Genomic DNA, 57,671 nt, shown 5'->3' on the forward strand with positions numbered 1-57,671 from the left:
TATAGCTATCGAAGTAGTAACCCCGTCCTCGCACAGGAAACAGCGTAAAGCCGCTAACGCCACGGCCGATGAGAGCCTCTTCCACTGAGTCTTGTCGAAGTTGATCAAAAATAGCGGTAATTTTAGATAGGTTCATATACCCCCCTAAAAGCCCTAAAACATATAGCTTATGGACTGTGTTTAGTCTAGTTACTTAAATTTCGAGAAAATCTAGAGTTGTAATTTAGTAGTGCTATTTCGGAGGGTAGTAAATATCGAAGAGTATTTGCTTCACATCACCTTTATAAGACAAGGGATGTGGCAAGTTGCTAGGAGAGTTTATCGAGGTGTCGAATTGAATAAATACTAGAGGTGAGTTCGCAGAGTTACACTCTTCATCCATAGAGCATTTATCAGCTACGCAGCAATAACAGTCGTCAATGATAGATTGCTCACTTTCATCGCAATGAAAGTTATCTTTGCTTTCGTTGCTAACATCCATATGGCTAACACTTTTTTCGTGCTGTACATTGGAAGCATTGTTATAAGGAGGAGCGGCTGGGAAGGATAGCTGTATCACTATTCCTAACATAAGCACAACTAAAAATTTTGCTTGAAACATATGTGCGCTCCTATTGCCATGCTATAAATTAGCATACTACCCCCTGCACATCATTGATCGAGATCAAAGATGCGCAGGTGATATTTACAGAGTAAGGTATCATCTAACCTTAACGTCTTTCTTTCGCCACAAATAGTAAACAGCAGGTAATACGAGCAAGGTTAAGATAACAGCGCTGATCATTCCTCCAACCATTGGCGCCGCTATTCTACTAACCACCTCAGCCCCAGTCCCTGTACTAAACATTATAGGCAATAAACCAGCAATTGTAGAAACGGCCGTCATCATGACGGGGCGAACACGAAGTCCTGCCCCTTCCATTACGGCAAGAGAGAGACCCTCTTTCGTTAATGCTTTACCATGCTCTAACTGACTTTTTTCATATTCATTATAGGACTGGTTTAGGTAAGTCAGCATTAGTATTCCTATTTCTACAGTGACACCTGCTAGAGCTATAAAACCAACCGCTACAGCAACTGAGAAATTATAATCTAAAAGATACATTAGCCAGATTGCCCCCACCAATGCGAGAGGCAAAGTTCCCAATATAATGGCTATTTCCGTAGCGTTTCGAAAGTTCATATATAAAAGAACGATAATAATCGCGAGCGTTAACGGAATCACGTAAGTCAGTTTTTCCTTTGCCCTTTCCATATATTCGTACTGCCCGGACCAGGTAACTGAATACCCTGCTGGCAACTCGAGTTCTTGTTCTACAACCTTCATTGCTTTTTCAACATAAGTGCCGACATCAACTCCCTCAATGTCGACAAAAGTCCAGCCATTAAGTCTTGCGTTTTCGCTTTTAATTGCCGGCGGTCCAAGTTCAACGTAGACATCAGCCACATCCGCCAAACTAATACGCTGCCCGTTTGGCGTAACTAAAGGTAGCTTCTTTAATTCTTCCGGCGAATCACGGTAATCTTGAGGGTAGCGCAAGTTTATTGGGTAACGTTCAAGCCCTTCAATGGTCTCTGAAACATTCATTCCGCCAATAGCCGTGGCAACAACCTGCTGAACATCCTCAATGTTCAAGCCATAACGTGCAGCCTGCTCTCTTTTTATGTCGACTTTTACATAGCGTCCACCAGCCACTCGCTCTGAATAAACAGAAGCCGTACCATCGACATCATCAAGTATCGTTTCAAGCTGCTGACCGATCTTCTGAATTTCATTAAGATCAGCTCCGGCAATTTTTATACCTACCGGCGTTTTGATACCTGTCGATAACATATCAATGCGAGTTTTAATGGGGTAAACCCACGCATTGGTCAGCCCCGGAAACTTTACAAGCGCATCCAGTTCTTTTTTCAACTTCTCAGTGGTCATACCGTCTCTCCACTGATCTTTCGGTTTCAGTTGAATAAAGGTTTCAATCATCGTTAGGGGTGCCGGATCAGTGGCGGTATCCGCTCGACCAATTTTGCCAAAAACCGTCTTCACTTCCGGTACCGTTTTTATGAGCTTGTCGGTTTGCTGCAACAGCTCCCTTGCTTTACCAATTGATAATCCGGGATAGGTAGTGGGCATATACATCAAATCGCCCTCATCCAAATCTGGAATAAATTCACTACCAATTTTGTCAATCGGCCAGACACCAACGGCCAGGATAACAAGCGCTCCGACAACTGCTGTCTTGGGGTATTTCAAAATGCCTTTTAAAAGCGGTTTATACCCGGCGATCAATAACCGATTAAGCGGGTTTTTCCCCTCAGGTGTTACCTTTCCTCTGATAAAATATCCCATCAACACGGGGATAACGGTAACCGCTAAGGCCGCACTGGCTGCCATTGCGTAAGTTTTCGTGAAAGCAAGCGGAGAAAACATCCGCCCTTCCTGGGCTTCTAAGGTAAATACCGGCATAAAGCTGACGGTAATAATGAGCAAGCTAAAGAAAAGAGCAGGGCCCACCTCTGAAGCAGAGGCGGCAACCACCCGCCAGCGGTTCTCTGCTGTCAGTGGCGTTTTTTCCATATGCTTATGCATATTTTCAATCATGACGATGGCACCATCGAGCATAGCGCCAATAGCGATTGCGATCCCTCCAAGTGACATAATATTCGCGTTAATTCCTTGCCAATACATGACAATAAACGCGGTTAAAATACCCAAAGGCAAGCTGATAACGGCAACCAGCGAGGAGCGGACATGGAAGAGAAATATCACACAGATAAACGCGACAATAGCGAGTTCTTCTATTAAACTTTTCCAGAGACTTTCCACGGCATCCGAGATAAGCCCCGAACGATCATAGACAGTGACTATATCGACACCTTCTGGTAGCCCAGACTTTAACTCATCCAACTTTTGTTTAACGCCATCAATCGTTTTTTGGGCATTTTCTCCGAAGCGCATTACCACAATGCCGCCCACGGCTTCTCCCTCACCGTTGAGTTCGGCGATACCGCGTCTCATTTGGGGGCCCACACCCACATCAGCAACGTCTTTAAGCAATAATGGCGTGCCATTTTCATCAACGCCAAGCGGGATACTCTCTAAGTCTGACACACTATCAATATAGCCTGAGGCCCGGACCATATACTCAGCTTCCGCCATTTCAACCACCGACGCCCCCACTTCCTGATTACCTCGCTGGATAGCATTTTGTATGTGAGCAAGAGGAATATCGAATGCGCGCAGCTTCTCCGGATCCACTTTCACCTGGTACTGCTTTACCATCCCGCCCAGGGCGGCAACTTCTGAAACCCCCTCGACCGTTTGCAGTTCATACTTTAAAAACCAATCCTGCATACTGCGTAACTCACTCAAATTGTGGTTACCCGTGCGATCAACCAAGGCATACAAATACACCCAACCAACCCCTGTTGCATCAGGGCCTAATTGCGGTCTTGCATTAGAAGGCAGTGTCGGAGCAACCTGAGACAAATATTCCAGTACTCGCGAACGCGCCCAGTAAGCGTCTGTATCTTCGTCAAAAATGACATACACATAGGAGTCGCCGAAAAACGAATATCCACGAACGGTTTTAGCGCCGGGGACAGACAGCATAGCGGTTGTTAATGGATAGGTTACTTGATCTTCTACCACCTGCGGCGCTTGACCCGGATAGCTGGTTTTAATGATCACCTGGACATCCGACAAGTCCGGCAGTGCGTCTACGGGCGTATTCTTGACCGCAAAAGCACCAACACCCACGAGGATTAATGTCGCCAGAAGAACGAAAAAACGGTTACTCACTGACCATCGAATGACTGACTTAATCATGGTTATGCTCCTGCTCTGTCACTTGTTTTTGCTCAGGAATATGAATCGATGTGAGCTGGTACTGTTGCTTCCCGACTTGCGTTATTTCCGCATGCAAGGATAACCCCGTGCTAAGCTGAGAAAGTTCAACATCCGAAGCAACATCGAAATCCATCGTCATTGCAGGCCAGTCCCATTCAGAAATCTCACCGTGCTCCAGCGTAACCATCGAGTGCTGAGGCATAACATTTTTAACGGTTGCTTCAACCCAGACAGCTTGAGCTGCTGCGTCACTTGACATACTGTCGTGGCTCTCGCTATCAGTGTTAGAGTCGTGGTTCATACGTTTAAAGTCGGAAGACTTACTGGACTCAGAGTCAATTAAGAACTGAGCCGATGTAACAATTTCATCACCTGCCATAAGACCCGATAAAATCTCAACTCGCGAGCTACCTAACCGCCCAACGTCAACATTAACTGATTTAAATTTCCCATCACCCAGTGCCAGGACAACTCGGTTCGAATCACCCATTCGGATAAGCGCTTCTTTAGGGATGATTAAGTTTTTGTCGCCTAAACCAGCCTTAATGTTAAGATTCGCAAACATGCCCGGTTTTAAAAAACCATCCGGGTTGTCGAAGTGAATTCGAACTTGTCCCGTCCGAGTTTTAGGGTTAAGTGACGGATAGACATAATCAACCTTTCCTTGCCACTCTTTACCTGGAGCATACTCAAGGTTCATTTGAACGTCATTGCCTACCTCAACCTGGTTCAATTGCCGCTCAAAGACTTCTGCAATAACCCAAATTTTATCCAGTTGAGCAATGGTCATTAAATTCATACTCGGCGTTACAAACGCACCTTCACGCACAGTCAGTCTATCCAATACCCCGGACTGCTTTGCTTTTACCGTGATTGTTTTCTGAATTTTACGAGTTTCTTTTAACTTCTTAATCTCAGATTCAGAGACTTGCAGAGCTCTTAAGCGTTCTTCAGCGGCATCAATTAGCACCTGATTACCTCTTTGCGAGGCCAATACAAGCTCCTCTTGCGCATTAACCATTTCAGGAGAGTAAATACTGTATAAAGGCTCGCCGGCTTTAACCGAGTTACCAACCGCTTTTACGAAAAGCTTCTCAATCCAGCCTTCAACACGGGGACTTACTGTCAGCACTCGGCTCTCATCAAACTGAACATAACCGACCGTTTCGATATCCAGGTTGAGTCTCGAAACGGTGACCGTTGCAGTTGTAACCCCAAGGTTATTAATAACGTCGGGATCAATTCTCACCGTACCAGGTGAACTCTCTTCTGCATCATCACCATAGTAAGGAATAAGGTCCATCCCCATTGGAGACTTTCCTGGTTTGTCTCGACGATAATTGGGATCCATCGGAGCCACCCAATATAACGGCTCTTTTTCTGCATTGCCCGATGAACGATCAGACACTTCAGTCGATTGCATTACATAGCCAATAGCGCCAGCGCCAACTGCAAAGCCTACAGCTAAACTTATAAGAGATTTGGTGACTGTTTTCATTTTACACTCCTGAAAGTAATAAGTAGTTTGCTTCGGCAATCAATTTTTGGCGGTTGATGGCGATTGCTAATGCATCAATTTTTGCGTTGACTTCCGCAATCTGTGACCGTACCGCCTCGGCAAAGTCGCCATCATCATTGTTGTAGGCAGTCAATGCGGCTTCAGACTGGGCGGACATTTGTGGAAGTAGCTCTTCGTGATATAGGGCAGCACGTTCATTCAAACGGTTCAGTTGTAAAAACGTACTGCGTAAATTGGCTATTAACTGCCTGGCAACCAATAACTTCTCAGTTTTTTTTGCTTCCGTTTTAAACTTTGCTGAGCGTACCTGCTTATCCTGTTTGTTATCAGTAAATAAAGGGACATCGAACGTAACCCCGGCTGACAGCAAGTTGGCACGGTCATTGCCGCTTGGATCGTCGTTTCTATGGCCATATTTCAGATTGGCTGACCATTGCGGTTTATAACCTTGCTGAGCGAGCTCGACAGACGTCTCCGACGCCAAAATGTCTTGATCGGTCGCTTGCAAAACCGGGTGTTCTTTTATCAATTCGTACAAGGCTTGTTTCGGTATTGTCGAAGGTGATAGCAATGTCTTCTTCAGCGTAAGACTCGGAAGGTCATCCGGTAACCTTGATTTCGCTATAACACCTATCCATTCCGACAGTTCGCTTTGAAGTCGCTCCTCTTTTTGTCGCAGTAATGTCAACCGATCATCCAGGCGTGTAAGTTCAAGTTGGGCTCTAATAACATCTTGCTGCCGTGCTTTTCCCTCGGTACTGGTATAACTCGCCTTAGCGGTTGACACTAACTGTTCAAAAAGCGCTCTATCCGATTCAATCAAGCGAATACTTTGCTGAGAGAAAAAAACATCTAACCACAACTTCGTGACCGTTGTTTTGACCTTTGCAATACGATCCGCTCTCAAAAACGGTTGTTTTTGAGCTAATTGGTTTTTCTGCTTACGAGACAACGATAATGTGTCTCCTCTGGGAAATGTTTGTGAAACACCGACGACTAACTGGGTCATTCCTTCCTGTCTTGAACTAAAACTGTCAACCGGGAAACTGGCAGCCGTGAGCGATATTTTAGGGTCAGGCAAACTGGAAGAGGCTATTGCTTCACTCGCGAATGCTTCTTGGGTTTGCTTACTTGCCGTTAACCAAGGATCTTCTTGTACAGCGATACTCACTGCTTCTTGCAAATTCAAAAGCGGCTCTTGTGCATTAACGACATTTGGCACCACTGCAGTCAGAACACTTAAATAAGCCATTCTTCTTAAAAGTTTCATATTGTTACTCTCAAAAACTGTGAATTTTTAAATTAAACACAGACTCAAGTTATGAGTCGGACCGTAACGAGGACGACGAACGACGTCGTAACGACAATGACCGAACCAAAGCTTATAGCTGTGCTTTTACCTGGACGATAAACGCGCCAGGAGCGAGAAATTTCGTATTTTTAAGAGTGGATTGGGGGGCGAAAAAGCGAGAGTGAGTGTTTTTCTTTAATATTCGTATCTAAGAATGAGGTTGCGTTAAAAAGCAGCTTATCAACAGGCGGAACCGTCGATTGCTCAGAATAAACGACAGTAATTGACAGGCTGTAACAATGACGCATCATTGAATCAGAGCAACAGTTATCGGTAAGAGAATGTGACACTTCGCAATCTGCAAGATCGCAAACTTGCTCAGTAGGATCGTGCATACATGCCTTTTCCGTACTGATAGTTTGTGAAAATGACATTGTTGTTACTGCTAATAGCAGTAGGGCAATGATTAAACGATACATGCGAAGCTTTACTGTAAAAACATGTTAAAATAATATCTCTTTGTCTGATAAAGATCAACCGATTAAAAGAAGTAGCCATAACTAGGTAATGAATCTAAGTGATAATACAGCTCCCATATCACCACCCAGATTCATCTTTAATTCAGGCATTTTTACGCGCTAAATCCCAAAGTCATCGAACCTTACTTGTTCTCGCGGAACGCCAAAGTCAGCAAGAGACTTTAACGTTGCTTCTAGCATCGGCGGAGGACCACACACGTAAATATCTAATGTTTCTTTGTTTTTGCCGGCCAACCACTTCATTGCGGTTTCGTGCACAAAACCAGTTGGTCCAGTCCAGTCATCCGACTTGGCGCTCTCAGAAAGAACAGGTATATAAGTTAACCGCTCTTCTCTTTCAAACTCGTTTCTATAACAGAGCTCTTTTTCATATCGTGCGCCGTAAAAGAATATGCAACGACGAGGAGAATCTGCTGCTAACTCACTTTGTATTAACGCTCTTAACGGTGCAACACCGGCGCCGCCTCCGATAAAGACTTGCGTGTGATTATTTTGTTTCGTCAGCTGAAAGTCACCAAATGGTCCAATAGCATCGACATGAGCGCCAGGCTCTAAATTACACAAGTAGTTTGAACCGATGCCTGGGGGCACCCCTTCACTTGGCGAGGGCAGTTGTCGTACGTTAAACACAAATCGAGTCGGGTGAGGCCGCGTAGCAACCGAGTAATGTCGTGACAATATTTCGTTTAAGTGTGGAATACGAAACTGCATAAATTGCCCGGCTTCATAATTAACGGGCTCTGAACTTACAAAAGTAAGCTCCATAATGGATGGAGTCAGTTGACGCTTTGAATCGAGTGTTAAAGCAATATCATCGACTCCGACATTATGCAGCTTAACGTCATAATTGGATGACGTTCTGTGTTGACAAGATAGGCGCGTTCCTGCTTCTAATTCGTTGGCGCTCAATAACGCTTTATCAGCTGCTTTCGGGCTGGGTATATTGCTGCCTTGCAGTGTCACTTTACATAACCCACAGGTACCGCCTCCGCCACAATTACTCGCAATTGGTTGCCCTTTCTGCTGAAAATATTCTAGCCACGTTTTCTTACGTTTTGGATTAAAGTCACCGTTAGTAATATTTCGGCCTAAGAGAATTAAACCGGATAATGAAAACCAAAGAGCGAATAATCCAGCACTCCATATCAATAGATGATTAAAACTTCGACCGCCCGTGTAATCCATAAAGTGCAGACGAAACGCCCAGTCAGCGATTGTCCATGGCGTATTACGATGTTCCACAACCCGGGATGACGCTTCATCGATATATATTCGGGTATTAAGATCATCCTCGATATCAATGCGGAACCCTGAGGCATTCCAGCCATTCACTTCATCGCTTCCCTTGACTCTTTCAACCCTTTCAACCTGGCCCGGTCCATTGTAGCTATTCAGCGCTAGCTGAGTCGCCAAAGCTTGGTCCGTAGACCACCGTTCACCGGTATCTGCGTTGAAGTAAAGCAAACGTCCATCTGGCAGAGACACCTGATACTGACCTACCCCGGCAACACTGACCAGTTCAATGGAGTGAGCTAAGGGGAATCGTTGATGCATTTCAGTAACATCGATTTGAGGCGCTATTTTTTTAAGTGGGGGTTCAGAGTTTTTTGAGACCATATATTGGTGGCCTGACATTCCGTGATGTCCGGTTAAGCTAAAAAATAACCCACTCACTAGCCACAAAGCGACTTGAATCACTAAAACCAAACTCACCCAACGATGAAGCCATTGCATAAACCTTATCATTGAGCACCCCCAGTCGATTTTCTCTTAAACGTAATCGTATAAAAAAGCAGGACAGTGCCCGTTATCATTAAAATAAACGTACCGATAATAAAGCCCTTTAACCACCAGGTCTCGATATCCACACGCTCGTCGTAGTCCATTATGTGTAACATCCAGGCGATATCAAACCCCCGCCAAAACGTATGTCGCTTTACCAAAAGCTCCCCGGTCGTTTCAGATAAATACAGACTGGTATTACCGAAATCGTCATAATTTACCTGCCAAATCGGTAACAAAGCACCACTCACTTCTGTTGGTGGGTTATCAGTCATGTAAACGACCGATTCAATAGCGTCGGGATCCTTCGTGTAATATTGATTCGCTAACTCTTTAATGTGTTGTTCGGTTATATCAATACGCTGCAGCGACTCCGCATTAACTAAAAACGCTCCCTCGTTACTCTCTATTTTATACACCGGCTGTAACTTCTGATTCAGCCATACGCTTTTTAACGACGTTTTTCGTGTTTCTGGATAGCGGCTCAACAGGTCATTTAAGCTTGATATTTCAACACCTTTCGGTATTGGCTGGCTTATATCCTGAACTAAGTGATCACCATGAATATAATCCAAATCGAAGAACACCATGTAAGCGCCACTGATTGTCCAAATAACCATTTGCAGGCCAAAAATCAAAGATAGCCAACGATGCCAAACTCGCCAGCTACTGGAGCGTTTCTTTTGAGTCATACCCTACCTCAAATTTAATAAAAAAAAGCTGCCGCTCCCAGGGAAAAGCGACAGCCAGTCTAGTCTTTAAAAGCTGTAACGTACCTTCAGATATAACTGACGGCCTAACAAGTCATATGTCATAGTGTCAGTATTGGCGTCCGTCCAACTTTGAATATAAGGCGGTTCTTTGTCAAAAAGGTTATTAACACCGCCAGTCACGCTCAGTTTTGAATTTACGAAATAAGTTCCCTGCACGTTATGATAGAAAACACTGGGTGCTCGGGCTCCAATATCTCCCGGAGCAGCATTAATGTCATCGGCAGGTCCAATGTACTGGACGGAGTAATGTACACGCCAGTCCTGTTTCATAAAGGTTCCCGAAGCGTTTGAACGCCAATGCGTATAACTCCCTCTACCGCCAGTAATATATCCGGCATACTCAATTTCATCCGCACCAACGAAAGGCGCAAATGTATACTCATTTAGGTAACTGACATTCCAACTGAAGTCACTTTTCCAACCCAGCAGCTCGGTGTTATAAAACAAAGCCGTATCAATACCCGACACATTTTCAGTTGCGGCATTGGTGTTTGTTTTTTTACCCAAAAAGCTACCGGAAACGAAAAGTAAGGCACCGAGGACAATTGCAATATCAGCCAGGTTGAAGGCCGGCCAATGCCAGTCTCGCCAATAGAAATCAAAGGAATCCACAACATAGCCACGAAAGACCCGGTCAATCAGGTTGCCCATGGCGCCACCGAGGATAAGACTGTAAGCGATGGCTTCTCCTTTATGACGATTTTCAAGGATCAGCTTGATCAGAAAAATCGAGACCGCCACCGCGATCCCGATAAAAAAGTAGCGCTGCCAGCCTCCACCATTCGCAAAAAGACTGAATGCGGCACCGGTGTTCCTTAGGTGCACCCAGTTAAAGAACGGGGTCACCGAAACAGACTCGCCATAGGCCATTGATTGCTGCACCAGCCACTTTACAGCTTGATCAGACGTTGCCAGCAGGCCCGATATGGACAACAGGGCGTACGGCGAGAGCTTTTTGCCAATAATGAGCATTATTTAACCCTTGAGCGCCAGAATGCGCCTGGCACCGTTAAGCACGACGAGCCCCGCGATGGTGCCGATAATTAGATCCGGATAATTGGAACCGGTCCACACGACCAGGGCGCCGGCGGTGATGACCCCCAGGTTGATCACCACGTCGTTGGCCGAGAATATCCAGCTTGCCTTCATGTGCGCCCCGCCCTCCCGATGTTTGGATATGAGCAGCAGACAACTGGTATTGGCAATCAATGCGACGAATGCGATAGCCATCATCACCAGCGATTCAGGCTCACTACCGAATACAAAGCGTCTCACCACCTCTATGAGTACGCCCACAGCCAAGATCAGTTGCAGTACACCAGCAACATGCGCGGCACGTAGCTGCATTCTCACGCTATGTCCAACCGCATAAAGTGCGAGCCCGTACACGGCCGCATCGGCGAAATTGTCCAGGGACTCTCCAATCAGGCCGGTGGACTGGGCGATCAGGCCGGCTGTCATTTCCACTACGAAAAGGAGCGCATTGATGCCGAGCAACCAGCGCAGAGTCCCGGATTCTTGCGTGGCAGAGGCTGCCGAGAACTCGGCCGCCTTGATGGTCTCCGGATCGGCAGCGACGCTTTCCTGAAGCGAGGCGCCTAGCTCCAAGGTCTTCAGCTTCGCGGTGACGGGCTCGACGTCACCGTCATGCACGACCTTCAACCGGCGGTTCGACAAGTCGAAGGACAGTGCCCGAATCCCCTCAACGCCGTTCAGGGCCAGGCGAATCATGCGCTCTTCTGATGGACAGTCCATCTTCGGCACGGCATAAACACTGACCCATTCCCCCGACGCATCGGAGGAGGCCTGCATATCGGTATCCGCCGCAGGCCTTGCATGGTCGCCACAGGGGCCTCCGCAGTTTTTACTCATGGTATGACTCCTCTTGAATGTGATCGGGTTTTCATTTAAAACTATATAGTCGCTATAAGGTCAATAGCGTAGAGAATCCGTTGCGGAGGAACCCGATGCGTATTGGTCAGTTGGCACAGTCAGTAGGGGTAGATACACAGACGATCCGCTTCTACGAACGGCAGGGCTTGTTGCCGCCGCCTGGTCGGCAGGAGAACGGTTACCGTGTCTATACCGAGAAACACGTTGAGCGGCTGGCCTTTATTCGTCGCTGCCGCATCCTGGATCTGTCACTGGCAGAAATTCACGAACTAAAGCGCTATCAGGACGCCCCTCATCAGTCCTGTACCGCTGTCAATGCCTTGCTCGATGATCACATCTCTCATGTGCGCTCGCAGATAACCGCTCTACAGGCGCTTGAGAAACAACTCGTTTCACTAAGAGCGCGTTGCAACGATGACCGGGAAGTTAAGGCGTGTGGGGTTCTTGCTGGAATTAGCGAGGGAAGCATGCATCAGCAGTAGGTTGGAGTGCCAACCAGATAATCCGATGAGATGCCGGTTTGCCTCACTCTCATGCAAAGGTAAGATCAACCATTTAATCCGTATACCCTTTATTATTGGTACATGCTCGAAGACTTGTTTAGTCGCAAAATCGTTGGTGATGAAGTTCACGAGCAGGAGTCCGGCGAGCTCGCGGCTGAACTCTTACAACGCACATTGTTGCGTGAAAACTGCTTACACACAGGCTTAGTGTTGCACTCTGATAATGGTGCGCCGATGAAGTCACAGACGAAGCGGGCTAAAGCATATGAGCTAGGTGTGACCACCTCATACAGCCGCCCGCGAGTAAGTAATGACAACCCGTTTGCAGAGTCGCTATTTAGAACCTGCAAATACCGGCCAGAATGGCCATCAAGTGGCTTTAAGAGCCTCGATGAAGCACGACAGTGAGTGTTAAAGTTCACACGCTGGTACAACTACGAGCACAAACACAGTCAATTAAACTTTGTGACGCCTCATCAACGTCACACCAGCCAAGACAAAGCCATCTTGGCTCAACGGAAACGGGGCATGGAGGCTGCAAAAGCAGCAAATCCAAGTCGATGGGGTAAGCGCGATGTACGCAATTGTGAGCCAGTCGGGCCAACAACATTAAACCCTGAGAAAAAGCCAGTTAAGCAGGAAGAAAAACAGGCTGCTTAAACGAGAAAAAAGTGTCAACTACCTTGAAAAACGCCGCTTAAGTAACTTTTGCATTTTGTCACCTCGATTAGATTATAATTATTTTACTTTCCGATTAGACTTCGTACTGCCACCTAAGTTGTTTATACAACTCTCAGAATAGAAACCTCAGAATTTTAGTCAAGCTAAAAACGATTAAAGTAGTATAAAAAACCCTTTAATAGCAAAGTCTATAGCGGTTGTATATTCAACTTAGAGTTATCCTCATGTATCAATAATCTTTTAAAATAAGCTCTTCAAGATGACTAGAAAAGCTATAAAAAAAGTTGTCCACTTTTTTCAAAATAAAAATAATTTTTCATTTTTAATGAATTTTTACCCTCTTCTGATTATTGATGCTTTTAATCTTTTACCGACTATAATGCGTACACGAATACATAACTTTTACGTAAGGAACTTGGCTATGAGTCAATCAACTAAAAAAGCCACGCTTTACAGAATGTCGACACCTGACCACCAATGCCCTTTCGGTTTAAAAACCCGGCACTTACTTAAAGCCAACGGTTACGATGTGGACGACAACCTACTGGAAAGCCGCGAGGAAACCGACATATTCAAGGAAAAACACAACGTCGATACCACTCCACAAGTGTTTATTGGTGATGAACGCATCGGTGGGTACGAAGAGGTTCGAGCCTTTCTTGGAAAACCTCTTCCTGACCCTGACGCAACCAGTTACCGACCCGTTATTGCATTATTTATTATGACAGCGCTCCTCTCCGTAGCCACGTCGTGGTTGTCTTTTGGTCGCGCATTTACCGGACAAACCATCGAGTGGTTCATCAGTTTCTCGATGGTGGTTCTGGCCTTGCTCAAACTCCAGGACGTAGAGAAATTCTCTACCATGTTTCTCAACTACGATCTTCTCGCCAAAAAATGGGTGCCTTATGGCCGTGTTTACCCCTACGCCGAAGGCTTGGCGGGTCTGTTAATGGCAGCGGAATTTGCTCATGTCATTTCCATCCCTATTGCGTTATTCATAGGCATCGTGGGTTCTGTCTCCGTTTTTAAAGCCGTTTATGTCGACAAACGTGAGCTAAAATGTGCCTGTGTCGGTGGCTCAAGTAATGTGCCGTTAGGCTTCATTTCGCTCACTGAAAACCTCATGATGGTCGCTATGGCTATCTGGATGTTTTTTACAATGAACTAGAAAAGGAGCGCTATGCGCTCTTTTTCTTAACGCTTTTTACGTAAAAACAAAATCTCACCAGCGGCAATCAATGCCATACCGATAAGAGACGCCCAAATAACCAGCGGATCGCTTGTCCATTTCACCCATATAAAAGCGGCTAAAACGATGACATCTAGCGTGATTGCGCTGACAAGTATGTAAATATTGGCATTCACTTTTTGTCTAAGATGTCTCAATACCCCCCAGTGGATCGCAATGTCCATAACGATATAAAAAATAGCACCAAGCGAAGCGATTCGGTTCAAATCGAAAAAAGCAGCTAAGACCATAGCCATCACGATAGTGTAAACCAGTGTGTGCTTCTGAATGGAACCTGGCATCCCAAAATGACTGTGTGGCACAAGTTTCATATTGGTCAACATAGCCAACATTCTCGAGACGGCAAACGCGCTCGCGATCACACCGGATACCGTTGCGACAATTGCAAAAGCGACCGTCACCCAAAGTCCAGTCTCGCCATAGACGGGTCTGGCAGCTTCAGCAAGCGCATAATCTTTCGCTTTCACAATCTCATCTATGGACAGGCTCGAGCCAACCGCCAGAGTGACCAGAACATATATTAACGCGCAGATAATCAAAGAAATAATAATGGCACACCCGACATTTTTCTTGGGCTCAACAATTTCACCGCCACTATTGGTTATTGTTGTAAACCCTTTGTACGCAAGTATGCTTAAAGCAATCCCCGCTAAAATACCGCCGCCGGTAGCTTCTTCTGGAATAGCCGATATCGATTCAAACTGAATGCCTGAGGCCCACAAACCACCAGCCGCTAAAATCACCAATCCTAAAGCCTTAACAAAGGCCATAAAAAACGAGAACGTTTGAATAAACTGATTACTCAAAATATTGATAAAAAACGCAAAGACCAGCAAACCAACCGCCAACAACGGGACAAGCCACTGCGCTTCAAAAGAAATTAATTGACTGGTATAGGACGCAAATGTCCGAGCGACTAAACTTTCATTAATCACCATAGAAAAGTACATCAAGAGTGCGAATATTGCCGTCACACTTCCTTTCCCATAGGCTTTACTGAGGAACATCGCAATGCCCCCCGCTGACGGGTATGCTTTGGCCAGTTTCACATACGAATAGGCGCTGAAACCGGCAATGATACCGCCGCACACAAACGCCAGTACAAACCACTCTCTTGCTAGCTGAGCAACTTGTCCTGTCAGTGCAAAAATACCAGCGCCAATCATGACACCAGTCCCCAGCGACACCGCCCCCCAAAGACTAAGGCTTCCTTTCTGATAACCCTGATGTCCGTGTTCGTGATCGTGTTCCGCCATAATCAGCTCCTGTGGTTGACGTTAGTTGGACCAGTGAATCCGGATAATTTTCCAGCCAGACTCCGGGGTATGTGAAACGGTTACAGTTTCATTCATCGTTAAATCAATCTCACGCCCGTTGTACGCCCCGGAAATACTATATCGAGAAGTGATCACAGCAAGGCTAGCCACTTCATATCGTGTTCTTTCAATCAGCTTGGAAGGAACCGCCTGGCTAAATTTGATATCTGACTTAAGATGATGAGCACTGTATTCAGCCAGGGACCGTTCAACGCCACCACCTTCAAAGATAAGCACATCATCGGAAAGCACGTCTTTAACGACCTCCGTGTCACCTTCAGTTAAAGCAGTTCGAAATGCATCAAGCACAGCGGTCGGCTCAGATAGTTTTTCGGCGCTACTGGGCGCTGAAATAAACATTACCGAAACCATAAAAACACTCACAAGTAATTTCATTCTTCTTATTCCTTACATTAACCGGGGGAAAACGCGCTGCTTAGCGCAGAGGCCAGGGTAAAAATAGTGACAGCCAATACCATTTCCGCCGTTATGGAGTTTTTGAGTCGCTTGGCGGCCGCGTTATCATTTAATTGCGGTACGAACTTTAATTTATGCAATGCGGCAACAAGGAGAATCAGCGCCACAAACACAAGTTTCGCTAGTAGTACCGTGTCATACGACGTAAGCGGCAGCTCTGGCATCCATCGCCCTGTTGCACTACGATACATAACCAAGCCCGCAATAAGGAGTATTGGAACCGCTGCAGACATATGCACACCAAAACGCTCCATAATGGCTTTCGCTTTAGCAAGCGGTACCGACGTTGCCAGCTTTCGCAATGAGTTAAGACTGCCGAACCAAACCCAAGCGACTAACAAGTGTGTTAAAAGCGCTAGCTTTCCCCACCAGACGGCGTCACTGCCGTGACCAATACTTAAAAAGCTCCATCCCATGAGTCCAATGGCGACAACATATAGCACCCACTTTATACGTTTTAGCTTAACAACGGAGTAAACAATCCAAGCAATAGCAACCGCTATCTGAAGTTGGATGAACAACCCAACAGGGCCGGTCCATATAAACTGCATGTAGGTCGTGTCAATCATGCCGGCAAAGCCTTCAGCAGCAAAACTACCGACTTTCAGAAAAAAATACAGAAGGCTTGCCAGTAATAGAAGCAACGCAACAAGGCTATTCTTTCGTTCAGACTGCTTTTTTAAACCGGACAAATAAACGATATAAGGCGAGGCGGTCATCACCGCGTTAAGCCAGAATATAAAGGCCAACGTTAAAACGCTGGCCACACTCCAAAGGGTCATCATTTCACCTCAAAGCTAAAATCACCCGATATTTTATGACTGTCCCCACCCATTGCCGTCCAATAAACCGTATAACCACCTGACGCCAAATTGTTTTTAACAGCAATTTCGTACGCTGCTTTGGGAGTCATGCTCATCGAAAAGTCCAGCGGATGCATTTTACCGTCATCTGAGTGCAGCATGATTTTAGCCAGACGAACATCACCGGAAAAATTCATCGTAATTTCCGTTGGTGACTCGGACAAAGTCGCACCGTCCTCCGGGCTACTGGATGTTAGGCCGACGTGAGCGCTGGCCCATGCACTAAAAAATAACGTGGTACCGAAGGCTAACTTAAGTATGTTTTTCATGTTGTTTCCTCTTTGTTTATTATCAATTAAAACCAAACTCTGGCCCCAAGGACCACGCCTGTTTCTGTGGTGTCCTCACCCATTCGTTTCATTTCATCTGCCGTGTTGCCTAACGCGCCGTTCCAATAAACACCAATGTAGGGTGCAAACTCACGACTGATTTCGTGACGATAACGCAACCCCACACGCAAGTTGCTCAAGCCACTTTGCCGTTCATATTTGTCTGAAGCTGTCAGGTTGGCTGTAAACTCAATGCGAGGCTGTAAGTACGATGTTTGTGTGAGCTGCCACTCGTACTCAGTTTCGCTAACAAATTGGACGTCGCCTTCTTCATTCACCATCAGCGAGTTATCCATTTCGAACCAATAGGGCGCCAACCCCATAAAACTCACGACAGCATAATTTTCCATAGACGCGTCCGACGATAAGGTACCTCGCGTACCAATACCGGCCTGAAACGACCAAAACGGAGACACCAAGTATCCATACAGCAGTTCGGCACTTTCCAAGTCAGTGGGCTCACCGTCGTCTTGAACATTCTCCCCTTCACTCTTGAAAACAGCTCGGTGATAGTCACCGCCATACCAAGCCATCATGTCCCAGACGGCTAGGTTCTCTTCCTCGTTGGTTCGCGTTAACTCCAACCGATCGAACAGTACTTGCCCGGTGTAATATTCTTTGACGGGTTCAGGCCAGTCCTCTTTCGCATGTCCGGCGACTGCTAAACCTGGCAACAACGCCGCACCCACTAATAATGATTTACCGTACATAATTGTCCTCCTTATGCGACATTGACCACACGGAACATACCCGCTTTCATGTGATACAACAGGTGACAGTGGAACGCCCAACTACCCGGCGCGTCTGCCGTTATCAATAACGACACTTTTTCGCTCGGCTTCAGGCTAATCGTATGTTTGCGTGGGCGTGGATACTGTCCGTTTTCAAGTTCCATCCACATACCGTGTAGGTGTATGGGGTGGTCCATCATCGTATCGTTTACCATCACCAACCTCAGTCGTTCTCCATGATGAAACTGAACCGGGCCATCCACTTCGGTAAACTTATTCCCGTCGAAAGACCACATGTAACGCTCCATATTACCCGTTAAGTGCAGCTCTATCTGTCGTTCGGGCTCCCGCGTATCCGGCCATTCATGCGCGCCGACCAAGTCGGTATACACTAAGACTTTATGATCAACGTCTTCCAATCCAATCCCGGGTTCATGCAAACGGCTTACCGGGTTTGTAGCAATCATAGCCGCCCCGGCGCCATGTCCGGACTCACGGTGTTTGATTTTAATGTTTTCGACCGGGAGCTCTTTTTTGTGTGTCATTTTATGCGTCATATGGCTGTTATTGCCGCCCATATGCTTCATATTCATGCTATTGCCTTTCATATCACCGGACATCGCCATCGCTCCCATGCCCATAGCGGCCATGCCTCGCTCAGGAACTTGCCGTAGTTCAGGCACTTCAGCCTCAAGACCAAGTTCCGGCGTTAATGTACCTCTGACATAACCACTTCGATCAAAGCTCTCAGCATAAATAGTGTAAGGCTTGTTTTGCTTAGGCTGGACAATTACATCGTAGGTTTCCGCCACACCAATGCGGAACTCGTCAACTGGCACTGGCTTCACAGGCTGCCCGTCAGCGGCCACTACCGTCATCTCCAATCCAGGGATTCTTACGTCGAAGAAACTCATTGCCGAACCATTAATGATACGCAGGCGTACTTTTTCACCAGGCTTAAACAATGCTGACCAGTTCATCTGTGAATCGCGGCCATTCATCAGGTAGGTATAAGTACTGCCCGTCACATCCGCAATATCACGGGGGCTCATTCGCATTTGCCCCCACATTTCTCGTTGCTTCCAGGTTTTCTCTAACCCTTGCTGTCGCACGTCCTCGAAGGTCTCAAATATCGTACGTTTTTGATAGTTATAGTACCCCTCCGCAACTTTCAAGTTACGAAACACGGTATCCGGATCTTCGAATGTCCAGTCGCTGAGAATAATGGTATGTTCTCGATCAGCACCAATGTCTCCGTCTTTCGGTTCAATCACTAACGGCCCCAGGTGTCCCAATTGCTCCTGCAAACCGGAATGGCTGTGATACCAATAAGTTCCGTTTTGCTCGACATCGTAGCGGTATTTGAACGTTCGTCCTGGCTTTATCCCTTCGAAAGATACGCCAGGCACGCCATCCATATTCTCCGGCAATATAATTCCGTGCCAGTGAATTGACGTGTCTTCCGACAACCGGTTAGTCACATTTAGCTTTGCTCGCTGCCCTTCTTTTAAACGAATCAAAGGGCCCGGCATTTGGCCATTGATGGTTATTGGTGCTCCTACTTTATTTCCCACGAGCAGTGGGGACTTTGCAATGGTCAGATCAATCTCATCGTTTGTCAGGATCTGATCTTTAAAACTGCGTCCCTGAGGAGCAGCCCAAGTTGGGGCTACTTTGGCGATTGCTAAAGCAGACGCCACAGTGAATGCAGATTTAATAAACTTTCGACGCCCTTTGTTAAACTCATTGCTCATTATGACGCTCCTCTTTTGAGGTTAAATTTTGATAACGTTGAACGTCCTGTTCCTTATCAGACGGCTCATCAGAAACCGATGATTTAAACCCTTTAATCGCACTACCAAGATCGGAGCCCAGGGTTCGTAGCTTTTTACTACCAAAAAGAAGAATGACAATAACCAGTAAAACTCCTAACTGAACCATACTCATGCCGCCAAATCCCATAGCTAAAGCCCTCCATTTGAGAGTGCTTGCTGCTGCTCTAAACTTGCTATCTGCTGATAAGGTGTAATTGAACCGTCCTTTTTGATTTCATAGACCGTATACGGTTGAAACCGAGTACCCATTTCCATACCAACAGACCCTACCGGCATGCCAGGAACAGTTAATCCAATGCCATTTTCTGACTTTTTCCCAGCTAAATAATGAGAAACCAATGTAGGAGGAACGTGCCCCTCAAAGACATAGCCATTACTAGAAATAGCGGTATGACAGGATTGGACCTCGGCACTAATACCGGAGTCACGTTTTCGTTGGGTCAGGTTGTTCGGATGTTGTACGGACACACTAAAGCTATCGGGTAAAGCTTGTAACCACTTTTCACAGCAACCGCAGTTGGGATCTTTTAGAACGGTTAGTTGCTGCTCTTCTACATCGGTTGCAGATACAGACACGGAAAACAGCATCGCCAAAACAGCGATATTGCGTTTGATAGACATAATTATTCACCGATTAATAAGTTTTAAGGAAACACGCCGAGCGTGTGTTAAATTTCTAGTAACTTATTAAGCGGTAATTATTGGGGGACGGAATAAATTAGACGCGTGTTTAGCACGAATTGAGGTGTCGATGGGCGCATCGACTTTGGCAGAGAGGTTAACTGCAGCGGCATTAACCGAAGAAGACTGTCCGACAAATAAAACCGAGCCGCCGGAGCAATGCCGAATGGTCATGTCAGCACAGCACGAGTTGTGCTTTTGCGTCTCATGCTCGCAATCGTTTGTGTCGGCTTCGTACATCATGCTGTGCTGCATTTGGCTGTTATCATGACATGCGTGAGCTTCTGCCGTTTGCGAAAACGACATCGACACCAATAGCACTGTCATTAATAACAGAATTCGAATTAGCACGAGCACCCTGCTTTTTGCAATTTAATAAACTTCAGTCTAACGTCATTTTAACGCATGTCAAATAAGGAGCAGATAATGATGAATCACGAAATGTTCGCAGGTATGGGCTTTCTATGGATGCTGATTGTGGGAGCTATTTTTATTGTTCCCGCATGGCGTATCTGCCAACGAGTTGGCTACCCTGGTCCATTGGGTCTTCTGATTGTTATCCCTATCGCAAATATCATTCTTCTTTACTTTATAGCGTTCGGCCCATGGAAAAATGTTGATAAATAGCTAATTCACTTTAACCAAAGCAACAAGTATAGCTTTTCATCTCTGATCAGAAGCACGAATTTATTTGCCACTACACGTTCACAAGTTGCAGACCACTATAGCTATGTTCAACGTGTTAAGCGAGTATTGGGCATAGCCAAAAAGTTAAAAGATTCATTTGTGAAAAAGCTTTCAATCAAAAAACTAAAGCTGAAGTTTTAGTAACAAGGTAAGTAACATGCTTGAATCTTAATATTTTTTATCCACTATAAAACAATAAGTTATTAGATCTTATCGATTCCGCCTCCGGCAGCTAAAAAACAGCAGACACCTTCTAAGTTAAAAGCTGCCGGCATCTTTTCTAAAAGCCTCATCCAAATACCCCCCCCACCACTGCATCAATTCACGGCGACGCTCAAGGTAATCCGCACGGTTATAAGCACTTCGCACTTGGTTAGGATCACCATGCGCCAGCGCTGATTCGATCAGGTCAGGATCTTTGCCCTCCTCGTTCATAATGGTGCTGGCTAAAGCCCTCAAACCATGGCTAACGAGTTTATCCTGGTAACCCATACGTCTTAACGCCATATTGGCTGTTTGGCTGTTAATGGACGTTTGTGGCTTTCGCAGTGAGATAAATATATGTTCGTATTGATCGCTTACGCTCTTCATGTCCTCCAGCACCCTCAATGCCTGTTCACACAGTGGAACTGTGTGCTGGCGACGCTTTTTCATCCGTTCAGCCGGAATCAACCAATTAGCTTGGCCGTCATCAAGCCATTGGATCTCACTCCATTTAGCGCCAGCAGCCTCAGATGGCCTGGTCATTGTTAGTAACTGCCATTTAATAACCTGCCGAGTAATATACGTAACGTTGGTTTCATGGAGCTTTCTTAGGAAGTCAGGGAGCTCTTTTGCGGTAATTGTCGGTAAATGCTGCTTCTTGGGCTTCTTGAAAGCAGATTTGATGGCAGCGATTGGATTTCCAGTAATTAATTTTTTAATGACAGCGTAATTCATTATCTCGTTTAACCGCTGAATTACACGTTTAACGGTTTCCAACCGCCCTGTTTTCTCAACCGGTCGTAATACATCAATGACCGTTTGAGCACTTATCTGGCTAACCGGCGTTTCACCTAAACGGTTAAATACATGTAGCTCTAACGATCGCCAAATATCATCAGCGTAGTCAGCAGTCACCTCACTTTTTTTGACCTCGAACCATTCTTCAGCAACTTTTCTCAAAGTCGCGTTCTCTGAGTAGCGTTGTGCCGCTCTTTCTTCCTCTCTGGCAAGCTTAGGGTCTACCCCTTCAGCAACTTGGCTTCTAGCAGCTTCTGTGAGCTCACGGGCTTTTTTAAGGCTCATATCGGGGTAGCTACCCAGCCCCATATTCACGCGCTTCTTTGTCGTCGGGTGAATGTAATTGAAGTTCCAAAGCTTAGAACCATTCACTCTCACTCGCAGCTGTAAGCCTTTCCCATCGGACTTAACGTAGTCCTTGTCTTTAGGTTTGAGTTGTCTGACGGCTGTATCCGTGAGCCCAATAGTAGAGCGCGCCATAAGCATATCTCCCTTCGATGTATTCCAAAGAGTTTACCCAAAATCGCTTGGAATACAAATTGGAATACTAAAAACTCAGGCTGGGGCTGGTTTTCTTGGGATAAGCTGGGAAGGGAAATATCTATGAAAGCCTTATTTTACGTGGCTTAGAAAGAAAAAAGGGGATGTCGTGAGACATCCCCTTTTTATGGAATTGGTGGAGCTGGCGGGAGTTGAACCCGCGTCCGCAATACCTACATCCTCGGTCCTACATGCTTATTCAGTCTTTTTATTAACTCGTGCGACGCCGACTGACAGGCTTCGTTCACGAGCGAGTCCGATTAAGTTTAACGCTTCAGCTCCGGACAAAGCATCCACGCGAGTCTACCTTAGGTCGAGCCGTCCTGATCCAGTCTCGTAGACAAAGCGCTGGGGGACGGGCTTAGCGGGTTATTAAGCCGCTAGAGCGTAGTTGTCGTCGTTTGCAACTATAATGTTGAGGCTTTTTACGAGGCCTGCCTCACCTCGGCATGCACCTTGGGTTTCGTGTATCCCGTCGAATCCTGATCAGCCCCAAAGTCTTACTGATAGAACCCTTATACTATAACTCAGACACCGCCTAAGTGCTATAAGTTCCGCACTCAAGCGGTGATTTATTAAGCTTTTGTACAGATAGCTGCGCTAAGACGCCATATACAGAACTTTTTCCACCAGTTTACTGATACCCGCCTCGGCATCAGGCAGGTTTTCGGCCAGCATGTAAGCCGGTGTCGTTACCAGTCGGTGTGCTTCGTCCACAACGATGTCACGAACGCCACAGTCGACGTGTTCACCACCCATTTTGCCTATCGCGGCGGCGACGTCGGCGTCATTACCAATGGTCACGCGTACCCCTTCGCCGTAAATATAAGGCAGTAATACGGGCGCAATGCACATGTAGCCTGCCGGTTTTTTCGCGTCTTTGAACGCTTTACCGACTTGCTCCACCTGTTCGTTGATCATCATCTCTGCACCCTTAAAGGCAAAGTCACAGAAATTCTTGGCAACGCCAAAGCCGCCCGGCAGTATCAGTGCATCAAATTCGGCAACATCCAGCTCGTTCAATGGTTTGACGTCACCACGGGCGATGCGGGCCGCTTCTTCTAACACATTGCGTTGGTCGTTACTTTCTTCACCGTTCAAGTGGTTAATGACCTGTGCTTGCTGTGTATCCGGCGCAAAACACTGGTAACTGGCACCCTGCTTGCTGATGTGCAACAGCGTCAAGACTGCTTCGTTCACTTCAGCGCCATCAAAAACGCCCGAACCTGATAGTAAAACCGCTACTCTTTTCATGACAAAACCCTTTGTTTTGCTGTCCCTATGATGTGTTTATTCCACTTCGATGTGCTTGTCGTGTTGTTTGCGCCAGCGCCACTCATTCTCAAGGGTGGCGGTGGGCTGCAGCATCGCAAAATCTAGCTGTTCAATCTCGTCACCGGCTTTCAGTCGTTGCGGAAAGTCCGGGTTGGCCAACGCCGCTTTGCCAATCGCCAGCATGGCATTGGGATAATGTGCCGCGACGTGCTCATAATTCCGTTGGTCGATGCCGCCGTTGACGATCAGCGGAATATCACTAAAGTCCTGCACGATTTCCGCCAATGTTTTATTGCTACCGCCTTTGAACGGTTTCCGGCCAACTTCGGTATCTGTGGTATGAATATAGTCGATACCGGCCTCTTTCAAGGCTTTGACGATTTTAATCATCGCATCTTCGCCTTCCGGCCACTGATAGTCAGCGTCCGTCACCGTAATTTGGCTCAACCGAATGCCAACAATAAAGTTTTCACTTTTGGCCGCGTCTTTACAAGCTTTGGCCACCATCGCGACAAACTTTAGTCGATGGCCGATATCACCACCCCACTGATCGTTGCGCTGGTTAAAATAGTCACTTAAAAATTCGTTCAGCAGGTAGCCGTTGGCTGCGTGTAATTCTACCCCGTCAAAACCGGCTTCTTCGGCCCGGTTGACGGCGCCGACGAATCCCTGCATAACGGCATCGAAATCGGATTCATCCATGGCCTTGACGTCGGTCCAGCCATCCGTTTCGCCATACAGATCGAGCGGTTCGCCTTTGGGTTTAACGGCACTCGGCGCAATGGGCGTATCGGTATATTCGTTATGCTGAAACTGCGCTCCGGCGTGCATAAGTTGCAAAATAAAGGCGCAATCGTGCCGATGCACGCGTTCGACGATTTCCTTCCAGGCGTCAGTTTGAGGCGCATCCGTAATACCCGGCTGGTTGATGTAGCCCTGACTGGCCTGGCGATCGGTATAAACCCCTTCGCTGATGATGATGCTCCAGCCACCGCGAGCGAAGCGTTCGTAATAATCGCCCATGAGTTCCGTCGGCTTGCCTTTGCGGTCAGCACTGGTGCGGGTCATCGGCGCGACCACAAAGCGGTTATCAAACTTATGACCTTTTAACTCGAAATCATCAAATGCAGAGCTCATCGTATTGTCCTTTTTGCCATCGCTATTGTTATATGCCCATAAGCATAGCTGTTGTGATGAGTTACGGCGAAATCAAGGTCCTTTGATCACTTTTGCTGTCAGTTAGCGGCTAAAACAACCGCCGCTTTTTGTTTGCGGCCCCCGTAACCAAAGGCTTTGTTAAAGGTACCAATGGGGATCGGTAAATACTGGCGCTGGGTTGACGATTCCCATGGCAGCGTGTCGTAATCCGGGTCGTTAATATAGACAAAGTCGTCGTCGGCGGCACAAATCAGTACCCAATGCGGCGCCCTCACACCATCAAACTGATAGGTCGAAATGAGCGCCATCACCAAGGCTCCGGCGGCAAGATCCTGCTTCAGCAGATCAACATTATAATCGCGCACATTGATTGGCACGTTGTGCTCCCGCAAATACTGCATATCTGCTTCTTGAATCCGTTGCATGACATCTTTTTTCTGTGTCTGCCGCACCGATTCGATAAACAGCGGGCTGTCCGTATTGACCTCAACGCGCACCGTTAAACCGCGTTTATAAGCCGCTCGGGCAAGTCCGTGTGGGCCACAACCGCCGTGTCCTGAGGTCATATAGATGGTGGTGGCTTCGCGCCAAATTTCCAGTTCTTCAGCGGCCGGATTCGCACTGGGACAGTCGAAATAGTCCATCGCCATCAGCAGACTGGCCGGCCCACAGGTAAACTCAGTGGTTTGCGTCAGCATTGGTACATATTCATCGGTCGCGCCAACGCCGCTGTCTTCGCCCAGTTCATATCGCGGTAACAGTTTTTGCAGCACCAACGCATCCGTCGACTGAGTCGCACTCGGCGGATAATAGGCTTCGCGCAATTCAATCACATGAAAGCCGTCTTCACTTAATAAGGTCTCGGCCAGTTTATTGGAGGTTGCAATTTCCGTGCGTAAAAACAAACAATGGCGCTCGTCTGCCAGATGTTCAGCAAACTGCAGCAATTGCCGACCGATGCCCTGACCCCGGGCACTTTCTTTTACCACCCAGGCATACAACCGCGCCAGGTTGGTGTTATTACGAAACAGCACTACCGTATAGCCAACCACCTCGCTGCCCTCAACGGCAACGTAAAACTCCGCCGAGCTGGCATCGATAAAGCGGCGGAAGCTGCGCCGACTGATGGCGTCATCCGGAAAACTCTGTTGTTCTATGGAAACCACGGCATCAAGATGCGAAGACTGAGCGGCAACAAAACGAATCAAGGTCTGACCCCTAAAATCAAACGGGTTTTGGAGTACCTTTTGTACCACATTTCGTGCTAGACTTGCGCGCAAATTTTGAGCCTGTTGAGGAATTTTCGTGAGCGACAACAAACCATCTCTTAGCTACAAAGACGCAGGCGTCGATATCGACGCTGGTAATGCCCTGGTTGACCGGATAAAAGGGGTCACCAAACGCACGGCTCGGCCGGAGGTCATGGGTAGTATTGGTGGTTTTGGCGCCTTATGCGAATTGCCTGAGGGCTACAAAAAACCGGTACTGGTATCGGGTACCGATGGTGTCGGCACCAAACTGCGTTTGGCCATCGACTTAAAACAACACCGCGGCGTCGGCATTGATCTGGTCGCGATGTGTGTCAACGACTTGATTGTACAGGGTGCTGAACCTCTGTTCTTCCTTGATTATTACGCAACGGGCAAACTTGACGTCGATGTGGCAGCGGATGTGGTTACCGGCATTGGTGATGGTTGTGAACAGTCAGGTTGTGCGCTTATCGGTGGTGAGACCGCTGAAATGCCGGGTATGTATGAACACGGCGATTACGATCTGGCCGGCTTCTGTGTCGGTGTGGTCGAAAAAGACGACATCATCGACGGCTCAAAAGTTGCTGAAGGCGATGCGCTGATAGCCCTGGCCTCCAGTGGCCCGCATTCAAACGGTTACTCACTGATCCGCAAAATCATCGAAGTCAGCGGTGCTGATTTAGAGTCTGACCTGCACGGTCGCACGCTGGCACAGCACCTGCTTGAACCCACCCGCATTTACGTAAAATCGGTACTGGAGTTGATCAAGCAAGTGCCGGTGCACGCGTTATCGCACATCACCGGCGGTGGTTTCTGGGAGAACATCCCACGGGTACTGCCTAAAGGCGCCAAAGCCGTTATCGACGGCAACAGCTGGGACTGGCCGGTTATCTTCGATTGGTTGAAAGACAACGGCAACGTCAGCATGAAAGAAATGTACCGCACCTTTAACTGTGGTGTGGGTATGGTGATTGCGGTACCGCAGGAACACGCCGAGCGAGCCGTTGACGTACTTACCGCAGCCGGTGAAACCGCCTGGAACATCGGCCACATTGCCACCTCCGCTGACGATGACGAGCAGGTAGAAATTTTAGCTGACGAAACACGCTAAGGCTGTCTGATGAAACGTATTGTGGTGTTAATTTCGGGCACCGGCTCGAACATGCTGGCAATTCAGGAAGCTTGTAAACAAGGTCGTGTTGCCGGTCAGGTGGTCGCTGTGATTGCCAATAAAGCCTCGGCTAAGGGTCTGGAAAAAGCAGCGGCGCAGGGTATCGATACCGAGGTGCTGTCGCACCAGGCGTTCGACAGCCGTGAAGCTTACGACGCCGAGTTGAAAGTACTGATCGACAGCTATCAGCCAGATCTGGTAGTGCTGGCCGGTTTCATGCGCATTTTAACCGGTGATTTAACCCGCCACTTTGAAGGGAGGATGCTGAACATCCACCCTTCGCTGTTACCGAAGTATAAAGGTGTGAATACCCATCAGCGCGCGCTTGATGCCGGTGATAAGGAACACGGTGTGAGTGTGCACTTCGTGACCGAAGAGCTGGACGGTGGGCCGGTGATTCTACAAGCTAAGGTGCCGGTATTTGACGGTGATACGGCGGACGATCTGCAGGCACGCGTACACGAGCAGGAACACCGCATTTATCCGTTGGTGGTTAACTGGTTCTGTCAGGGACGTTTAGCCCTGCAAGGTGGCCGTGCGGTTCTCGACGGTCAGGTACTGGGTGAAAGCGGCTACGCGAACGAGTAGCGTGCAGGCCGCACCCTGATGACGCGCGTCAGAGTTTGAGGGGGGCCAGGAAGGTTGGAGCGGCCTTCCTGCGTGCGCTCAGAGCGCACGCGACGGTTTAATCGGCTTGGTAGCTGCGCAGCGACATGGTTGCCTGTTCATCGCCTTCTTTGAATTGCTGCATTTTTACCAGCAGGTAGTCGAGTTCCGGGGCAAACCAAAAGTACGTTTGTCGACGATTGCTATCGCGCACGCGTTCAACTTTTACCGTCGTTAACTGGCCATATGGCGTGCTGATTTGCTCTTCTCCCAGCACCGCAAAGCGGTATTCATCCGCTCGCCCTTTTTCATCGATAATGTCATAGCTGTAAGGCTCATTACCTGCTGCCACATCCAAACGCAGTTTTTCTATCACGCTGGCTTCATCATACAGCGCTCCCTGCCAACTGATGTCAATCAACCGTCCGTTATCGACATTTTTCACTTCCTGTTTATCCGCATCAAAACTGGCGTGGAACGATTTATCGGAGCCGGTACCTGTGCGCATGTATAAAAACTCGATCGGATCAAAACGCTGGTGTTCTTCATTATAGGTAAACACCGAGCGGGTCTCGCGAACGTCCGATAAAATAAACCAGGAAATGTCCGTTTTACCGCGCAACTGCCAGTCTCCGTCCGGTGACGCTTCCAACCTACGGTAACCTTCACCGTAATCACTGCCACCACGGGTAATGGTGTACTCAGCCTGGTAAGGCGACAGACTGATGCCGTCAGCCTGCGTCAGCGGTGCCGTTAGCGCTAAAAACATCGTTAACGCTGTTTTCATGTTGACTCCTTTTGATTCTCGCGCATGATGCACAAGTTACAAGCCTGCAAAGTTCAGTTTCCATTCAGTCAGACCTTTATTTCAAACGCTTGTTCAATTTTTGCTTGAAATTGCAATCCGTCTGATCTACTTTGCACGTATTAATACTGGTCAGACCTCTAATAATCGGAGCATAACTATGAGTGTCGCACTGTGGATCATCGCAACCTTAGCCGTTGCCGGTGTGTTAATTTACAAACGAGCAAGCCTGGTCACCTTTAGTCTGGGCTTGGTAGCCATGTTCGCGGTCGGCGGACTGTTCGATATTGTCGGTCCTGTTTTGTGGGTATTACTGGCCATCGTACTGGTACCCCTGAATATTACCAGCATTCGTCAGAAGCTGTTAACCCGACCTATCTTAGCCGCTTATCGCAAGGTCATGCCGGAAATGTCCGACACCGAGCGTGACGCCCTCGAGGCGGGTACTGTTTGGTGGGAAGGCGAACTGTTCAGCGGCAATCCCGACTGGCAGAAACTGCTGGACGTACCAAAAGCTAAATTGAGCGAAGAAGAACAGGCGTTTTTAGACGGTCCCTGTGAAGAAGTTTGCAAGATGCTGGACGACTGGCAGGTCACGCACGAGCTGACCGACATGCCGGAACACGTATGGCAGTACCTGAAAGACAACAAATTCTTCGCCATGATCATCAAGAAAGAATACGGCGGCCTTGAGTTCTCGGCTTACGCACAATCCCGCGTACTGCAGAAACTGGCCGGTGTCAGCACCGTGTTGGCGTCCACCGTCGGTGTACCGAACTCATTGGGTCCGGGCGAATTACTGCAGCACTATGGAACCAAAGAGCAACAAGACCACTATTTGCCACGCCTGGCGCGCGGCGAAGAAATCCCTTGTTTTGGCCTGACCAGCCCGGAAGCGGGTTCAGACGCCGGTGCAATTCCGGATTCCGGGGTCATTTGTAAGGGTGAGTGGAACGGCGAAGAAATCGTCGGTATCAAGCTCAACTTCAACAAACGCTACATCACGCTGGCGCCGGTTGCTACGGTCATCGGTCTGGCGTTCAAAATGTACGATCCGGACGGTTTACTGGGTGACAAAAAAGAGCTTGGTATTACTTGTGCGCTGATCCCACGCGATACCGATGGCGTTGAAATCGGTCGTCGTCACTTCCCGCTGAACGTGCCGTTCCAAAACGGTCCGATCCGCGGTAAAGACGTGTTTGTGCCGCTGGACTACATCATCGGCGGCCAAAAAATGGCCGGCAAAGGCTGGCGTATGCTGGTTGAATGTCTGTCAGTTGGTCGTTGCATCACGCTGCCGTCGAACAGTGCCGGCGGTATCAAGCAAATGGCGCTGGCAACCGGTGCTTATTCGCGTATTCGTCGCCAGTTCAAATTGCCGATTGGTAAAATGGAAGGCGTTGAAGAGCCAATGGCGCGCATCGGTGGTAACGCCTATCTGATGGACGGTGTCACTACGCTGTCGACGGCGGCCATTGATTTAGGCGAGAAGCCATCGGTGATTTCCGCCATCGTTAAATATCATATGACCGAGAAACTGCGTTCCTGTATGGACGATGCCATGGATATCCACGGTGGTAAAGGCATCTGCTTGGGGCCAAACAACTACCTTGGTCGTGGTTATCAGGGTGTGCCGGTAGCGATCACCGTTGAAGGTGCCAACATTCTTACCCGCAGTATGATGATTTATGGTCAGGGTGCGATTCGTTGCCATCCGTTTGTACTGAAGGAGATGGAAGCATCCGCAAAAGACGGTGCTGCGGCACTGGCGGAATTCGATAAGGCCATTTTTGGTCACATCGGTTTTGCCGCCAGTAACTTTGTCCGTTCCCTGTTTTACGGTTTTGGCGGCTACCGTCTGAGCGATGCGCCGGGCAACAGCTCGACCAAACGCTACTACCAGCAAATGAACCGCTTTAGTGCCAACCTGGCGTTATTGTCGGACGTTGCCATGGGTGTGCTGGGTGGCAGCCTGAAACGCAAAGAACGTATCTCTGCGCGGCTTGGTGACATGCTTAGCTATCTCTACCTGGGCTCTGCCGTGCTGAAGCGTTTTGAAGATCAAGGTCGTCTGGACGAAGACAAGCCGTTAATGCACTGGGCCATGCAGGACACCCTGTATAAATTACAGGAAGCGCAATTGGCCATGCTGGAGAACTTCGGCGGTATTGGTACGGCGTTACGCGCCATCATGTTCCCGCTGGGTCGCATTGCGAAACGTCCTAGCGATAAGAACGACCACAAAGTGGCACGTCTGCTGATGGAGCCAAACGGCGCTCGCGAGCGCCTTGGCGAAGGCCAGTTCCTGAGCCCTGAAGGTCATTTTGGCTTCCTCGAGCAAACCTTGCGTGACATGATTGCCTGCGAACCTTTGCACAGCAAAATCTGCAAGGCTGCCGGTGAGCGCTTTAGCTTTACGCAACTGGATGCTCTGGCAGAACGCGGACTGGAATTAGGTGTCATCAGCGAAGATGAAGCAGAACTGATGCGCCGTACCGAAAAAGGTCGCTTACGCACCATCAACGTGGACGACTTTGACCCGGCTGATTTGCTGGCCGGCAAAGCAGCGTTTGACTACGCTCTGAAAAACCTGAGTAAAGGTGAAGCGGCGTAAACACGCTTGCATATCCTATGAGCAAACGGCACTCTTCGGAGTGCCGTTTTTTTATGCCCGTTTTTTTAACGTCCAAAGTTCGATAGAATCATCCGCTGAATTAAATCATTATAATAAGAGTAGTCTTTATGCAATCTTCGAATAACAGCTATGACGCCACCAGCAAGCGTGGTTGGTTTACGCGCTTTCTTGATGGCGTTGAATGGTTAGGTAACCTGCTACCCCACCCCATCACTCTATTTGCGATGTTCTGTTTGTTTATCATCATCGCCAGCGCTATTGCGGCCTACTTTGGCGTCAGTGCCATCGACCCCAGAGACGGTGAAACCGTTATCGAAGCCGTCAGTCTGATGACCGCGGAAGGCGTACAGAAAATAGTCACCAACCTGGTCACCAACTTTACCGGCTTTACCCCGTTGGGTACGGTTCTGGTGGCGCTGTTAGGTGTTGGCGTGGCCGAGCGTTCGGGGTTGATTTCCGCCGCCATGCGTGGACTGGTGATGAAGGCTCCGCCAAAACTGATTACCGTAACCGTCGTGTTTGCCGGGGTTATCTCGAACACCGCATCGGAGTTGGGTTATGTCGTATTGGTTCCGCTCGCAGCGATGATTTTTTATGGCCTTGGACGTCACCCGTTAGCGGGTCTGGCAGCGGCCTTTGCCGGGGTTTCCGCCGGCTACAGTGCCAATCTGCTGATCGGTACGGTTGATCCGTTACTGTCCGGTATTACCGCTGAAGCCGCGCGTATTATCGATCCCGACTACACCGTCGGTGCCGAAGCCAACTGGTATTTTATGATGGTGAGCACCTTCTTAATCGCCATCATGGGTGCGCTGATTACCGATAAGATCGTCGAGCCCAAACTCGGTAAGTATAACGACGACGAAGCTTCCATCGATTTATCCGATCAGTCGTCCATGGAGCCGTTGAACCGTCAGGAAAAACGCGGCCTTATTTACGCCGGATTGGCAGTATTGGCCTTGGGCGGCTTGCTGGCATTGACCGTGGTTCCGGACTGGGGCATCTTGCGTCACCCGGAAACCGGCGATGTAAAAGGATCCCCCTTCCTGAAAGGCGTCGTAGTTTATATTTTCTTTTTCTTCGCCATTCCCGGTTTTGTTTACGGGCGCACCGTAAACACCATGAAGAACGATCGCGACGTGATTGACGCCATGTCACACAGCATGGGCACTATGGGTATGTACATCGTACTGGTGTTCTTCGCGGCACAGTTTGTGAACTTTTTTAAATGGACCAATTTCGGCACCATTTTCGCGATTAACGGCGCCGAATTTTTGACCAACATGGGTTTAACCGGACCATTGCTGTTCGTGTTCTTTATCATGATTTGCGGTTTTGTGAACCTGATGCTGGGTTCCGCATCAGCACAGTGGGCGATTACCGCACCGATTTTTGTGCCCATGCTGATGCTGGTCGGTTACGCGCCGGAAGTCATTCAGGCAGCCTACCGTATTGGTGACTCGGTCACTAACGTGATTACACCGATGATGAGTTATTTTGGACTGATCCTGGCGGTGGCCGCGCGTTACAAGAAGGATCTCGGTATTGGTACACTGATTGCGATGATGCTGCCGTACTCGATCATCTTCTTTATTGGCTGGACCATTCTGTTCTTTATCTGGGTGTTTGCCCTGGGTATGCCGGTCGGCCCCGAAGCACCGACCTATTACAGCAGTTAACGGACAGCGTCGACCACTTCCGGTCGCCGCAACAGGCGGTAGCAGGCCACCGCAATCAGGCCTGCTCCGCCTATCACCCAAGCCATGGCGTAATCGCTGAAGGTACTGACGTAATTCACGCCCATTGAGACCAACCCGGCAATGAAAAACTGCAGACTGCCGGTAACCGCAGACGCTGACCCTGCCCGTTCCTGATGATTCGATAACGCGCCGGCCATGGCGTTAGGAAACACCAGCCCGAGCGTTGAAATATAGGCAAATAAAGGGATCAGAATGCCCCAAATCGGCGCCTCAAGGTACGCAGCAACTGCCATCACCACCGACACGCAGGCTAATATAGGCAGTGACACATTCAGTATTTTGCGCGAAGCAACGTATTTTAACAGCCAGCCATTAAGCTGCGAAAAGCCAATGATACCGATTGCATTTGCACCGAACAGCCAGCTGTAATGCGTCGGGCTAAGCCCGAACACTTCGATGAATAACAGCGGCGAGCCGGTAATGTAGGCAAACAAACCCGACTGCGCGATGCCACCGGTTAGCGAGTAGCGTAAAAAGTCAGCGTCCTTTAACACCGCCCAGTAGGTTTTACCGCTGTGTCGCATACGCACATCGTAGCGCCGTCCGCGAGTTTCCGGCAACACCAGATGGATGGTTAACGCACAGGCCACGCCAAGCGCAGCGACGATCCAGAATAAAGCGCGCCAGCCCATGAATTCAGTAACATAAGCACCAAACAGCGGAGCCAGGATCGGCGCGACCCCCATCACCAGAATGAGAAATGAAAACACCCGCGCTGACGCCTGTGGCGTATACAAATCGCGAACAACGGCGCGCGCTATCACAATGCCGGCACAGGCACCAATAGCTTGAAAAAAGCGTAACGCAATCAACCATTCGATGTTCGGCGCCCAGGCGCAGGCCACCGAGGTCACCACATAGATTGCCAGACCGACATACAGTGGCTTTTTGCGGCCAAACTTGTCGGTCGCAGTGCCATACAATAACTGGCCAATGAATAAACCAAAAAAGAACGCCGTTAACGACAGTTCAACACGATGAGTATCGGTGGCGTAGTCGTTGGCAATGGCGGTAAACGCCGGCAAATACATATCGATGGAAAGTGGCGCAAAGGCCGTTAACAACGCCAGAATAACAACGGTTAAATCAAATCTGGCGTTATCTGAGACGGGAACAGGCTCGTAACCACGAGCCATCAGTTATTCACCTTTTTGGGTAACGGAACATACGACTGCGTCGCATAATCCGACGGCCGCGTCAGCACCCCTTGCGCTTTGGCGTAATTGGCCATCGCCTCGGCGTAATCAATTCCGGTGTTGGTTGTCCGCCCACGCTCGGATAAGCTGTGAAAGGTCTCATAGCCGTCCTGACCACCACCAATAAAACTGTTGGTCACAACAATATAGGTGTCCCGCGGACGCACCGGTTGCCAGCTAGCGCTGTCTTTGTCCCAGACTTGCAGGTTGGCGACACGATCGCCGAAGTTTTCGGTTAAATTGACGTCATATCGAATACCGGCGCCATAAGGATAGGCTCGCGTTGAACCGCCGTCAGACACCGCATACGCCAGCCCCTCTTCCATGACCTGTTTCAGCTCAGAGCCGCTGATTTCAATTTTTACCAGTGTATTGGCAAATGGCAGCAGACTGAAGGCATCACCGCGGGTGAACTCCCCGGCTTCGATATCACCGCGGATACTGCCACCGTTCTGCAATGCAAAATCAGCGTCTGGCACCGCGTGTAAGAACGCTTCTGCCGTCAGCCGGTGTGCCGCGGAACTCAGCACATCCGAGCAACCTGGCCGACGCGGTAAATCAATCTCCTGATTACAGATGGTCTCAGGCACCTGTGCCAACACCTCGCCGGAAAACTCATCCACTTGATGCTGGTAATTGTCGAGTAATCGTTGCACGCCCGGATCTGGCTCAACAAAACTGAATACACCGCTGTTCTGCAGCGCCGTTTTAATCGGCTTTAATGTGGTAACGGCCCCTTCCACCGGCGTGATCTCATTCCCCAATAAAAAGTGCGGGCGGCCGCCGCATGAAGCGACCTGATCACCACGAAAGTCCACCTGCAGCTCGCCAACCACCTGACTGTATTGATAAGCATGTGCCAGACAAACGGTTTCACCGTCAGCATTGGTTAACACCGTGGGGTAAGCCCCTTCGCCTTGCATGCCAAACTCGGAGAAGTCACCTAACAACGTGTGCGAATCACCACCAATCACCACATCCACCGCCGGAAGTTGCGGAATCAATGCCAAATCACGCTGGTATTGAATGTGAGACAGTAAAATGATTTTCTCGACCCCTTGCGCCTGCAATTGACTGATAGCACGACGTGCGGCCACGAGCTCATCTTCAAACTGAGTGGTTTCATCCGGCTGTGACGATTTTTTCGTTTTGGTCGCGATGGTCAAACCGACCACACCAATACGATGTCCGCCACGCTCGAATACCGTGTAAGGACGAAAAGAGTCCGTCATGCTGCTGGGAGTGAGTGCCGACACACCCAACTCGGGTTTCACATTAGCCGATAACTTAGCGGTATCACAGGCAGGTGTACCTAATTGGTCAAGAAAGGTCTTAAGCCCCTCATCACCTTTATCAAATTCGTGATTACCCAGCGTAAATGCATCAAAACACACCTGGTTCATCATCACCGCGTCCGGTTCGCTGCCGAACAGGGTAAAAAATAAACTGCCGGTTATCGCATCACCCGCGTGCAAAGTGAGCACCTGCTCGTTTTGCGCCCGCAATTGATCGATTTGCGCTGCCACCCGCGGAAAGCCGCCACTTTCTACCTGCCACTGTTGGCCACCCCAACTTAACTGGCGCTGTTTGGGCGCCAGGTTTGAATGGTGGTCATTAACATGCAACACCGTCAAGCGCATGTTTTCCGGTGTCTGTGGTGCCTGGCTGGCACAACCTGCGATGAGTAAAAACGATGCTGCCAGCGCCGATAACCGACCTAATGCCATGATGTTTGTCCTATGCGTTGTTGTCTTCGTTATCTTTAACCAGACCGATTTCGCGTAAACGTTCCATCAAGTAATCATCAGCCGTAATGGGTTCGTCGCGTTGCGGATTATCATCACTGATACAACTCGCTAACGGCGTGATCATCACATCGGGATTAAAATGCAGGAAAAACGGAATCGAATACCGTGATTGTGCGTTATAAGGTGCCGGCGGGTTAACCACGCGATGAGTGGTTGACCGCAGCACATGGTTGGTCAACCGCTGCAGCATATCACCAACGTTACAGATGATGGCTCCCTCGATGATGGTCACAGGCACCCAGGTGCCGTCTTTCGCCAACACTTCCAGTCCCGGTTCACGTGAGCCTACCAACAACGTCAGCACGTTAATGTCTTCGTGCGCACCGGCGCGAACCGATGGCGTACCTTCATCAATGATCGGCGGATAATGCAAAGGCCGTAAAATCGAGTTGCCGTTGTTGACTTTATCACGGAAAAAATCCCGCGGCTGATCGAGGAATACCGCAATCGCGTCCAGCACCTTATTACCCAATTTGTCCAGCTCACGGTATATCGCCGTCATATCCTGCTTAAACTGCGGCAGTTCCTGCGGCCAGACGTTTGGCAACAATTGTGGGTACTTTGGCTCACCCTCAACGTCACGGCCAACATGCCAGAATTCTTTTAAGTCTACATGCTTGGCGTCTTTCGCAATTTCAGTCCCAAACGGTGTGTAACCCCGTGCGCCACCTTGTCCCGGACGGTGATACTGCATTTTAACCGCTTCCGGTAAGGCGAACAGATCACGACAGGTATCCAGCGCACGTTCAATCAGTGCGGTGTCCACACCATGATGGGTCAGTGCGATAAATCCATATTGTTCGTAGCCATTACCGACGGCCTGTGTGAAGGCTTCAAAATTGTCGTCGTATTGGCGCATATCCACGTGCGGGATCGAGTGCGAGGCAGACTGCATGCTGTTTTCCATCAATGTATTTAAACGTCAGAATAAACGGTTATTTTAAGGCTTTGAGGCCCTTTTCACAAGCCAGCCAGCAGTTCCTTCACCGGCCGAAAACTCTTGCGGTGGATCGGGCAAGGTCCATGCTGCCGGAGCAACTCCAGATGTTTGGCGGTGCCGTAGGCTTTGTGTTTGTCAAATTCGTATTGCGGGTACCTTTGATGCCATTCCAGCATTTGCCGATCCCGCTCCACCTTTGCCAAAATCGACGCTGCAGCGATGCACTGTTCACTGGCGTCACCGCCAACGATAGCTTCAGCCGGCACCTGCAACTGCGGCACCCGGTTACCGTCCACCAACACTTTACTCGGTGCCACAGGCAATGCTTCAACCGCTCGCGTCATCGCATTCATCGACGCCCACAGAATGTTGATGCGATCGATTTCATCGACATCCGCTTGTGCGATGGCCCAGTAAAGGGCTTTTTCCTTAATCTCCAGACTGAGTGCGTTACGTTTCTTTTCACTCAATTTTTTTGAATCATTCAACCCTTCGATAGGATTATCGGGGTCGAGAATAACCGCAGCGGCAACAACCGGACCGGCAATGGGTCCCCGCCCTGCTTCATCGGTACCACAAATCATGGATTCTCTCTTGGTTACACGGTTAAATAATGGTTATCATACCCTTTGAACTGTAACATTATATAATAACAACCAGAGGTTCTCATGGCAGATTCACCACAACCGGACCGCGAGGCAATGGAAAAGCCAAAAGGTCTGCTCAACCGCATGCTCGATGGCGTCGAGCGCGTTGGTAATAAACTCCCCGATCCCGCTGTTATGTTTTTTGGCCTGTTGCTCATCGTATGGGCCATGTCGTGGCTATTTTCCGGCGTGTCCTTCGACGAGAAACACCCGCTGACCGGCGAGGCCATTAACGTCGTCAACCTGCTCAGCGGCACCGAAATGGCCGACTTCCTCGCTAATATGGTCGACACCTTTATGGGCTTTGCACCATTAGGCGTGGTATTGGTCGCGATGTTGGGTGTTGGCGTTGCTGAACGCTCGGGCTACATCAACGTCGCCATTAAACTGATGTTGAACGTGACCCCTAAGGTATTACTGACCCCCGTACTGATTCTGGTCGCTATTGTCAGCCATACCGCCGTTGATGCCGGTTACGTGTTGGTTATCCCATTGGGCGGGGTAATCTTCTACGCTGCCGGACGCCATCCGTTAGCGGGTATTGCCGCCGCATTTGCCGGCGTTTCCGGTGGTTTTAGTGCCAACTTTGTGCCGTCAGCCATTGATCCTCTGTTGCAGGGCTTTACTCAGACCGCGGCACAACTTATCGATGCGGAAGTACAGTTAAACCCGTTAAATAACTATTTCTTTACTGCTGCCTCATCGATTCTGGTGGTCGCGGTAGGCTGGTTCCTGACCGATAAGGTGGTTGAGCCACGTTTACGGGGTACCAAGCTGGACGGTGATCAGGATGATATGCCGGCACTTGATGACGTCACCCCGCGTGACCGTAAAGCGTTTTATCTGGCTTCGGCGACCATGGTTGCGGGTTTGGTGGCGCTGTATTTTGCCGCCACCATGGAAAACTCCCCATTGGCCGATCCGGCAACGGGCGAACTGGCCTCGTTCGCGGCACCGCTGATGGGCATGATCGTGCCGCTGATATTCCTGTTGTTCATCATCCCGGGGATGGTACACGGTTTTGTTTCCGGCAATTTTAACAACTCGCAGGACGTCATCGGCGCGATGACCAAATCGATGGAAGGCATGGCTTACTATATGGTCATGGCGTTCTTCTGTGCCATGTTCATTAAGGCGTTCGGCGACTCACAATTGGGCACACTGTTATCGGTAAAAGGCGCAAACTTCCTCGCCAGCCTGGAGCTGTCCGGTGGTGTTACCATGGTCGGCATGATTTTCCTGGTGGCGTTCATTAACCTGTTTGTCGGTTCGGCCTCCGCGAAATGGGCGCTGATTTCACCGATTTTTGTACCGATGCTGATGCAATTGGGTTACTCGCCTGACCTTACCCAGGCGGCCTATCGTGTCGGTGACTCCACCAGTAACATCATCACACCGTTACTGCCTTACTTCCCGCTGGTGGTGCTGTATTGCCAACGTTACGTTAAAGGCACCGGTATCGGCTCGTTGGTGGCGATGATGCTGCCATTTACGGTATCACTGTTGGTGTTGTGGTCTGCCTTCCTGATCGTTTACTGGACGCTGGGCATTCCATTGGGCTTCCAGGCCAGCTACACCTATCCGGCGGGCTAACCGATGACCGCCATTAAGGACAAGACCATCTGGCTAACCGGTGCCTCATCAGGCATCGGTTTAGCCTTGGCACGGCAACTCGCTGAGCGTGGGGCACGACTCATCCTGACATCGCGCCGAGAGCAGCAACTCGAGGAACTGCGCCAGTCCTTGCCAAACACCGATAACCATCGCGTGTTGGCACTGGATCTATCCCGTCCGGAACAGGCCAGAGAAAGCGCACAGCAGGCTTTGGCCGACATCGACGTTGATATACTGATCAACAACGCCGGCGTTTCTCAGCGCAGCAAAGCACTGGATACCGATTTGTCGGTGTACCGCCAGTTGATGGAGATTGACTACTTTGGCGTGGTTGCGCTGAATCAGGTGGTCTTGCCGTCGATGGTAAAACGTCGTTGCGGGCATATTGTCACCGTCGCCAGTGTTGCTGGAAAGGTCGGCAGTAAGCTGCGCAGTGGCTATTCTGGTGCAAAATTCGCGGTGCTCGGTTATATGGACTGTGTGCGCGCCGAGATGGCCGAACACAATGTGCAGGTCACCAGCATTCTACCCGGTTTTGTGAACACACAAATTGCCATCAACGCCTTACAGGCAGATGGCCAACAACAAGGCCATAACGATCCTGAAATCGAACAGGGAATCAGCGCAGAACACTGTGCTGAGGGCATCATCAAAGCGATTGAAGCCGATAAGGCAGAAGCGATTATCGGCAAAGGTTTGAGCGCGTTAGCACCAACACTGAAACGTTTTTTCCCCGGTCTGGTGCGGCGTATTGTCGCTAAACGCGACGCCTAACCCGCGTATTTCGGGTTGTAGGTCAGTTCCCAACAATGTCCGTCAGGATCAGAAAAGTACGCCCCATAACAGCCCCAGGGTTGTCGATGGGGCCGCTTAAGAACGTTGCCGCCGGCGTTTTCGACAGCTAACACCAGCTCATCAACCGCCGCTTGCGTGGTGACATTATGACTTAACATATGTCCGCTCCCCTGCACCGTCGTCCCCAATTGACGAGCAAGACTAGAACGCGGCCAAAGCGCCAGCTTGAACCCCTGGTTAAGGTTAAAAAACGCCACCTGTGTATCATCCTCCGGGTTGCCGACAATACCTTTTGTTGGCAACCCCAGACCGTCCCGATAAAAGCGCACTGCGCGCTCCAGGTTATCGGTGACCAACGTCACGACACTGATTGTCGGTTGCATAACAAAACTCCTGCTGTTTTCGTTTTAGCATAACAATTTTTAATACGCATAAACGACTTATTTACGCTATGCTCCCGCGTAACAGCCGTAACCAGAACCAAAGCAAGGAGCCGCTGTGGCATTGACTGCCAACGACAAAAAAGCCATGGGCTTCGCATTGACTGCGGTATTACTGTGGTCGACCGTCGCCACGGCGTTTAAAATCACCTTGCAATACCTAACGCCACTGCAAATGGTCACCGCCGCGACCGCGGTTTCCTTCGCTATCTTGCTGGTTATCGCACTGATAAGAGGCAAGCAGTCGCTGATCTTACTAGAACTGCGTCGAATGCCTTTGTATTACCTCCTGATCGGCGCACTCAACCCTACGCTCTACTATCTGGTGTTATTTGAAGCTTACTCATTGCTGCCCGCCTCCGAAGCGCAGCCACTCAACTATACCTGGGCAATCGCACTGACCTTTATGGCGGCGGTGGTATTAAAACAGCCGATCAGAAAACGCGACTGGCTCGCCAGCGCCCTCGGCTACCTGGGCGTATTCGTGATTGCGACCCGCGGCGACCTGCTGGGTTTAAGATTTTCCAATCCAATCGGAGTATTTTGGGCGCTGTTGTCGACATTTTTATGGGCCGCCTACTGGATTATTAACACCAAACGCAACGCCGAATCCATCGTCCAGTTGGTACTCGCATTTGGCCTGGCGCTGCCGTTTCTCATCATCTGGAGTCTGTTCAGCAGCGACTGGAGCGGCATTCCCTGGCAAGGTTGGCTCGCCGTCAGCTACGTTGGCCTGTTCGAAATGGGCATCACCTTCCTGTTCTGGATGATGGCCATGAAAACCGCCACCAACACTTCACTGATCAGCAACCTGATTTTTCTGTCGCCCTTCATTTCGCTCCTGTTGCTCAATCAAATCCTCGGCGAAACCATCTACCCCAGTACCATCGCCGGCCTATTGCTCATCATCAGCGGCTTGATCCTGCAGCGCCTGCGCCTTGAACAAAAAAGAAGGCGGTAAGATGATTGCCCCTTGCTTAAGAGCTTTCAATCGCCCTGCCGTATTTTTTGTTCAGCGTGCAATGACTCAGGCCTCCTGGCGGAGGTTGCGGGCGAGCTCTTCGTCGGCGGCGTCGGGGTCGGGAGCGTCCTCGGGGCTGTTGAGTTCGGGTTTCAGGGCGAGTTCAGTTAGTAGCGGAAAGTGGTCGGAACCAAAGGCGGGTAAGCGTTCGACGTTGACCAAGGCAAAGTGATGACTATGAAAAATATGGTCCAGTGGCCAGCGGGCAAACCAGTAATCGGCGTGGAAAGTATTAAACATCCCCCGGCCAATGCGTGGATCCAGCAAGCCACTCATTTTGCGGAACAATAAGGTCGTGCGCGACCAGGCGACGTCATTAAGATCGCCGGCGACAATGGTTGGAGTGTGTTTCTCGTCAATGTCTTCCGTCAACAGCAACAGTTCCGCATCCCGCTCCGTCGAGGCTTCGTTTTCGGAAGGACTTGGCGGTGCAGGATGCACGAAGTGCGCTTTGATGCGCTGGCCGGATGCCAGTTCTATCCAGGTGTGAATCGATGGCTTATCGTCTTCAACGATATAACGCACTTGACTGTTGTGCAGCGGCAAACGCGAATACAGATGCATTCCATAGAGATTATCCAATGGCACTTTAACCGTGTAGGCATAGACATCTTCGATCACCGCCAGTTGTTGTTGCCACCAGCTATCCGATTCGAGTGTAATGATCACATCCGGTTGATAGTGCTTGATAAAGCGTATTAATTGCTCGCTGTTCCGGTTGGGCGTTAGCACATTAGCCGTCATGATCTTGATGCCGACTGCCGATTGATCCGTCGTCGACTCAACCTCAACCGGAAAAAAGCGCGTGTACGGAATAATCCAGCGCAACTGTCGCGCTAGGGTGATCGCCAATATTGCCAGGGATAACGATTCGGCCAGGCCATAGGATTCAAAATAAAACACCCCCATCAACAGCCAGAAAACCAGCACTACCGTTAACTGCAGCCGCGGAAAATCCAGCCCGCGAATGAGCCAGTGTTGAACACGCAATAACGGCGCCAACGAGAGCAGCGCGAGGATGATAGCAATGGTCAGATGAATAGACACAAACATCAGTAAATCCCTTTATGCATTGACTTAACGCTACTGCACGGAAGGATAAACTGCAACAATTAACGTGGCGGAAGTGCTACTGGATTGCTGATTGGCAGCGATGCCCTCGCCGGCGAATGTGGGAGAGCATGGATGCCCGACAACAAGTCTCACGAACTTGCTGCCGGGCGATCATCTCGCGTTAGGACGCGATCTACACCATATTGACCAACATACTGGTAGGATCTTCAAGGAATTCCTGCCAGCGTTTGTTAAAGCGGGCGATGGTTCCACCGTCAATGATGCGGTGATCACCGGACCAGCTTACGGTCATGATCTTACGGGCTACGACATTGCCGTTGGCATCAAAGCGCGGTAGTTCCTGCACTTTACCCAGCGCGACAATGGCTGCTTCCGGTTTGTTAATGATTGGTGTTGCCACCGTACCACCGATAACACCGATATTGGAGATACTGATGGTACCGCCCTTCATGTCCGCCTGTGGCACTTTGCCTTCACGCGCTGCCTGAGTTAAGCGCGTCACTTCGTTGGCAACATCAATGATGCTCTTGTTCTGCACCTGTTTGACGTTAGGCACCAGCAGACCGATTTTGGTGTCCACCGCCATGCCGATGTTGTGATCGTCAAAATAGGTGATCTCTGTACAGTCTTCATTGACCTGAGCATTCATCACCGGGAACTCTTTCAACGCCAGCGACAGCGCTTTAATAAAGAACGGCATTACCGTTAGGCGAATACCTTTTTCTTTATACTGTTCCTTCAGCTTCTCGCGCAGTGCGATCAAATCAGTGACGTCAAACTCATCCGCATAGGTAAAGTGCGGAATGGTACTGACCGACTTCATCATTTGTTTTGCCATCGCCGCTTTCACGCCGCGAATCGCTTCGGTGCGGGTACCGCCGGTAGTCGTGCCAGCGGCAGGAGCTGCGTCAGAGGCGTGAGCATCGTCCGTGCGGCTGGCCGCTGTTGCATCACCCGACTTAAAGGCTTCGATGTCTTGCTTCAGCACCCGGCCTTTTTTACCTGAGCCAGGCACGTCGGCGATATTAATGTCGTTCTCGCGAGCCAGGCGGCGCACTGCCGGACTGGCAATGGCCTTGCCTTGACGGGCTTTAGCTGGCGGCTCAGCCGTCGCTTCCGCCTTAGCCGAGGCGTCGGTTGTTGTTTTCTGGGTGGCCGATGTTGACGGAGCTGACTCAACACCGCCGGCAGGCTGCAGTGCAAACAATGGTTTGTGAACTTCAGCAATATCACCTTTCTTGTGATACAACTTAACCACAACGCCATCGTCTTTGGCCGGAATTTCAACGGTTGCCTTGTCGGTCATGACTTCGACCACTGGCTGATCTTCTTTCACTTGGTCGCCTTCAGACACCAGCCACTCGACAATTTCACACTCAACAATACCTTCGCCGATATCAGGCAGGATAAAGTCGGTGGTTGCCGCCGCAGAACCAGAGTCACGCGTTTGCTCTGGCGCGGGCTTGGCGTCTTCCGTCGGTTGCTCTTCGGCGGCATCACCACCGGCGTTAATGCGGAACAACGGTTCGTGAACTTTGGCAATATCGCCCTTGGCGTAATACAGCTTTTCGACCACGCCATCTTCCTTCGCCGGAATCTCAACCATGGCTTTATCGGTCATCACCTCAACCACGGGTTGATCTTCTTTAACCTGATCCCCTTCGGCTACCAGCCACTCAACGATTTCGCACTCTACGATCCCTTCGCCGATATCGGGCAGAATAAAATCTTTACTCATGTCGATGGGTCCTTAGTAATTCATTGAGCGAGTGATGGCTTCATAAATTTTCAGATGATCGGCCATATACTCTTTTTCGTGACACAGCGGATACGGCACATCAATACCGCACACACGGGCAATTGGAGACTCAAGATACAGGAAACATTTGTCCTGCACTGTCGCCGCGATTTCGCTGGCAAAGCCGCCGGTAATCGGGGCTTCCTGAGAAATCACCAAACGTCCGGTTTTTAATACCGACTGGGTTACCGTTTCGACGTCCCATGGCAGGATCGTACGCAAGTCGATCACTTCACAGGAAACACCGTCTTGTTCGGCTTTTTCGACCGCTTTCTCGGTCACTTCCATTTGTGCACCCCAGGCCAGTACCGTAATATCGGTACCTTCTTTGACCACATCGGCTTTGCCTAATGGAATCGTATATTCTTCTTCCGGCACGTCACCGGTCGAGGCACGATACAAACGCTTCGGTTCCATAAACAGCACCGGGTTTGGATCGAAGATCGCGCTCAGCAACAGCCCTTTCGCTTCATAAGGGTTACGCGGGGTCACAATTTTCATGCCCGGCGTGTGCGCAAAATACGCTTCTGGTGACTGAGAATGATAATGACCGCCGGCAATACCGCCGCCGTATGGCGTCCGGATGGTCAGGCCGCCAACGTTAAACTCGTTACCCGAACGATAACGGAACTTAGCCGATTCGTTGACGATCTGGTCAAACGCCGGGAAAATATAGTCACCGAACTGAATCTCAGCAACGGCATAGCTACCCTGCGACGCCAAGCCGTTAGCGAAGCCGATAATACCTTGCTCAACCAGTGGCGTGTTGAAGTTGCGGTGCTTGCCGTATTTTTCCGTTAAGCCGGACGTTGCGCGGAATACGCCGCCGAAACCACCGGTGTCTTCACCAAAACTGTAGACGTTGTCGTGTTTTGCCATCGCCAGGTCTAGTGCGCTGTTGATGGCCTGCAGTAAATTCATTTTAGCCATTAGTCCAGTCTCCCTGACGTTTTCGGATACGCATCCGGGTATTTGCGGATGTGTGCCTTAAGTTCTTCCAACTGTTCTTTCAACAGCGGCGTTGGTTCGTCATACACATCGTTGATCAGTTCGTCGATGTGTGGGGCCGGTACTTTTTCGGCTTCTTTTAGCGCCGCCAGTACTTTGGCTTTAACCTCTTCGTGTTGCTGCTGAACGTCTTCATCGTTCAGCCAGCCTTCGTTCTTCATCCACTTTTGCAGGCGATCCAACGGATCTTTGACCTTCCAGCCCTCTTCCTCTTCGCGAGTACGATAACCGGTCGGATCGTCCGAGGTTGAGTGACCTGACATGCGGTACGACATCGCTTCGATCAGCACCGGCTCGTTTTCCTCGACCGCCAGGCGACGGGCTTCCTGGGTTGCTTTAAGCACCGCAAACACATCGTTACCATCCACCCGGATGGTTTTGATGCCATAACCAATGCCGCGCGGTGCAATGCCGTCACCACCGTACTGTTCGCCCTGAGACGGTGTCGAGATAGCGTACCCATTGTTACGGCAGAAGAAAATCACCGGCACTTTGTAAACCGACGCCATATTCAGCGCAGCGTGGAAATCCCCTTCAGAGGCCGCACCTTCACCGAAGTAACAAATGGTGCATTTACCGGTTTTATCCATCTTCTGACCGAAGGCGTAACCTGTTGCCTGCGGGATTTGTGTCCCTAACGGCGAGGAAATGGTCATAAAGTTAAGCTCAGCACAACCATAGTGCACTGGCATTTGACGACCTTTCCCTAAATCTTTTTCGTTAGAAAACAGCTGGTTCATAAACTGTTCAACCGTGAAGCCGCGGTACGCCAGGGCGCCCTGTTCACGGTACTGACCCATGATCATATCACCGCTGTCCAATGCCGCAGCAGAAGCGACACTCTCGGCTTCCTCGCCGCGTGAAGCCAGGTAGAAACTGATACGTCCCTGACGTTGCGCCGCAATCATACGTTCATCCAGTGTCCGGATGAACTGCATGGTATCGTGAATTTTTACGATAAGGTCCTTATCGTACTCAGGCATGTCAGCGCCCTGGTGAAAACTGCCGTCCTCTTTGAGGATTTGCAGCATGGGAATTGTGACTGACTCACCGTCAAACCACTGTGGTTTGGTCACAATTTCAGTGTTGTGTTTTTTATCCTTGGCCATAACCTTCTCTTTCGGTTGTTAGCAGGGTGGAAATTTGCCGCTACTTTACCTTTACGTAAAGTGCTATGCAAATAGCCCACTGCCGAATAGTCAGTGGGCTAAGTGTAAATAGAAACGAACAGTTTTAACAATTTATCTGGGCTGATTAGACCAGATCTAAGCTTTCCGTTGGTACCCGCACCACCGTCAGCAACGCTCGCTGCCCCAGTGCAACGTCGGCATTGGGGAAAATAATGTGTTCATCATCATGTTTGGCAAGAATTTTATCATCTCCGTCAATCGCCAGTAATTCGCCTTTGTTAAAAGACGTGAAGTTCGCCACATCATCGGCGAAATTCAATCTAAAGTCCTGATGTTGACGGTTGATGGTCTGAGCTTCAGCAAACACGAAGTGCTGTTGCGGATCAAATGCAGGCAAATCCGGTTCGGGTTGACCAACCAACTGCCGTAAACTTTCTTCTGCCGCCGCAAAATCAGCACGATTGTTTTCACCAAAACGACGCACTTTGCCCAGCTCAACAGTAAACGCATCAGCCTCAAATTGATGTGCGGAAAAATAGGAAAAGGTGGTCGTCGGTGCACGATTCAGCAGTACCGTATCAACGCCACAGGCCAGTAAAAATTGCAGTTGCGCCTGTTTGTATGGTTTGCCATGAGTGAACGGATAGACCGCGAACTTTTCGCGCTTAGAATCGCGAATCGCTGTGTGCAAATCGTAATGATAACGACGACGTTCGCTGTCGCCGCCCTCCTGATAAAAACGCTGCACATACTGTTCCAGCTTAGCGGCACGCTCACGTTCTGGGTTGGTGATGCCACCTTTGCTGTGTGCACCACTGAATAAGCGGTTCATGTTTTCCTCGACAAAGCGACGTTCAACGTTTATCGAGGCCGGATTGGCAATCAGAAACAGAGTACGATGCTGAACCGGTTGTTGTTCCGCAATGATGTCCTGAATGATGTCACGGCAAATTTCAATTGGTGCGGTCTCATTACCATGTACCGCACAGGAGATAATGATGTCTTTGTCGGTGGCGCTCTGTGGTTCCACCACCAGTACGCCGCTGTCCCACACCGTCAGTTGAGTACCATTGCTCAGACGTCGCTCGAAATGCCCGCTATGGCCCCATTCATTATCACAAGTCCACTTAAGAAAGTCTTCAAACACTGTCATCTCAGCCGCTGTCTCCAAACCTGACTCCTGTTATTTTTTCCCGGGTTCAAAACCATGAGTGGCAAGCAAGTGCCGCAGCACTCTCGAATTGTATTCACGTCGATACAGAATCACGACAACGATACTGCTGGCAACAATCAGCATGAGCGGGTGCAAAAACCAGGCAAGATAAGCCAGCGCGAAATAGTAGGTGCGCAATCCTTTGTTGTATTCATGTCCGGACTGATCGAGCACCTTGGCGGCATGATTGGCAAACGCGACCCGTTCTTCCTCGCTACGGTTTTGTTGCTGATACTTCACCGATGCGCCCAACAATACCGAAACGAAACCAAACTGCCGTATCGACCAGGTGAACTTAAAAAAGGCGTAAATAAAGATCATTGCCAGTACCGCCAGTTGAAACTGCACCATGATCGGGCTTGAGGGCGGCGTCAACGGCAGTTCGTTAAGCACTTCGACCACTTCCTCGGAATGCGCTAATACGGTAATCACACCGGCCAGTACTAACACCGTTGATGAGGCAAAAAAAGTAACGGTTCGCTCGACATTACCAATCAATGACGCATCGGCAATTTGGTTGTCTTTGTGCATCACGGTCTGCATCCAGTCGATACGCAGCGTACACAAAATGCTAGAAAGGCAATGTGTGGTCTTCGCTCGCTTACGGGCAAACAGTGAATAGCCAACCCAGCTGACAAAGAAAAACACTAAGGCAATAAAATCGAGCGCTGATAACAGCATGATGCAGTCGTCCTGAGAGTTTGGTTTCAGTCTATGGCGACTATATTAACAAATTATGACACACACCAATAAAAAAAGGCCGCAACTTAATGTTGCGGCCTTAGTTGATGCGTTATTCGGTTAATAATTTTCCAACGCTTCTTTGGTTGTCATGTCTTTCGGTTCCGGCGGTTTTGCCAGGCCGTACCAGGACAGGAACGACTGCATACCGCGTTTGGCATCGGCCAGAATCAAGTACAGACAAGGTATCAGCAACAGCGTAATCACTGTGGCAAAGATGATACCGAATGCCAGTGATATCGCCATTGGGATAACGATCTTCGCCTGCAGGCTCTTCTCCAGCACGATAGGTAACAGACCGAAGAAAGTGGTCAATGAGGTCAACGTAATTGCGCGGAAACGGCGACAACCGGCATCAAGTACGGCATGACGCAAGTCTGTTCCTGCAGCCCGTGCTTTGTTGACGTAATCCACCATCACCAACGAATCGTTTACCACAACCCCTGCCAGCGCAATGATACCGAACAAGCTTAAGATACTGACCGGCATACCCAGGATCCAGTGACCCAGTACCGCGCCGATCATACCAAACGGAATCACCGACATAATGATCAGCGGTTGACTGTAAGACTTAAGTGGTACCGCCATTAACGCGTACACCGCCAACATCGCTAATAGACCACCAATCGCCAGTGAGCCGGTTGCTTCTGCTTCGTCCTGAGTCGCGCCCTGCAACTGGAAGCCAACGCTTGGGTACTTGTCCAGAATTGCCTGGATTTTCTGCTCGCGAACCTCTTTAACGATGCGGAAAGGTTCAACCGACTCTTTATCAACCCGTGCTCTGACATTCACGGAACGCTCACGGTTAATCCGGGTAATGGTTGAATAACCCTCGGCAAATTCAATTTCAGCTAACTCGGTGAACGGGATCTCAGCACCGTCGGCCGTCCGTAATTTCATGTCCTGCAAATTACCGACCGACTGGCGTTGTTCTTCCGGATAACGCACCATCACCCGCACTTCCTCGTCACCGCGCTGAATACGCTGTGCTTCGGCACCGTAGAAAGCGTAACGCACTTGGGTAGCCAGCTCGGCCAGGTTAATGCCCATGGCTTCCGCCAGTGGCTTGGTGGTCACCAGAATTTCGTCTTTACCATCGCCGAAGGTATCTTCGATATCGAACACACCGTCGTATTCACCCAACACCACTTTCAGTTCATCAGCGGCAGCCTTTAACTGGTTAAGATCCTCGCCAACAAGCTGGAACTCAAGGTCGAAGCCACTACCACCGCCGATACCGCCCTGGAAGTTGATAGCCCGTACTCCGGCGAGTTCCGGCACCATTTCACGCCATTGACTAACGATTTCATAGCCGTCAATGTTGCGTTCCTCACCCTTCTTAAGCTCGGCAAATACGGTGCCTGATTCGGTGCCGTTCATCCAGATATTGGTATGACGAACAACCCCTTCACCTTCGCTTTCTTCGGCTTTGTCATCAACCTTGCTCAGCGCCGCCGACACTTCGGTGAGTACTTCAATGGTTCGTTCTTCTGATGTACCCGGCTGCATTTCTACGTTAGCCCGGATAAAGTCACTGGGGATATCCGGGAAGAATACCCAGCGCACGATACCGCCACTGATCAAACCAATCATTAAGATCAACATACCCACAAAGGTTGCCAACGTGGTGTAACGGTAGTGCAGACATTTTTTCAGGAACGGACGGTACTTGGAGTTGACAAAACGTTGTACCGAATTGGCAAAGCCATTACGGAAACGCTGGAACGCATTCGGCTTCTCCGTCGTCACCTTCGAGTATTTCATGTTGGCTATATGCGCCGGCAGGATCAGTTTGGATTCCACCAGTGAAAAGCCCAGACACAGAATGACCACCCAGGCGATGGACTCCCAGATCGCTCCCATGCCACCGTCAACCATCAACATCGGAATAAAGGCAACCATGGTGGTTAGTACACCAAAGGTCGCGGGCATAGCCACTCGCTGTGCGCCGGCCACCACGTTATCGATGGACTTACCTTTCTCCTCGATTTCGGTGTAGGCACTCTCCCCTATGACTATCGCATCATCGACCACTATCCCGAGCACCAAGATAAAGCCAAACAACGAGATCATGTTAATGGAGATATCAAACATCGGTAACGGCATCAGTGCAATGGTACCCAGGAAGCACACCGGAATACCCAGCATAACCCAGAATGCCAACCGCAATTGCAGGAACAACGACAGCATCAGGAAGACCAGCAGGCCACCCATCCACATATTGTTCAACATCAAGTCGAGACGACCTTGCAAGTAATAGGACGAGTCTCCCCACTGCGCCAACTGAACTTCGTCAGGCAGCTCTTGTTGTTTGCGTTCGACGTAATTACGCACATACTCAGCAATTTTCAGGTCGTTCTGGTCACCGACGGAATTCACCCGGATAAAGGTTGCCGGTTTGCCATCGAAGCGCGTGAAGGCCTCCGTTTCGACAAAGCCGTCTTCCACCGTGGCGATGTCGCCGAGGGTCAAACGGGTACCATCCGGACGACTCAATAACACAATTTTCTCGAACTCGCCGCCCTGATAGGCTTGGTTATTGGCTCGCAACAAGATGTCGCCATTAGGCGTTTTAATCGAACCACCGGCGACGTCAATTGAAGTGCCGCGTACCGCATTAACGATTTGCTGGAACGACAAACCATAACGCTCAAGATCCTGCTGCGAGATTTCAATCGAAATCTCATAATTGCGATCGCCGACCACATCAACTTTGGTGATACCGCCAACCGACTTCAGCTCATCGCGAATGCTTTTGGCTAATTCTTTACGGGTTCGCTCATTAACATCGCCATACACCGTCATCCAAATGACTTCACGGTTAGGACGTACTCGATAAATATTCGGTTTTTCAATTTGTTGCGGAAAGTTGGGGATTGCATCCACCAACATTTTCACTTCGTCCATCACCACCTGGACGTCGTAGTCCGGTTCAACCTCGATGGTGACACTACCGATCCCTTCCTGCGAACGCGAGGTCATTTCTTCAACACCGTCGACGTCTTCCAGCGCGTCTTCGATGAGCATGATGACGCCTTGCTCAACCTCCTGTGGCGCGGCGCCCGGGAACGGCACCTGGATGCTGATGATATTCAGTTCAATTTCCGGAAACATCTGCTTGCGGACCGAAAATACCGACATCGCTCCGGCAACCAGTATCAATATCATTAGCAGGTTTGCCGCAACAGAGTTGCGGGCAAACCACGAAATTATTCCTTTACGAGTATCTGCGGACATAATGCTTACTCACTCTGGCTATTGGCATTACCAGCCACTTGTTCTTCACTCTTGGCAGCGGTTTCCATCTGTTCTGGCAAAGGATCCCCTTCCAACCGCACGGTCATACCATTCAGCGCGTTCTTCAACTGGGTAAGCACTACTAAGTCACCCGCTTCCAGTCCTGAACTTACAATGCTGGTATTTTGCTGAGTGCGAACCACTTCAATCGATTTTTTCTTCAGTTTACGATCTTCAGCAACGGTCCATACGGTGCCGTCCGGGTTAATGGCATAGGTTGGTACTTCCATAACACCGGTCACTTCCTGACCTTCAACCTGCGCTTGCACAAAACGGCCGAAACGTAAGGGTGCCGTGTGTGTCTGACCCGCTAGGTTATAAGGGTCTTTAACTTCGACAACGCCGTAAATGACACGGCTGGCTTCGTCAAGAACGCCTTCGGTGCGAACCAGGTTGCCCATCCACTGTGTATCGACACCGGAGACTTGTGATTCCAGCAACACTTTCGGTTGCGTGTCGGTTTCACCCGGCAGATTGAGGTAGGTAACGTCAAGGTCACTCAGCGGCAGGCGAACTTCAGCGACTTCAGTGCCGAACAACGTCGCGATTTGTGCACCGGCGCCGACAAACTGACCCAGGTCTGCTTGTTTGCTGCGCAGTACACTGTCGTACGGCGCTCTGATGGTTGTGCGCTCTAGGTTGCGCTCCGCCATAGCCAGATTGGCTTGAGCAGATTCCAATGCCGCATAAGCGCTGGCCAGTTGCGGCTTACGCAAACCCAATGCCGGAGCTTCACCATCGGTAAACTGTGACCATTCTTCTTCTGCCACTTTGGCACGTGCTTTTTCTTCTTCCAACGCGGCCTGCGCCTGCAGCAACTGGGCGCGCGCTTGCTGCACGGCTACTTCGTAGTCGGACGGGTCGATTTGCAACAGCATCTCACCCTGCTTAAAGAAACCACCCGCGTTGTATTTGTCGGCAACCTCAACAATCTGACCACTGACTTCCGCCAATAACGTGGTCGAGTGTTTCGGCATGGCGGTTCCCTGCGAGTCGACCAGGAAGGTCATATCACGTGGAGTTACTTCTTTGACTTCGACCATCGCCGCAGGTTTTTGCTGCTGACGCGTTTCCGGTGGCTTAGCCGACATACTGGCCACTACCGAAAGAACGATCGCTAAAACAATAATTAGCGGTGGAATAAACGCTCGTTTTTTTAATTTCATCACAGTTCGCTCAACAGTTAGATGGATTCAACTGACTGTTATTATCGATCTAACAAATGTAAATTGTTAGACCTTAACTGTTGCGAACTGTGATTTTTCGGAGATAAGTTGTAACGGACTATTACAAAAAGCTTAACCTTCCAATAGCCATCGCTCTGCAGACTCGACGTGACGTGGCTTGCCGCTCAATAGCACAACATCGCCGGCACGCAGTTCCAACTGCGACGCCGGCTCTTCCACCTCGACATCGTCACGGCGCAGCGCTTTTAGTTTCACCTCATGGGCATCCCAGTCTAAATCAGCAACGGCCTGGCCTACTGCCCACGCCTGCTCCGGCAGGTTGACGGCATGCAAAAACTCGAGTTTATCCGCGGTTTCATGATCAATGGTGGTTTGCGAGCCCGGATAAAAGCCGTGCATATCGCCGTAATGATTGCGCCGTTCCTGTTCCAGCCTGGATAAGATTCGACGAATAGGAATACCGCTATGGCTCAGCACGTGCGAAATCAGCATCAGACTGGCTTCCAGCGTGTCCGGTACCACTTGTGAGGCGCCAGCTTCATTGAGCTTATCGAGGTTGAGGTCGTCCCGACTGCGCACGATGACGTAAGCTTTTTCGTTCATCGCACGAATTTCACGTAGCACTTCGATGGCGCGCTGATCGTCGGAAAAACTGATGATGATCAGCGGCACCCTGGCGGCACCGACCGCTCGCAGAATATCGCGTTTGGCACTGTCACCAAAGTAAACGGGGGCGCCGCCGGCCACCGCTTCCTGTACCCGCATGGGGTCGTTATCCACCGCAATATGGCGTATGCCTTCAGCATCCAAAAAGCGGCTCACTGTTTGCCCGACCCGACCAAAGCCACAGATCAGTACTTGATGTTCACTCGCGCTTGCGTCAACTTTTTGCTCGATATTCGGTTCAGCCTCGCTCTCTCTGACGAGCATCGAAACCAGCGGTTGCAGTTTTTGAATCACCAACGGCGTCACCGCCATGCTGAACACACCAACCCCAATCAATATCGACGACACGTCGGCACTGAGCAACTGATAACTGCTGGCCAACGCGACAATAACGAAACCAAACTCACCCATTTGAAACAGTGATACCGCACTCCCCCAGGCATCCCGGTCGCGCTCGCCCAGCGCCTTCGCCACGTAACGAATGATCAGCAGCTTAACCAATGCCATGCCCAGAATAATGAGCAAGACCCAGTGCAATGACTGTATAAAACTGTTTAATGCCAACTGCATACCGACGGTAGTGAAAAACAGACCCATCAAAATGTCGCGAAACGGGCGGATATCGGCTTCAAGCTGGTGTTTGTATTTACTCTCACCAAGCATCATACCGGCCAAAAACGCACCCAGCGCCATTGACAGACCAAACGCATGAGTCAGCCCCCCTGCCACCAATGCCACCAGTAACGTTGCCAACACAAACAGTTCATCAGTGCGCTGATTGGCAATCTCCCGAAATGCGAACGGTAAGATCCACTTACCCACGGCCATCAGTACGGCGATGACCGCAGCGCCTTTGACCATCGCCATCAGCAGACTGTAGGCAATGCTACCGTCACTGCCACCGCCGGCCAGCAGTGGAATAACGATCAGCAGGGGTACCACCGCGATATCCTGAAACAACAGTATCGCGACACTGACCTGACCGCGACGTGTTGCTGTTTGCGAGCTTTCGCTCAATTGTTTAATCACGACCGCCGTCGACGACAGCGCCAACGCCCCCGCTACTGCCAGCGCCGACGCCCAATTGCCGAGTATCAAAAAGCCAATGGTTAAAAACACCAACAGCGATCCAAGCACCTGCGCTGCGCCGAGACCAAATACCAGCCGCCGCATCGCAATCATTTTCGGTAATGAGAACTCCAACCCAAGGGAAAACAGCAACAGTACGATACCCAGCTCGGCGATCAGATGATATTCGTCCGGATCAGGAATCCAGCCCATGACATGGGGACCGGCAATGATACCGGCGCACAAATAGGCGAGAATCGCCGGTAGTTTTATGCGCCGAAACGCCCACACCAACGCCACCGCAACGCCGAGCAATAACAATAAGCTGGTAAAGGTTCCGTACATGCTGTTCTCCCTGTTGGCCGATGCGGCAAAAAACCGCCGTCAAAATAATAACACCCACATCATGACGTTAACATGACTTTGTTAAGTCGTTGTTTTTATAATTCTTTATCTGCTTGGCATAGTTTTTGAATATCTATTCTCATCGTCAATATTGCGTCATCTGTATTACGCCAGGACAAGATTATGCTCAGTAAAGTCGTTTTCGGAAAAGTTAAAGCGCACAACGCCATTCGTTCGCAATCTCAGGTCAGTCAACTGACCTGCAGTAAAGAGCTGTCCCGTTCCAATACCCTAACCGAGGTGTTGCAGACCACTCTGGACGCCCATCAGTTATTATCCGTCTATGCCGAGTTTATAAAGGTCCGCATCGACATTGAAGCTCTGCAGTTTGTTTCCGATGACCAACTGTTTAACCTTATCGGTGAATTTGGTGATAACCACCATCAGCACGCCGTCATGCTGTACGCTGACCATTCCTACCTTGGACAAATGGTTTACAGCCTGAAACAGCCGCTCAGCATGCCGCAAAAAATGCGTCTTGAGCAATGGCACCGCGAACTGACGTTTCCGTTACGCAATGCACTGAAGTTTTCGCAGTTGCATCGTTTGGCCGTCCGCGACCATCTCACCGGTCTCGGTAATCGAGCGTTGTTAGAAGAGGTGCTTGAGCACCTACACGTAAAACAGATGCGCCAAAAAGACGGCCGCCATGCCGTAATGTTACTTGATCTCGACGGTTTTAAAGACGTTAACGATCGTCACGGCCACCACCAGGGCGACGACATCCTGCGTATTTTTGCCGAGCTGCTAAAATCCACCGTTCGTGACAGCGATCAGGTCTTCCGCTTTGGCGGTGATGAATTTGTTGTAGTGATGGAAGACACCAATCACCACCAGGCTCAGGACGTTTATCAACGCATTCGCCAGGCGGTCGCCAACTGTCAGGAACTGAGCTGCTACCAACTCAGCACCAGCGCAGGCACAGCTCAGCTTGAATGTTTTAATACCGTGGCACAAACACTGGAAGAAGCCGACAAACACCTTTATCGCGCCAAACACGGCGGTAAAAACCGCCATTGTGGTTCACAGGGCTGTGCCTGACCAGCGTGGTTCAGGTAACGTCGGTGCGTTCTGCTCGCTCGCACGAAGACTGAGCCACCCGACCAGCGGCAGCCAAACCCAGTCCTGACCAACCCGAAGCACGGGGCAGGATGTCCGTAACCAAGCCGGCACCTGTGCCTGTTTCAGCCAGTCTGCCTGCGTTTTTCGCCCCTGTCTGCGCGGATGTTGCCATTTACCCGGTTCCAGACCTTGTTGTAACACCAACGGATAAGCAGCGACTAACTCATTATCCAGCCACACCCGGCCCCAGGGCTCCGGTAACGAGTGCCAGCCCGGCTGTGTAATCTCTTTTACCTGAACGGCCGACGGCCATTCCGGCACCCACCACAATGCCATCTGATAAAAGCGCACCTGATAGCCGGCGCATTGCACGCTCATACGGGTATCTGCCCGAGCCTCCTGCGCCTGCAGACGAATCTGCTCAAGTTGCTGAAAACTGGGTAATGGTGTGCTTTCGCTGCTGGCCTGTTCAAGCCAGCGCCGCAATAACGCGCGCTGCATGGCGGCGTTATGATTGCGCAGACTGTCGACCGGCAATCCGCTGCCGAGCAGCGGGTGCTCGATCAACTGTTGCTGCAAGCGTTGATCCAGCAACTCTTCCAGTACAGCCTGCTGTTCTGCACAAAGGCGGGTAGAACGTAATACGCTCACACCGAACTGCGGCCAACGCTGTTCCAGCAACGGCACCACCTGATGCCTTAAAAAGTTACGCTCGATGCGCGTGTCGTAATTGGTATCGTCTTCAATCCAGGTCAGTTGATGCTGTCTCGCGTAAGCGTAGATTTCCTCTTTACTGACAGACAGTAATGGCCGTACCAATCTACGCTTGTCATACCAATCGTGTACTTCAGCCATCGCAGCCAGCCCCTTCGGCCCGCTGCCGCGGTTGAGTTGTAACAACAGGGTTTCAATCTGGTCATTACGATGCTGACCCAGCAAAATCACGGCATCGTCATCGCTGAGCTCGCGCAGACGCTGATAACGGCGTTCGCGTCCCGCCGCCTCTTTCGATTGCCGCGGTAGTACGTCAACCTGAAGCGGTTCGAAGTGTGTCGCCACACCATAGGCTTTAACAGCCTGCTCGATGGTTGTTGACCATTGTGCCGAATCCGGATGGAAACTATGGTCAAGATGAATGGCAAGATAACGATAGTGAGGATGCTGGCGGTGGTAGCGCATGGCGCAGTCCAACAAGGTTTGTGAATCAGCGCCACCGCCCAACGCGATCACAATTTGTTGTTGCGGCTTGAGCGATAAGCCATCCAGTACCGAACAAAAACGGTGAAATAACGTATCGCTCATGGTCGCCAACGTTCGGTACTAGCAGTAGCCAAACGACATAAGTTTCTGATAGCGGCGATCG

At 49.8% G+C, this 57,671-nt stretch carries 49 protein-coding genes, 1 other RNA gene and 2 pseudogenes (2 of these 52 running past the window's edge); 12 read left to right on the top strand and 40 right to left on the bottom strand.

What is annotated here, in order from left to right; all coding sequences use genetic code 11:
- The 9 genes and pseudogenes from C5610_RS08095 to C5610_RS08140 all read right to left on the bottom strand — a co-directional run.
- A protein-coding gene (locus C5610_RS08095; protein ID WP_006956222.1) for a P-II family nitrogen regulator crosses the window boundary here: on the bottom strand, positions 1 to 136 show its 5' portion. Its footprint begins 203 nt before the window's first position; the window shows 136 of its 339 coding nt (coding positions 1–136); the start codon lies at positions 134 to 136; its stop codon lies off the left edge, out of view.
- Between the two features lie 96 nt (positions 137 to 232).
- Positions 233 to 601 (bottom strand): hypothetical protein, encoded by a 369-nt coding sequence (locus C5610_RS08100; protein ID WP_092841983.1) that lies wholly within the window; start codon positions 599 to 601, stop codon positions 233 to 235.
- 99 nt (positions 602 to 700) lie between these two features.
- Positions 701 to 3,826, bottom strand: a complete 3,126-nt coding sequence (locus tag C5610_RS08105) for an efflux RND transporter permease subunit (RefSeq protein WP_105306735.1) — start codon at positions 3,824 to 3,826, stop codon at positions 701 to 703.
- A complete protein-coding gene (locus C5610_RS08110) occupies positions 3,819 to 5,345 on the bottom strand; it encodes an efflux RND transporter periplasmic adaptor subunit (RefSeq protein WP_105306736.1) in 1,527 nt (508 codons plus the stop codon). The genes C5610_RS08105 and C5610_RS08110 overlap by 8 nt, the downstream gene beginning before the upstream one ends.
- 1 nt (position 5,346) lies before the next feature.
- A complete protein-coding gene (locus C5610_RS08115; protein ID WP_241970579.1) occupies positions 5,347 to 6,636 on the bottom strand; it encodes a TolC family protein in 1,290 nt (429 codons plus the stop codon).
- 659 nt (positions 6,637 to 7,295) lie between these two features.
- Entirely contained in the window at positions 7,296 to 8,930 is a 1,635-nt protein-coding gene (locus tag C5610_RS08125) for a PepSY domain-containing protein (RefSeq protein ID WP_241970578.1), read from the bottom strand.
- Positions 8,931 to 8,938: 8 nt separating this feature from the next.
- Entirely contained in the window at positions 8,939 to 9,670 is a 732-nt protein-coding gene (locus tag C5610_RS08130) for a membrane protein (protein WP_006956236.1), read from the bottom strand.
- 561 nt (positions 9,671 to 10,231) lie between these two features.
- Positions 10,232 to 10,723, bottom strand: a pseudogene (lspA, locus tag C5610_RS13620) (signal peptidase II); the annotation flags it as partial.
- Positions 10,724 to 10,726: 3 nt separating this feature from the next.
- On the bottom strand, positions 10,727 to 11,623 hold the full coding sequence (locus C5610_RS08140) for a cation transporter (RefSeq protein ID WP_105306741.1): 897 nt from the start codon (positions 11,621 to 11,623) through the stop codon (positions 10,727 to 10,729).
- A gap of 95 nt (positions 11,624 to 11,718) precedes the next feature.
- Between C5610_RS08140 and cadR the strand changes: the two genes are divergently transcribed.
- From cadR to C5610_RS08160, 3 genes and pseudogenes are all read left to right on the top strand, one after another.
- A complete protein-coding gene (gene cadR / locus C5610_RS08145; RefSeq protein WP_105306742.1) occupies positions 11,719 to 12,126 on the top strand; it encodes a Cd(II)/Pb(II)-responsive transcriptional regulator in 408 nt (135 codons plus the stop codon).
- A gap of 90 nt (positions 12,127 to 12,216) precedes the next feature.
- Positions 12,217 to 12,807, top strand: a pseudogene (locus C5610_RS13695) (transposase); the annotation flags it as partial.
- Between the two features lie 442 nt (positions 12,808 to 13,249).
- Positions 13,250 to 13,996 (top strand): MauE/DoxX family redox-associated membrane protein, encoded by a 747-nt coding sequence (locus C5610_RS08160; RefSeq protein ID WP_100690644.1) that lies wholly within the window; start codon positions 13,250 to 13,252, stop codon positions 13,994 to 13,996.
- A 26-nt stretch (positions 13,997 to 14,022) separates the two neighbouring features.
- Here C5610_RS08160 and C5610_RS08165 read toward each other — a convergent pair whose 3' ends face one another.
- The 9 genes from C5610_RS08165 to C5610_RS08205 all read right to left on the bottom strand — a co-directional run bounded on the left by C5610_RS08165 (position 14,023) and on the right by C5610_RS08205 (position 20,660).
- The gene (locus tag C5610_RS08165) at positions 14,023 to 15,333 is read right to left on the bottom strand and encodes an APC family permease (protein ID WP_105306745.1); all 1,311 of its coding nucleotides are present in this window, start codon (positions 15,331 to 15,333) and stop codon (positions 14,023 to 14,025) included.
- 21 nt (positions 15,334 to 15,354) lie between these two features.
- Positions 15,355 to 15,789, bottom strand: a complete 435-nt coding sequence (locus tag C5610_RS08170) for a YybH family protein (RefSeq protein WP_008489764.1) — start codon at positions 15,787 to 15,789, stop codon at positions 15,355 to 15,357.
- Between the two features lie 17 nt (positions 15,790 to 15,806).
- The gene (locus C5610_RS08175; protein WP_234972503.1) at positions 15,807 to 16,655 is read right to left on the bottom strand and encodes a copper resistance D family protein; all 849 of its coding nucleotides are present in this window, start codon (positions 16,653 to 16,655) and stop codon (positions 15,807 to 15,809) included.
- The gene (locus C5610_RS08180) at positions 16,652 to 17,002 is read right to left on the bottom strand and encodes a copper resistance protein CopC (protein ID WP_011234483.1); all 351 of its coding nucleotides are present in this window, start codon (positions 17,000 to 17,002) and stop codon (positions 16,652 to 16,654) included. Before C5610_RS08180 ends, C5610_RS08175 begins: the two co-directional genes overlap by 4 nt.
- A gap of 26 nt (positions 17,003 to 17,028) precedes the next feature.
- On the bottom strand, positions 17,029 to 17,772 hold the full coding sequence (locus C5610_RS08185) for a copper resistance protein B (RefSeq protein ID WP_105306746.1): 744 nt from the start codon (positions 17,770 to 17,772) through the stop codon (positions 17,029 to 17,031).
- 11 nt (positions 17,773 to 17,783) lie between these two features.
- Positions 17,784 to 19,547: a copper resistance system multicopper oxidase gene (locus tag C5610_RS08190; RefSeq protein WP_105306747.1), complete on the bottom strand. Its 1,764-nt coding sequence runs from the start codon at positions 19,545 to 19,547 to the stop codon at positions 17,784 to 17,786.
- On the bottom strand, positions 19,537 to 19,755 hold the full coding sequence (tatA, locus tag C5610_RS08195; protein WP_053954069.1) for a twin-arginine translocase TatA/TatE family subunit: 219 nt from the start codon (positions 19,753 to 19,755) through the stop codon (positions 19,537 to 19,539). The genes C5610_RS08190 and tatA overlap by 11 nt, the downstream gene beginning before the upstream one ends.
- Before the next feature lie 2 nt (positions 19,756 to 19,757).
- Positions 19,758 to 20,249 carry a DUF411 domain-containing protein gene (locus tag C5610_RS08200; RefSeq protein WP_006956253.1) on the bottom strand — a complete coding sequence of 164 codons (492 nt, stop codon included), beginning with the start codon at positions 20,247 to 20,249 and terminating at the stop codon, positions 19,758 to 19,760.
- A gap of 66 nt (positions 20,250 to 20,315) precedes the next feature.
- The gene (locus C5610_RS08205; protein ID WP_053954071.1) at positions 20,316 to 20,660 is read right to left on the bottom strand and encodes a hypothetical protein; all 345 of its coding nucleotides are present in this window, start codon (positions 20,658 to 20,660) and stop codon (positions 20,316 to 20,318) included.
- Positions 20,661 to 20,735: 75 nt separating this feature from the next.
- On the opposite strand from C5610_RS08205, the gene C5610_RS08210 reads away from it, so the two are divergent.
- Positions 20,736 to 20,936, top strand: coding sequence for a hypothetical protein (locus C5610_RS08210; protein WP_006956255.1), 201 nt, complete (start codon positions 20,736 to 20,738; stop codon positions 20,934 to 20,936).
- Positions 20,937 to 21,254: 318 nt separating this feature from the next.
- Here C5610_RS08210 and C5610_RS08215 read toward each other — a convergent pair whose 3' ends face one another.
- From C5610_RS08215 to C5610_RS08235, 5 genes are all read right to left on the bottom strand, one after another.
- Positions 21,255 to 22,478 (bottom strand): integrase domain-containing protein, encoded by a 1,224-nt coding sequence (locus tag C5610_RS08215; RefSeq protein ID WP_105307756.1) that lies wholly within the window; start codon positions 22,476 to 22,478, stop codon positions 21,255 to 21,257.
- A 194-nt stretch (positions 22,479 to 22,672) separates the two neighbouring features.
- Positions 22,673 to 23,032: a transfer-messenger RNA gene (gene ssrA / locus C5610_RS08220) on the bottom strand.
- A 106-nt stretch (positions 23,033 to 23,138) separates the two neighbouring features.
- Complete coding sequence (gene elbB, locus C5610_RS08225) at positions 23,139 to 23,792, bottom strand: isoprenoid biosynthesis glyoxalase ElbB (protein WP_105306748.1); 654 nt, start codon at positions 23,790 to 23,792, stop codon at positions 23,139 to 23,141.
- A gap of 36 nt (positions 23,793 to 23,828) precedes the next feature.
- The gene (locus C5610_RS08230) at positions 23,829 to 24,950 is read right to left on the bottom strand and encodes an NADH:flavin oxidoreductase (RefSeq protein ID WP_105306749.1); all 1,122 of its coding nucleotides are present in this window, start codon (positions 24,948 to 24,950) and stop codon (positions 23,829 to 23,831) included.
- A 98-nt stretch (positions 24,951 to 25,048) separates the two neighbouring features.
- Positions 25,049 to 26,179 (bottom strand): peptidase C39 family protein, encoded by a 1,131-nt coding sequence (locus C5610_RS08235; protein ID WP_105307757.1) that lies wholly within the window; start codon positions 26,177 to 26,179, stop codon positions 25,049 to 25,051.
- Positions 26,180 to 26,276: 97 nt separating this feature from the next.
- Between C5610_RS08235 and purM the strand changes: the two genes are divergently transcribed.
- Together purM and purN are read left to right on the top strand one after the other, a co-directional pair.
- On the top strand, positions 26,277 to 27,332 hold the full coding sequence (gene purM / locus C5610_RS08240) for a phosphoribosylformylglycinamidine cyclo-ligase (RefSeq protein ID WP_105306750.1): 1,056 nt from the start codon (positions 26,277 to 26,279) through the stop codon (positions 27,330 to 27,332).
- Positions 27,333 to 27,341: 9 nt separating this feature from the next.
- A complete protein-coding gene (gene purN, locus C5610_RS08245) occupies positions 27,342 to 27,980 on the top strand; it encodes a phosphoribosylglycinamide formyltransferase (protein ID WP_105306751.1) in 639 nt (212 codons plus the stop codon).
- A 97-nt stretch (positions 27,981 to 28,077) separates the two neighbouring features.
- Here purN and C5610_RS08250 read toward each other — a convergent pair whose 3' ends face one another.
- A complete protein-coding gene (locus tag C5610_RS08250; RefSeq protein ID WP_105306752.1) occupies positions 28,078 to 28,785 on the bottom strand; it encodes a DUF3108 domain-containing protein in 708 nt (235 codons plus the stop codon).
- A gap of 178 nt (positions 28,786 to 28,963) precedes the next feature.
- On the opposite strand from C5610_RS08250, the gene fadE reads away from it, so the two are divergent.
- Both fadE and C5610_RS08260 read left to right on the top strand, forming a co-directional pair.
- Complete coding sequence (fadE, locus tag C5610_RS08255; protein WP_105306753.1) at positions 28,964 to 31,417, top strand: acyl-CoA dehydrogenase FadE; 2,454 nt, start codon at positions 28,964 to 28,966, stop codon at positions 31,415 to 31,417.
- A 128-nt stretch (positions 31,418 to 31,545) separates the two neighbouring features.
- Positions 31,546 to 33,117, top strand: a complete 1,572-nt coding sequence (locus tag C5610_RS08260; RefSeq protein WP_105306754.1) for an AbgT family transporter — start codon at positions 31,546 to 31,548, stop codon at positions 33,115 to 33,117.
- Here C5610_RS08260 and C5610_RS08265 read toward each other — a convergent pair.
- From C5610_RS08265 to rnhB, 4 genes are all read right to left on the bottom strand, one after another.
- Entirely contained in the window at positions 33,114 to 34,334 is a 1,221-nt protein-coding gene (locus tag C5610_RS08265; RefSeq protein ID WP_105306755.1) for a multidrug effflux MFS transporter, read from the bottom strand. The genes C5610_RS08260 and C5610_RS08265 overlap by 4 nt on opposite strands.
- Positions 34,334 to 36,121 carry a bifunctional metallophosphatase/5'-nucleotidase gene (locus C5610_RS08270; RefSeq protein WP_105306756.1) on the bottom strand — a complete coding sequence of 596 codons (1,788 nt, stop codon included), beginning with the start codon at positions 36,119 to 36,121 and terminating at the stop codon, positions 34,334 to 34,336. The genes C5610_RS08265 and C5610_RS08270 overlap by 1 nt, the downstream gene beginning before the upstream one ends.
- A 10-nt stretch (positions 36,122 to 36,131) precedes the next feature.
- Positions 36,132 to 37,097 carry an isopenicillin N synthase family dioxygenase gene (locus C5610_RS08275; protein WP_105307758.1) on the bottom strand — a complete coding sequence of 322 codons (966 nt, stop codon included), beginning with the start codon at positions 37,095 to 37,097 and terminating at the stop codon, positions 36,132 to 36,134.
- Between the two features lie 65 nt (positions 37,098 to 37,162).
- Entirely contained in the window at positions 37,163 to 37,726 is a 564-nt protein-coding gene (gene rnhB / locus C5610_RS08280; protein ID WP_105306757.1) for a ribonuclease HII, read from the bottom strand.
- Between the two features lie 84 nt (positions 37,727 to 37,810).
- On the opposite strand from rnhB, the gene C5610_RS08285 reads away from it, so the two are divergent.
- Complete coding sequence (locus C5610_RS08285) at positions 37,811 to 39,382, top strand: AbgT family transporter (protein ID WP_105306758.1); 1,572 nt, start codon at positions 37,811 to 37,813, stop codon at positions 39,380 to 39,382.
- 3 nt (positions 39,383 to 39,385) lie between these two features.
- Positions 39,386 to 40,177 carry an SDR family oxidoreductase gene (locus tag C5610_RS08290; RefSeq protein WP_105306759.1) on the top strand — a complete coding sequence of 264 codons (792 nt, stop codon included), beginning with the start codon at positions 39,386 to 39,388 and terminating at the stop codon, positions 40,175 to 40,177.
- Here the strand turns inward: C5610_RS08290 and C5610_RS08295 are convergent.
- The gene (locus C5610_RS08295; protein ID WP_105306760.1) at positions 40,174 to 40,581 is read right to left on the bottom strand and encodes a VOC family protein; all 408 of its coding nucleotides are present in this window, start codon (positions 40,579 to 40,581) and stop codon (positions 40,174 to 40,176) included. The two genes, C5610_RS08290 and C5610_RS08295, sit on opposite strands and share 4 nt — an antisense overlap.
- Before the next feature lie 115 nt (positions 40,582 to 40,696).
- Here C5610_RS08295 and C5610_RS08300 point away from each other — a divergent pair, with 115 nt between their 5' ends.
- Complete coding sequence (locus C5610_RS08300; protein ID WP_262339820.1) at positions 40,697 to 41,599, top strand: DMT family transporter; 903 nt, start codon at positions 40,697 to 40,699, stop codon at positions 41,597 to 41,599.
- A 66-nt stretch (positions 41,600 to 41,665) separates the two neighbouring features.
- On the opposite strand, the gene C5610_RS08305 is transcribed toward C5610_RS08300, so the two are convergent.
- From C5610_RS08305 to C5610_RS08345, 9 genes are all read right to left on the bottom strand, one after another.
- Positions 41,666 to 42,712, bottom strand: a complete 1,047-nt coding sequence (locus tag C5610_RS08305) for an endonuclease/exonuclease/phosphatase family protein (RefSeq protein WP_105306761.1) — start codon at positions 42,710 to 42,712, stop codon at positions 41,666 to 41,668.
- Positions 42,713 to 42,905: 193 nt separating this feature from the next.
- Entirely contained in the window at positions 42,906 to 44,471 is a 1,566-nt protein-coding gene (locus tag C5610_RS08310; protein ID WP_105306762.1) for a dihydrolipoyllysine-residue acetyltransferase, read from the bottom strand.
- Positions 44,472 to 44,483: 12 nt separating this feature from the next.
- Positions 44,484 to 45,461, bottom strand: a complete 978-nt coding sequence (locus C5610_RS08315) for an alpha-ketoacid dehydrogenase subunit beta (RefSeq protein ID WP_105306763.1) — start codon at positions 45,459 to 45,461, stop codon at positions 44,484 to 44,486.
- Positions 45,461 to 46,648: a thiamine pyrophosphate-dependent dehydrogenase E1 component subunit alpha gene (locus tag C5610_RS08320; protein WP_105306764.1), complete on the bottom strand. Its 1,188-nt coding sequence runs from the start codon at positions 46,646 to 46,648 to the stop codon at positions 45,461 to 45,463. The genes C5610_RS08315 and C5610_RS08320 overlap by 1 nt, the downstream gene beginning before the upstream one ends.
- 145 nt (positions 46,649 to 46,793) lie before the next feature.
- Positions 46,794 to 47,822, bottom strand: coding sequence for a succinylglutamate desuccinylase (gene astE / locus C5610_RS08325; protein ID WP_105306765.1), 1,029 nt, complete (start codon positions 47,820 to 47,822; stop codon positions 46,794 to 46,796).
- A 30-nt stretch (positions 47,823 to 47,852) separates the two neighbouring features.
- The gene (locus C5610_RS08330) at positions 47,853 to 48,563 is read right to left on the bottom strand and encodes a DUF599 domain-containing protein (protein WP_105306766.1); all 711 of its coding nucleotides are present in this window, start codon (positions 48,561 to 48,563) and stop codon (positions 47,853 to 47,855) included.
- 120 nt (positions 48,564 to 48,683) lie between these two features.
- Positions 48,684 to 51,791 carry an efflux RND transporter permease subunit gene (locus C5610_RS08335; protein ID WP_410054407.1) on the bottom strand — a complete coding sequence of 1,036 codons (3,108 nt, stop codon included), beginning with the start codon at positions 51,789 to 51,791 and terminating at the stop codon, positions 48,684 to 48,686.
- A gap of 74 nt (positions 51,792 to 51,865) precedes the next feature.
- Complete coding sequence (locus tag C5610_RS08340) at positions 51,866 to 53,086, bottom strand: efflux RND transporter periplasmic adaptor subunit (RefSeq protein WP_105306768.1); 1,221 nt, start codon at positions 53,084 to 53,086, stop codon at positions 51,866 to 51,868.
- A 132-nt stretch (positions 53,087 to 53,218) separates the two neighbouring features.
- Positions 53,219 to 55,186 carry a monovalent cation:proton antiporter family protein gene (locus C5610_RS08345; protein ID WP_105306769.1) on the bottom strand — a complete coding sequence of 656 codons (1,968 nt, stop codon included), beginning with the start codon at positions 55,184 to 55,186 and terminating at the stop codon, positions 53,219 to 53,221.
- A 183-nt stretch (positions 55,187 to 55,369) separates the two neighbouring features.
- On the opposite strand from C5610_RS08345, the gene C5610_RS08350 reads away from it, so the two are divergent.
- The gene (locus tag C5610_RS08350; protein ID WP_105306770.1) at positions 55,370 to 56,287 is read left to right on the top strand and encodes a GGDEF domain-containing protein; all 918 of its coding nucleotides are present in this window, start codon (positions 55,370 to 55,372) and stop codon (positions 56,285 to 56,287) included.
- Here the strand turns inward: C5610_RS08350 and tilS are convergent.
- Both tilS and accA read right to left on the bottom strand, forming a co-directional pair.
- The gene (gene tilS / locus C5610_RS08355; RefSeq protein ID WP_105306771.1) at positions 56,270 to 57,610 is read right to left on the bottom strand and encodes a tRNA lysidine(34) synthetase TilS; all 1,341 of its coding nucleotides are present in this window, start codon (positions 57,608 to 57,610) and stop codon (positions 56,270 to 56,272) included. The genes C5610_RS08350 and tilS overlap by 18 nt on opposite strands.
- Before the next feature lie 18 nt (positions 57,611 to 57,628).
- Positions 57,629 to 57,671, bottom strand: partial view of an acetyl-CoA carboxylase carboxyl transferase subunit alpha gene (gene accA, locus C5610_RS08360; protein ID WP_105306772.1) — the 3' end only. Its footprint extends 914 nt past the window's final position; 43 of the gene's 957 nt are visible here — the last part of the coding sequence; its start codon lies beyond the right edge, outside the window; its stop codon occupies positions 57,629 to 57,631.

It is taken from the genome of Idiomarina sp. OT37-5b (genome assembly GCF_002968395.1).
GTDB classification, from domain to species: Bacteria; Pseudomonadota; Gammaproteobacteria; order Enterobacterales; family Alteromonadaceae; genus Idiomarina; species Idiomarina aquatica.

Coding starts and splice junctions, on each gene's coding strand:
- C5610_RS08100 (WP_092841983.1), bottom strand. CDS start 601: ATGTTTCAAGCAAAATTTTTAGTTGTGCTTATGTTAGGAATAGTGATA.
- C5610_RS08105 (WP_105306735.1), bottom strand. CDS start 3,826: ATGATTAAGTCAGTCATTCGATGGTCAGTGAGTAACCGTTTTTTCGTT.
- C5610_RS08110 (WP_105306736.1), bottom strand. CDS start 5,345: ATGAAAACAGTCACCAAATCTCTTATAAGTTTAGCTGTAGGCTTTGCA.
- C5610_RS08115 (WP_241970579.1), bottom strand. CDS start 6,636: ATGAAACTTTTAAGAAGAATGGCTTATTTAAGTGTTCTGACTGCAGTG.
- C5610_RS08125 (WP_241970578.1), bottom strand. CDS start 8,930: ATGCAATGGCTTCATCGTTGGGTGAGTTTGGTTTTAGTGATTCAAGTC.
- C5610_RS08130 (WP_006956236.1), bottom strand. CDS start 9,670: ATGACTCAAAAGAAACGCTCCAGTAGCTGGCGAGTTTGGCATCGTTGG.
- C5610_RS08140 (WP_105306741.1), bottom strand. CDS start 11,623: ATGAGTAAAAACTGCGGAGGCCCCTGTGGCGACCATGCAAGGCCTGCG.
- cadR (WP_105306742.1), top strand. CDS start 11,719: ATGCGTATTGGTCAGTTGGCACAGTCAGTAGGGGTAGATACACAGACG.
- C5610_RS08160 (WP_100690644.1), top strand. CDS start 13,250: ATGAGTCAATCAACTAAAAAAGCCACGCTTTACAGAATGTCGACACCT.
- C5610_RS08165 (WP_105306745.1), bottom strand. CDS start 15,333: ATGGCGGAACACGATCACGAACACGGACATCAGGGTTATCAGAAAGGA.
- C5610_RS08170 (WP_008489764.1), bottom strand. CDS start 15,789: ATGAAATTACTTGTGAGTGTTTTTATGGTTTCGGTAATGTTTATTTCA.
- C5610_RS08175 (WP_234972503.1), bottom strand. CDS start 16,655: ATGATGACCCTTTGGAGTGTGGCCAGCGTTTTAACGTTGGCCTTTATA.
- C5610_RS08180 (WP_011234483.1), bottom strand. CDS start 17,002: ATGAAAAACATACTTAAGTTAGCCTTCGGTACCACGTTATTTTTTAGT.
- C5610_RS08185 (WP_105306746.1), bottom strand. CDS start 17,772: ATGTACGGTAAATCATTATTAGTGGGTGCGGCGTTGTTGCCAGGTTTA.
- C5610_RS08190 (WP_105306747.1), bottom strand. CDS start 19,547: ATGAGCAATGAGTTTAACAAAGGGCGTCGAAAGTTTATTAAATCTGCA.
- tatA (WP_053954069.1), bottom strand. CDS start 19,755: ATGGGATTTGGCGGCATGAGTATGGTTCAGTTAGGAGTTTTACTGGTT.
- C5610_RS08200 (WP_006956253.1), bottom strand. CDS start 20,249: ATGTCTATCAAACGCAATATCGCTGTTTTGGCGATGCTGTTTTCCGTG.
- C5610_RS08210 (WP_006956255.1), top strand. CDS start 20,736: ATGATGAATCACGAAATGTTCGCAGGTATGGGCTTTCTATGGATGCTG.
- C5610_RS08215 (WP_105307756.1), bottom strand. CDS start 22,478: ATGGCGCGCTCTACTATTGGGCTCACGGATACAGCCGTCAGACAACTC.
- elbB (WP_105306748.1), bottom strand. CDS start 23,792: ATGAAAAGAGTAGCGGTTTTACTATCAGGTTCGGGCGTTTTTGATGGC.
- C5610_RS08230 (WP_105306749.1), bottom strand. CDS start 24,950: ATGAGCTCTGCATTTGATGATTTCGAGTTAAAAGGTCATAAGTTTGAT.
- purN (WP_105306751.1), top strand. CDS start 27,342: ATGAAACGTATTGTGGTGTTAATTTCGGGCACCGGCTCGAACATGCTG.
- C5610_RS08250 (WP_105306752.1), bottom strand. CDS start 28,785: ATGAAAACAGCGTTAACGATGTTTTTAGCGCTAACGGCACCGCTGACG.
- fadE (WP_105306753.1), top strand. CDS start 28,964: ATGAGTGTCGCACTGTGGATCATCGCAACCTTAGCCGTTGCCGGTGTG.
- C5610_RS08260 (WP_105306754.1), top strand. CDS start 31,546: ATGCAATCTTCGAATAACAGCTATGACGCCACCAGCAAGCGTGGTTGG.
- C5610_RS08265 (WP_105306755.1), bottom strand. CDS start 34,334: ATGGCTCGTGGTTACGAGCCTGTTCCCGTCTCAGATAACGCCAGATTT.
- C5610_RS08270 (WP_105306756.1), bottom strand. CDS start 36,121: ATGGCATTAGGTCGGTTATCGGCGCTGGCAGCATCGTTTTTACTCATC.
- C5610_RS08275 (WP_105307758.1), bottom strand. CDS start 37,097: ATGCAGTCTGCCTCGCACTCGATCCCGCACGTGGATATGCGCCAATAC.
- rnhB (WP_105306757.1), bottom strand. CDS start 37,726: ATGATTTGTGGTACCGATGAAGCAGGGCGGGGACCCATTGCCGGTCCG.
- C5610_RS08285 (WP_105306758.1), top strand. CDS start 37,811: ATGGCAGATTCACCACAACCGGACCGCGAGGCAATGGAAAAGCCAAAA.
- C5610_RS08290 (WP_105306759.1), top strand. CDS start 39,386: ATGACCGCCATTAAGGACAAGACCATCTGGCTAACCGGTGCCTCATCA.
- C5610_RS08295 (WP_105306760.1), bottom strand. CDS start 40,581: ATGCAACCGACAATCAGTGTCGTGACGTTGGTCACCGATAACCTGGAG.
- C5610_RS08305 (WP_105306761.1), bottom strand. CDS start 42,712: ATGTTTGTGTCTATTCATCTGACCATTGCTATCATCCTCGCGCTGCTC.
- C5610_RS08310 (WP_105306762.1), bottom strand. CDS start 44,471: ATGAGTAAAGATTTTATTCTGCCCGATATCGGCGAAGGGATCGTAGAG.
- C5610_RS08315 (WP_105306763.1), bottom strand. CDS start 45,461: ATGGCTAAAATGAATTTACTGCAGGCCATCAACAGCGCACTAGACCTG.
- C5610_RS08320 (WP_105306764.1), bottom strand. CDS start 46,648: ATGGCCAAGGATAAAAAACACAACACTGAAATTGTGACCAAACCACAG.
- astE (WP_105306765.1), bottom strand. CDS start 47,822: ATGACAGTGTTTGAAGACTTTCTTAAGTGGACTTGTGATAATGAATGG.
- C5610_RS08330 (WP_105306766.1), bottom strand. CDS start 48,563: ATGCTGTTATCAGCGCTCGATTTTATTGCCTTAGTGTTTTTCTTTGTC.
- C5610_RS08335 (WP_410054407.1), bottom strand. CDS start 51,791: ATGATATTGATACTGGTTGCCGGAGCGATGTCGGTATTTTCGGTCCGC.
- C5610_RS08340 (WP_105306768.1), bottom strand. CDS start 53,086: ATGAAATTAAAAAAACGAGCGTTTATTCCACCGCTAATTATTGTTTTA.
- C5610_RS08345 (WP_105306769.1), bottom strand. CDS start 55,186: ATGTACGGAACCTTTACCAGCTTATTGTTATTGCTCGGCGTTGCGGTG.
- C5610_RS08350 (WP_105306770.1), top strand. CDS start 55,370: ATGCTCAGTAAAGTCGTTTTCGGAAAAGTTAAAGCGCACAACGCCATT.
- tilS (WP_105306771.1), bottom strand. CDS start 57,610: ATGAGCGATACGTTATTTCACCGTTTTTGTTCGGTACTGGATGGCTTA.